At 41.9% G+C, this 57671-nt stretch carries 50 protein-coding genes and 1 tRNA gene (1 of these 51 running past the window's edge); 23 read left to right on the top strand and 28 right to left on the bottom strand.

What is annotated here, in order from left to right:
- Together rplI and FHS24_RS00250 are read left to right on the top strand one after the other, a co-directional pair.
- Positions 1 to 223, top strand: the 3' portion of a protein-coding gene (gene rplI / locus FHS24_RS00255) for a 50S ribosomal protein L9 (protein ID WP_183617694.1). The gene continues 287 nt to the left of window position 1, outside the view; only the last 223 of its 510 coding nucleotides appear in the window; its start codon lies beyond the left edge, outside the window; its stop codon occupies positions 221 to 223.
- Between the two features lie 271 nt (positions 224 to 494).
- Complete coding sequence (locus FHS24_RS00250; protein ID WP_183617693.1) at positions 495 to 719, top strand: hypothetical protein; 225 nt, start codon at positions 495 to 497, stop codon at positions 717 to 719.
- 124 nt (positions 720 to 843) lie between these two features.
- Here the strand turns inward: FHS24_RS00250 and FHS24_RS00245 are convergent, their stop codons facing one another.
- The 4 genes from FHS24_RS00245 to FHS24_RS00230 form a co-directional block, all read right to left on the bottom strand.
- On the bottom strand, positions 844 to 1413 hold the full coding sequence (locus FHS24_RS00245) for a histidine phosphatase family protein (protein WP_183617692.1): 570 nt from the start codon (positions 1411 to 1413) through the stop codon (positions 844 to 846).
- A 37-nt stretch (positions 1414 to 1450) separates the two neighbouring features.
- On the bottom strand, positions 1451 to 2338 hold the full coding sequence (gene cobS, locus FHS24_RS00240) for an adenosylcobinamide-GDP ribazoletransferase (RefSeq protein ID WP_183617691.1): 888 nt from the start codon (positions 2336 to 2338) through the stop codon (positions 1451 to 1453).
- On the bottom strand, positions 2338 to 3381 hold the full coding sequence (gene cobT, locus FHS24_RS00235) for a nicotinate-nucleotide--dimethylbenzimidazole phosphoribosyltransferase (RefSeq protein WP_233449067.1): 1044 nt from the start codon (positions 3379 to 3381) through the stop codon (positions 2338 to 2340). Before cobT ends, cobS begins: the two co-directional genes overlap by 1 nt.
- A 153-nt stretch (positions 3382 to 3534) precedes the next feature.
- Complete coding sequence (locus FHS24_RS00230) at positions 3535 to 3957, bottom strand: tetratricopeptide repeat protein (protein ID WP_183617689.1); 423 nt, start codon at positions 3955 to 3957, stop codon at positions 3535 to 3537.
- A 622-nt stretch (positions 3958 to 4579) separates the two neighbouring features.
- Here FHS24_RS00230 and FHS24_RS00225 point away from each other — a divergent pair.
- Positions 4580 to 5767: a glycosyltransferase gene (locus FHS24_RS00225; RefSeq protein WP_183617687.1), complete on the top strand. Its 1188-nt coding sequence runs from the start codon at positions 4580 to 4582 to the stop codon at positions 5765 to 5767.
- A 132-nt stretch (positions 5768 to 5899) separates the two neighbouring features.
- Here the strand turns inward: FHS24_RS00225 and FHS24_RS00220 are convergent, their stop codons facing one another.
- The 3 genes from FHS24_RS00220 to FHS24_RS00210 all read right to left on the bottom strand — a co-directional run bounded on the left by FHS24_RS00220 (position 5900) and on the right by FHS24_RS00210 (position 10121).
- On the bottom strand, positions 5900 to 6238 hold the full coding sequence (locus FHS24_RS00220; RefSeq protein WP_183617685.1) for a RidA family protein: 339 nt from the start codon (positions 6236 to 6238) through the stop codon (positions 5900 to 5902).
- Between the two features lie 72 nt (positions 6239 to 6310).
- A complete protein-coding gene (locus FHS24_RS00215; RefSeq protein WP_183617683.1) occupies positions 6311 to 7558 on the bottom strand; it encodes an NAD(P)/FAD-dependent oxidoreductase in 1248 nt (415 codons plus the stop codon).
- Positions 7559 to 7889: 331 nt separating this feature from the next.
- The gene (locus tag FHS24_RS00210; protein ID WP_183619045.1) at positions 7890 to 10121 is read right to left on the bottom strand and encodes an ATP-dependent helicase; all 2232 of its coding nucleotides are present in this window, start codon (positions 10119 to 10121) and stop codon (positions 7890 to 7892) included.
- Positions 10122 to 10463: 342 nt separating this feature from the next.
- On the opposite strand from FHS24_RS00210, the gene ychF reads away from it, so the two are divergent.
- From ychF to FHS24_RS00195, 3 genes are all read left to right on the top strand, one after another.
- A complete protein-coding gene (ychF, locus tag FHS24_RS00205) occupies positions 10464 to 11555 on the top strand; it encodes a redox-regulated ATPase YchF (RefSeq protein ID WP_183617681.1) in 1092 nt (363 codons plus the stop codon).
- A 171-nt stretch (positions 11556 to 11726) separates the two neighbouring features.
- Positions 11727 to 13145, top strand: coding sequence for a deoxyguanosinetriphosphate triphosphohydrolase (locus FHS24_RS00200; RefSeq protein WP_183617679.1), 1419 nt, complete (start codon positions 11727 to 11729; stop codon positions 13143 to 13145).
- A gap of 164 nt (positions 13146 to 13309) precedes the next feature.
- Positions 13310 to 13990, top strand: coding sequence for a TetR family transcriptional regulator (locus FHS24_RS00195; RefSeq protein WP_183617677.1), 681 nt, complete (start codon positions 13310 to 13312; stop codon positions 13988 to 13990).
- A gap of 88 nt (positions 13991 to 14078) precedes the next feature.
- Here FHS24_RS00195 and gspK read toward each other — a convergent pair whose 3' ends face one another.
- The 8 genes from gspK to tsaA form a co-directional block, all read right to left on the bottom strand.
- Positions 14079 to 15212, bottom strand: a complete 1134-nt coding sequence (gene gspK, locus FHS24_RS00190; RefSeq protein WP_227671759.1) for a type II secretion system minor pseudopilin GspK — start codon at positions 15210 to 15212, stop codon at positions 14079 to 14081.
- 12 nt (positions 15213 to 15224) lie between these two features.
- The gene (gene gspJ, locus FHS24_RS00185; protein WP_183617675.1) at positions 15225 to 16118 is read right to left on the bottom strand and encodes a type II secretion system minor pseudopilin GspJ; all 894 of its coding nucleotides are present in this window, start codon (positions 16116 to 16118) and stop codon (positions 15225 to 15227) included.
- Positions 16115 to 16594 (bottom strand): type II secretion system minor pseudopilin GspI, encoded by a 480-nt coding sequence (gene gspI, locus FHS24_RS00180; protein WP_183617673.1) that lies wholly within the window; start codon positions 16592 to 16594, stop codon positions 16115 to 16117. The genes gspJ and gspI overlap by 4 nt, the downstream gene beginning before the upstream one ends.
- A gap of 3 nt (positions 16595 to 16597) precedes the next feature.
- Positions 16598 to 17296: a prepilin-type N-terminal cleavage/methylation domain-containing protein gene (locus FHS24_RS00175; protein ID WP_183617671.1), complete on the bottom strand. Its 699-nt coding sequence runs from the start codon at positions 17294 to 17296 to the stop codon at positions 16598 to 16600.
- Between the two features lie 203 nt (positions 17297 to 17499).
- Positions 17500 to 18183, bottom strand: a complete 684-nt coding sequence (locus FHS24_RS00170) for a TetR/AcrR family transcriptional regulator (protein WP_183617669.1) — start codon at positions 18181 to 18183, stop codon at positions 17500 to 17502.
- Positions 18184 to 18415: 232 nt separating this feature from the next.
- Positions 18416 to 19204, bottom strand: a complete 789-nt coding sequence (locus FHS24_RS00165) for a TatD family hydrolase (RefSeq protein WP_183617667.1) — start codon at positions 19202 to 19204, stop codon at positions 18416 to 18418.
- A 206-nt stretch (positions 19205 to 19410) separates the two neighbouring features.
- Entirely contained in the window at positions 19411 to 21198 is a 1788-nt protein-coding gene (locus tag FHS24_RS00160; RefSeq protein WP_183617665.1) for a GspE/PulE family protein, read from the bottom strand.
- A gap of 88 nt (positions 21199 to 21286) precedes the next feature.
- On the bottom strand, positions 21287 to 22168 hold the full coding sequence (tsaA, locus tag FHS24_RS00155; RefSeq protein ID WP_183617663.1) for a tRNA (N6-threonylcarbamoyladenosine(37)-N6)-methyltransferase TrmO: 882 nt from the start codon (positions 22166 to 22168) through the stop codon (positions 21287 to 21289).
- 454 nt (positions 22169 to 22622) lie between these two features.
- On the opposite strand from tsaA, the gene FHS24_RS00150 reads away from it, so the two are divergent.
- Together FHS24_RS00150 and FHS24_RS00145 are read left to right on the top strand one after the other, a co-directional pair.
- The gene (locus tag FHS24_RS00150; protein WP_183617661.1) at positions 22623 to 23396 is read left to right on the top strand and encodes a ferredoxin--NADP reductase; all 774 of its coding nucleotides are present in this window, start codon (positions 22623 to 22625) and stop codon (positions 23394 to 23396) included.
- A gap of 137 nt (positions 23397 to 23533) precedes the next feature.
- A tRNA-Leu gene (locus FHS24_RS00145) sits at positions 23534 to 23620 on the top strand.
- A gap of 203 nt (positions 23621 to 23823) precedes the next feature.
- Here the strand turns inward: FHS24_RS00145 and FHS24_RS00140 are convergent.
- From FHS24_RS00140 to hppD, 5 genes are all read right to left on the bottom strand, one after another.
- Entirely contained in the window at positions 23824 to 24528 is a 705-nt protein-coding gene (locus FHS24_RS00140) for a hypothetical protein (RefSeq protein ID WP_183617659.1), read from the bottom strand.
- 251 nt (positions 24529 to 24779) lie between these two features.
- Positions 24780 to 26204, bottom strand: a complete 1425-nt coding sequence (gene nhaC, locus FHS24_RS00135; protein ID WP_183617657.1) for a Na+/H+ antiporter NhaC — start codon at positions 26202 to 26204, stop codon at positions 24780 to 24782.
- Between the two features lie 92 nt (positions 26205 to 26296).
- On the bottom strand, positions 26297 to 26638 hold the full coding sequence (locus FHS24_RS00130) for a 4a-hydroxytetrahydrobiopterin dehydratase (protein ID WP_183617655.1): 342 nt from the start codon (positions 26636 to 26638) through the stop codon (positions 26297 to 26299).
- Between the two features lie 141 nt (positions 26639 to 26779).
- Positions 26780 to 27718, bottom strand: a complete 939-nt coding sequence (gene phhA, locus FHS24_RS00125; protein WP_183617653.1) for a phenylalanine 4-monooxygenase — start codon at positions 27716 to 27718, stop codon at positions 26780 to 26782.
- 272 nt (positions 27719 to 27990) lie between these two features.
- On the bottom strand, positions 27991 to 29103 hold the full coding sequence (hppD, locus tag FHS24_RS00120) for a 4-hydroxyphenylpyruvate dioxygenase (RefSeq protein ID WP_183617651.1): 1113 nt from the start codon (positions 29101 to 29103) through the stop codon (positions 27991 to 27993).
- Positions 29104 to 29263: 160 nt separating this feature from the next.
- Here hppD and FHS24_RS00115 point away from each other — a divergent pair, with 160 nt between their 5' ends.
- The 5 genes from FHS24_RS00115 (at position 29264) to dctP (ending at position 34951) form a co-directional block, all read left to right on the top strand.
- The gene (locus FHS24_RS00115) at positions 29264 to 30193 is read left to right on the top strand and encodes a LysR family transcriptional regulator (RefSeq protein WP_183617649.1); all 930 of its coding nucleotides are present in this window, start codon (positions 29264 to 29266) and stop codon (positions 30191 to 30193) included.
- Positions 30194 to 30370: 177 nt separating this feature from the next.
- Positions 30371 to 31567, top strand: coding sequence for an amino acid aminotransferase (locus FHS24_RS00110; protein WP_183617647.1), 1197 nt, complete (start codon positions 30371 to 30373; stop codon positions 31565 to 31567).
- A gap of 204 nt (positions 31568 to 31771) precedes the next feature.
- Positions 31772 to 33061 (top strand): fumarylacetoacetase, encoded by a 1290-nt coding sequence (gene fahA / locus FHS24_RS00105; protein WP_183617645.1) that lies wholly within the window; start codon positions 31772 to 31774, stop codon positions 33059 to 33061.
- A gap of 135 nt (positions 33062 to 33196) precedes the next feature.
- A complete protein-coding gene (locus FHS24_RS00100) occupies positions 33197 to 33772 on the top strand; it encodes a VOC family protein (protein WP_183617643.1) in 576 nt (191 codons plus the stop codon).
- A gap of 126 nt (positions 33773 to 33898) precedes the next feature.
- Positions 33899 to 34951 carry a TRAP transporter substrate-binding protein gene (dctP, locus tag FHS24_RS00095; protein ID WP_183617641.1) on the top strand — a complete coding sequence of 351 codons (1053 nt, stop codon included), beginning with the start codon at positions 33899 to 33901 and terminating at the stop codon, positions 34949 to 34951.
- Positions 34952 to 34984: 33 nt separating this feature from the next.
- Here dctP and FHS24_RS00090 read toward each other — a convergent pair whose 3' ends face one another.
- On the bottom strand, positions 34985 to 35833 hold the full coding sequence (locus FHS24_RS00090) for an IclR family transcriptional regulator (RefSeq protein WP_183617639.1): 849 nt from the start codon (positions 35831 to 35833) through the stop codon (positions 34985 to 34987).
- A 213-nt stretch (positions 35834 to 36046) separates the two neighbouring features.
- Here FHS24_RS00090 and maiA point away from each other — a divergent pair, with 213 nt between their 5' ends.
- A complete protein-coding gene (gene maiA, locus FHS24_RS00085) occupies positions 36047 to 36682 on the top strand; it encodes a maleylacetoacetate isomerase (RefSeq protein WP_183619041.1) in 636 nt (211 codons plus the stop codon).
- A 78-nt stretch (positions 36683 to 36760) separates the two neighbouring features.
- On the opposite strand, the gene FHS24_RS00080 is transcribed toward maiA, so the two are convergent.
- Positions 36761 to 37006 carry a hypothetical protein gene (locus FHS24_RS00080; RefSeq protein WP_183617637.1) on the bottom strand — a complete coding sequence of 82 codons (246 nt, stop codon included), beginning with the start codon at positions 37004 to 37006 and terminating at the stop codon, positions 36761 to 36763.
- A gap of 425 nt (positions 37007 to 37431) precedes the next feature.
- Here FHS24_RS00080 and dinB point away from each other — a divergent pair, with 425 nt between their 5' ends.
- The 7 genes from dinB (at position 37432) to infA (ending at position 46001) form a co-directional block, all read left to right on the top strand.
- Entirely contained in the window at positions 37432 to 38517 is a 1086-nt protein-coding gene (gene dinB / locus FHS24_RS00075) for a DNA polymerase IV (protein ID WP_183617635.1), read from the top strand.
- A 190-nt stretch (positions 38518 to 38707) separates the two neighbouring features.
- Positions 38708 to 39982 carry a tRNA preQ1(34) S-adenosylmethionine ribosyltransferase-isomerase QueA gene (queA, locus tag FHS24_RS00070; protein ID WP_183617628.1) on the top strand — a complete coding sequence of 425 codons (1275 nt, stop codon included), beginning with the start codon at positions 38708 to 38710 and terminating at the stop codon, positions 39980 to 39982.
- A gap of 111 nt (positions 39983 to 40093) precedes the next feature.
- Positions 40094 to 41749 carry a type IV pilus assembly protein FimV gene (locus FHS24_RS00065; protein ID WP_183617626.1) on the top strand — a complete coding sequence of 552 codons (1656 nt, stop codon included), beginning with the start codon at positions 40094 to 40096 and terminating at the stop codon, positions 41747 to 41749.
- Between the two features lie 51 nt (positions 41750 to 41800).
- Positions 41801 to 43420 carry a FimV/HubP family polar landmark protein gene (locus tag FHS24_RS00060; RefSeq protein WP_183617624.1) on the top strand — a complete coding sequence of 540 codons (1620 nt, stop codon included), beginning with the start codon at positions 41801 to 41803 and terminating at the stop codon, positions 43418 to 43420.
- Between the two features lie 200 nt (positions 43421 to 43620).
- Positions 43621 to 44706 (top strand): asparaginase, encoded by a 1086-nt coding sequence (locus FHS24_RS00055; RefSeq protein WP_227671758.1) that lies wholly within the window; start codon positions 43621 to 43623, stop codon positions 44704 to 44706.
- Positions 44707 to 44799: 93 nt separating this feature from the next.
- The gene (gene truA / locus FHS24_RS00050; RefSeq protein ID WP_183617620.1) at positions 44800 to 45639 is read left to right on the top strand and encodes a tRNA pseudouridine(38-40) synthase TruA; all 840 of its coding nucleotides are present in this window, start codon (positions 44800 to 44802) and stop codon (positions 45637 to 45639) included.
- Between the two features lie 140 nt (positions 45640 to 45779).
- A complete protein-coding gene (infA, locus tag FHS24_RS00045) occupies positions 45780 to 46001 on the top strand; it encodes a translation initiation factor IF-1 (RefSeq protein ID WP_021814850.1) in 222 nt (73 codons plus the stop codon).
- Positions 46002 to 46415: 414 nt separating this feature from the next.
- On the opposite strand, the gene FHS24_RS00040 is transcribed toward infA, so the two are convergent.
- The 5 genes from FHS24_RS00040 to leuC all read right to left on the bottom strand — a co-directional run bounded on the left by FHS24_RS00040 (position 46416) and on the right by leuC (position 52487).
- On the bottom strand, positions 46416 to 47618 hold the full coding sequence (locus FHS24_RS00040) for a L,D-transpeptidase family protein (protein WP_183617618.1): 1203 nt from the start codon (positions 47616 to 47618) through the stop codon (positions 46416 to 46418).
- Positions 47619 to 48093: 475 nt separating this feature from the next.
- Complete coding sequence (gene leuB, locus FHS24_RS00035; protein ID WP_183617616.1) at positions 48094 to 49200, bottom strand: 3-isopropylmalate dehydrogenase; 1107 nt, start codon at positions 49198 to 49200, stop codon at positions 48094 to 48096.
- Between the two features lie 212 nt (positions 49201 to 49412).
- Positions 49413 to 50177: a hypothetical protein gene (locus FHS24_RS00030; RefSeq protein ID WP_183617614.1), complete on the bottom strand. Its 765-nt coding sequence runs from the start codon at positions 50175 to 50177 to the stop codon at positions 49413 to 49415.
- A 186-nt stretch (positions 50178 to 50363) separates the two neighbouring features.
- Positions 50364 to 51014: a 3-isopropylmalate dehydratase small subunit gene (gene leuD, locus FHS24_RS00025; RefSeq protein WP_183617612.1), complete on the bottom strand. Its 651-nt coding sequence runs from the start codon at positions 51012 to 51014 to the stop codon at positions 50364 to 50366.
- 54 nt (positions 51015 to 51068) lie between these two features.
- Entirely contained in the window at positions 51069 to 52487 is a 1419-nt protein-coding gene (leuC, locus tag FHS24_RS00020) for a 3-isopropylmalate dehydratase large subunit (protein ID WP_183617610.1), read from the bottom strand.
- A gap of 417 nt (positions 52488 to 52904) precedes the next feature.
- On the opposite strand from leuC, the gene FHS24_RS00015 reads away from it, so the two are divergent.
- Positions 52905 to 53777, top strand: a complete 873-nt coding sequence (locus tag FHS24_RS00015) for a LysR family transcriptional regulator (protein ID WP_183617608.1) — start codon at positions 52905 to 52907, stop codon at positions 53775 to 53777.
- Positions 53778 to 54289: 512 nt separating this feature from the next.
- Positions 54290 to 55789, top strand: a complete 1500-nt coding sequence (gene putP, locus FHS24_RS00010) for a sodium/proline symporter PutP (RefSeq protein ID WP_183617606.1) — start codon at positions 54290 to 54292, stop codon at positions 55787 to 55789.
- A gap of 86 nt (positions 55790 to 55875) precedes the next feature.
- Here putP and FHS24_RS00005 read toward each other — a convergent pair whose 3' ends face one another.
- Positions 55876 to 57426, bottom strand: coding sequence for a surface lipoprotein assembly modifier (locus tag FHS24_RS00005; protein ID WP_183617604.1), 1551 nt, complete (start codon positions 57424 to 57426; stop codon positions 55876 to 55878).
- Positions 57427 to 57671 lie beyond the last annotated feature (245 nt).

Here is a 57671-nt window from a genome sequence, read left to right as displayed (position 1 = left end):
CGATATCGCTGAAGCATTGACTAACTCAGGTCTAGAAGTTGACCGTGCTGAAATCAAGCTACCTGAAGGCACTTTACGTCAAGTTGGCGAATATAATGTTGATATTCAGCTACACCACGACGTTACTGCTAGCATTTTAGTAACCATTCTTTCAGAAGATGGCGACAACCAAGATTCAGCAGAAGAAGTTGAAGACGAGAACGAAGATTATTCTGAAGAGTAATATTTAGTACGAGTCTAAAGAAAAGCCAGTAACGTCATGTTGCTGGCTTTTTTGTTTGGCAAATTATTTAGTATTGATAAGGCATTTCGGATTTATACGTTGTTTATAATAAAATTTACAATAGTATATAAGAGCGATACTTGGTAATAAAACACCTGTACAACTTATACTTAATAATAAATTACTGCTTATAAAGTCATCTTTAATAGCATTAGCCCAGTTGCTATCCTATATTCGTATATTTATATGCTTATGAAAAAAATGGGATAATATGATAAATACTGATGACAAATTAATATGTATTAAGGGTAACGCGTTTTACTCAAAAGGCGAGATATATACTGTTGGTAGAATTGTTAATAATAAATACTTTCAAGTGCTGACGGGTAATAACAATGATCACTGGTACGCGACTTTAGATGACGAAGGTATCTATATTAGTTTTGATTCTATGAGCCCTAAAGACAATAAAGCTTGGTTTGATAAGATCGCTTAAGAGATTTTTATTGAGGCATTTATAAAAACCACCTATTTAAGAAAGATATGTGTTTAGAAGAGCTTGTTATTGAAAAACTATGTTATTGAAAAAAATTATCCAAAAAACTGGCCATTATGAATGGTCAGTTTTTTTTCGGATAAAAATCTAGTTGACGATATTCTAAGTAATTTACAGGTCGCGGCCATTTAGCGGCTATCTTTGGCACCTCTTGCCCAGCGACTATTATACTGGCAGCATTTATCCAGCCTGCATGGCCGACGACCAATATTCGTTTATGACTGCTATTTTGCCTAGCAATCTCATTTAACCAGTTCTCCACACGCTCAAATAACTGCTGTAAACTTTCGCCGCCCTTGGGTGCAAATTCAGCAAAGTTATTACACCAGTTATCAATCTCTTGTTTGGGTATTTGTACCCAAGGCTGACCATCCCAATTACCAAAATCAATCTCTGCAAGCTCAGGGGCGACATAATATTGAAAGCCGTGCTGCGCCAGTATCTGACCGACTTTTAATGAGCGCTGTAGCGGGCTGACCCAAATTACTTTTGGTAATTGATGTAGACGGACAAAGCGTTGTATTTTATTAGCAAGGCGTTTAAGTTTGCGTTTATCGACACTAACATCAGTCTGTCCGATGCAAAACCCATTAGCTGCAATTGGCTTTGGATGGCGCCAAATATGAAATATCATTTGCTGTTAGTATCCTATTTTGACCATGACTTTTATATCAGATAAGCGGTATAGAAGCAGCAAGTCCAATATAAATAGCAATCTCACTCAGCTGCTGCGTGGCACCCAAACCATCACCCGTATAACCCTCTAATCGTCTGTATAATAAGCGCCGCATATGGTCTGTCGCTACGATACCTAGCAATAAAGCCAATAGCCATTGCCACATACCAATCTGCTGCACGGTATTTGGAAACAAAAGCATAACGAGCACGCCAGCCAATAGCAACCAACCACTGCTCAATAGCCCTTGGAAGGGCGTCAGCTGCTGCGCCATTGGCTTGGCTTTAGCATGCTCAATCTCGCCACCGTAAGGCAATAGCGCCAGTAAGCTAATACATAATAAGCGCGATGCCGTATGCCCAATGATGAGTGCAACAATGGCAACTGATAGTGGCATTGCGGTAAGCAAGCTGATTTTAAGCAGTAGCGCTGAAACCAAACCCAAAACTCCATAAGTCCCTAAACGTGAGTCTTTCATAATCGTTAGCGTACGCTCGCGGGTCAGACCACCGCCAAGCCCATCGCAACTGTCGGCAAGTCCATCTTCATGAAACGCGCCAGTGAGCTTAATCCCAAAAGCTGTACTCATCACTGCTGCGACTAATGGCGTAAATAAGATATTACCTAGCCAAAATACGCCAGCGCAAAGCAGTCCAACAAATAAACCTACTGCAGGGAAATGACGGCTGCTCTGGTGCAACCACTGCGGATTGTAATTGGCAAATTGCGGTACAGGCAGGCGCGTTAGAAATTGTACCGCCACTAATAATAGACGCCATTCATGCTTTACAAATTGACCAACGCTTGGTTTAGACGATGATTGCTGTGGCGGCTCTGGTTGATTTAATAGCTGTTTTAATGGCTTTTTTGATAATTGTGACATTAGCTATTTTGTCCACTAATACCTGCATCATTAAAACTTGCCATCTCATTTATAATGGCACAAGCTGACTGTAATAGTGGATACGCCAGTGCTGCACCGCTGCCCTCGCCTAGGCGCATACCCATATTAAGTAATGGCTCAGCATTAAGAAGCTTTAATAAATGTGCATGCCCTGGTTCAACCGAGTGATGGGAAAATATAGCATATTGAGCAACACCGGGCACTAGACGCTCAGCAGCCAACAACGCGCTACTGGCAATAAAGCCATCGATTAGGAGAATACGACGCTCACTGGCGGCCTGAATCAATGCCCCTGCCATCATAGCAATCTCAAGCCCGCCCAACGCAGCAAGTACTTCTAATGGCGCTTTTGCTTCACGGTGGCGCGCTAACACATGCGTTAAAATACTTGCCTTGTGTTGTAACCCTGCATCGTCAAGACCGGTACCACGACCGATACAATCATTAATCGGTATATCGCCCAATCTTGCCAGCAATAAACTTGCCGCTGAAGTATTGCCAATGCCCATCTCCCCAACAATCAGCAAATTGCCCGCTACGCTTTTAACCACTGCCATGCCGTTCTCTAATGCTGCTAAACACTCTGCTGTAGTCATAGCAGGTTCTGTCAACGCATCTCGGCTACCGTGACGGACTTTATAATCGATTAATTGTGCATGCGGTGCAAAGTCAGCATCTACCCCAGCATCGACCACTTTTAGCGCAATGTTATGCTGACGTGCCAAGACATTGATAGCCGCGCCGCCTTGTAAAAAGTTATAAACCATCTGTGCAGTGACGGCACTAGGATACGCAGATGTGCCATGCTTGGTTAAGCCATGATCGGCAGAAAACACTCGAATTTGAGGTTGCTCAATCTTTGGCGTGACCGTCCCTTGAATCATACCCAACTGCACAGCGAGTGTCTCTAAGCGTCCAAGGGCGCCAAGCGGCTTAGTTTTTTGGTCGATGATTTGCTGCAACTGCTGACGCAGCTCGTTATTTTCTATATTTGCAATCATAGGAGCTATAAATGTCTTCAAGGAAACCACCCTAATTTTTATACAGATAAAACAAAACCCACATACTAGCAGAGTATGTGGGTTTTACCATTCTTTGAGCGCTTTTTTTACTTTAAAGTAGCTGTTATCATTTTATACAGCACTTGATTTCATACTCATAACCACGGCTTAAATTCACTCCGCCAAGAGCTTCGTCAGCAATTCGTTGATCTCAACTTTGAATTCTCTGTCTTCGATTTTATTGGCGCTAATTTTAGCATTTTGTAGGTTTTCGATAGCCGCCTCTGTTTGACCTAATTCGATTTGCAGCTCAGCCATAGAAAAAGCAATTGAGGCCAAATGGTCTTTTGAATTAATCGCCGCGGCTTTATCTAAGGCTTTTTGATAAATAATCAGCGCTTCGTCCAAATCTTCGGTAAAGTCAGCCAATGTTTCCCATTGTTCAGGATGATCTTTATCGCTTTTTTCATTTTCGATGCAAAGATCCTTTAACTGCGCGTACAGCATATCAAAGGTTTTTTGATCGTTTTTACTGTCCGCTTCTAGCAGTTTCTCTGCTAAAACATAAATGGATTTATATATTTTGGTATTAATCATGATGGATAACCCTGTTAGTTGTTCGTCAAATACGCTAATGATAGTGATTATAGACTAATTTGCTTGAATAACTCATAGAAAAGGGTGTGATATCGATATCATCCCCTTGTACTGTACTTAGCTATCAAATTAAGCAGTTAATATAGCCAATAAAACGGCAGAGTTTACTCAGCAGCGATGGCAATCATCTCAACCAAGAGTTCAGGACGAGTCAGAGCTTTTTTTGGGAATATTATTATAGCTTAAATTTATATAATAGACTTAGAGTCTGACAAAGGGTAAGGGGTAAGGGGTAAGGGGTAAGGGGTAGACCTTACTTTTATTAGCGGTTTTGATGATAAGACTCACTCTTTAAACATACTTAAATTTTTAATCGTTATAATCTATTTTTTATAATAGTTGGCACAAAACTAAAGTTGATAAGATTCGTTGCTATATCTATAATCAAAAAAATATAAAGTAGAAATATCGTTTATGAAGTTAAATCTCTTTGCATTGACGAAGCTAGAATCAAATAACTAATAAGATATTAGAAAAATTATTACAAGCTAACCAATCTTTAAACTACTACTTATTCATAGTAAGTAATAAATTTAATACATAACCTAATAAGAGAGCAATTATGTCCCTTTGCCTTAATATGATTGTAAAAGATGAGAGTCATATCATAGAAGATACACTAGAGAATATTTGCCGCTATTTCCCGATTACTTATTGGGTTATTTCTGATACTGGCTCTAGCGACAATACTATCGCTATTATCAAAAATTTCTTTAAGAAAAAAGGTATAAAGGGTGAAATACATCAAGAATCCTGGAAAAACTTCAGTCACAATAGAAATGCAGCTTTATACGCATGTAAAGATAAGGCAGATTATGTTTTAATTTTTGATGCAGATGATTCGGTAGAGGGTAATCTTAACTTACCAAAACTAAATAAAGATGCTTATTACTTTCAGATGTCAAATGAGTCAAACACTCTTAAGTATTACCGAAAGCTGATCGTAAAAAACAACGGTACATATAAGTGGTACGGAGTTTTACATGAGTTTCTTAAAAGTGATGATGAAAAGACACGAGAGGAAGTTAATGGTGATTATTTTGTTATATCGGGTAGAAAAGGCAATAGAAGTTTAAATAAGGATAAGTATTCAGATGACGCTGAAATGCTAAAGCAAGCCTATCTGTCTGGAGAAGATGTTGATTTACTACCACGCTATGCTTTTTACTGTGCTCAATCTTACAGGGATGCAGGGTTGATTGATGAGGCAATTGAATGGTACAAAGAAAGAGTAATATTAGAAAACAAAGGATGGAAAGACGAGGTATATTGTAGCTATAAGGAACTAGGCTTGCTATTAGAAAAGAGAGAAAACTATAAAGATGCTCTATATTACTGGCGCTTAGGAGTAGAGCTAGACCCAATGAGAGCAGAATGCTGGTACCACTTATCCAGAAGACATAGTTGGAACAAGAATGTAGCCTTAGCATATGTTTATGCTAAACAAGCTAGCGAGCTAAGTATACCTGAAGGTAATCGATTGTTTATTACAAAGAATATCTATCAATACTGGTCATATTATGAGTGGTGTTTGAACGCTTACAAACTTGGTAAAACCCAAGAATCTTATCAAGCTTTTAAAAAATTAACACTGCATTGTACTGAAGACTTAATAAATAGAGTAGCTCATCAAGTAAAAGATTATAGAGATTTAATTTTAAAAGATAGCTTCGATAATATAAGACTGCTAACAATAAACTTGCACCGCCTTAATAAGGTAAAGCTATTGGATGAAGTAGTAAACGAATAATGTAGAACCCTTATAATATTAAAAATAGAAAAAATTAAGGAGTTATGAAAAGGGCGTGATATCATATCACACCCTTTTACTGTATTTAGCTATCAAACTAAGCAGTTAATATAGCCAATTAAACGGCAGAATTTACTCAGCAGCGATGGCAATCATCTCAACCAATAGCTCAGGACGTGCCAACGCCGACTCGCCGCAAGCACGAGCGGGTGGCTGCACGCCTTCAAACCATTTATCCCACACTTCATTCATTGCAGCAAAGTCTGACATATCTTTTATCCAGACCGTCACTGACAATAGCTTTGATTTATCGCTGCCCACTTCCTCTAACAGTGCTTGTATCTTCTCTAAACACGTCAAGGTTTGCGCTTTGATATCATCTTCGCTATTACCTACTTGACCACATAAATAAACGGTCTGGTTATGCACTACGATTTTACTCATACGTTGATTACTATGCAGCTTTTGCATGGATTATAATCCTTAATTTTTTAGAGTGCCTGAATACACAAGTATAGGAACAAGTCATGTTTTAACGACTATTTAACGAGAAAAACGATCGGCGCTAAAGGGTTTAATATCGACCAATAGCGGCTTTTCATGAATCATTTCTTCGACAATACGACCGGTCATCGGTCCTAAAGTAAAGCCTTGATGGCTATGACCAAAGGCAAACCATAATTTATCGTGCTTAGGTGCAGGACCAATAACCGGCTTCATATCAGGCATACAAGGACGTGAGCCTGCCCATGCTTCACTCTCAACGGCATCTTCTAGAGGTAGTATTTTGCGAGCAAGTTTTAACACGGTATTTAATTGGCCAAAGTTCTTTGGCGCATTCATAGTAGTCATCTCAGCGCCGGTGGTAATGCGGATACCTTGTTGCATTGGCCCCATCACAAAGCCTTTATCCATATCAAACATACTATGATGAATGGTATTTTTTTCATTGACTTTAAAATGCTGATGATAGCCACGCATCGGGAACAACGGCAAATCATAACCAAGCGGTTTGATTAAATCATTCGACCAAGGTCCAGCGGCAATGACCAATTTATCACTATAATAAGTGTCATTGTCAGTAACGACTTTCCAGCCACCTTCTTCTTGCACAATTTCTTTGACACTGCTTTCTTTAATGGTACCTTCCATCTCTTGGAAGTTTTTGGCATAGGCTTTTACAAGCGAGCTTGGGTTTGAAACTTGCCAAGAGTTAAGCCAATGAATCGCGCCAACGAACGCATCAAAATTGGCGCTAGGCTCCATGGCTTTTAACTCTTCAACCGTCAAGACCTTATGCTCAACACCCTGATTGCGTGCATCAATAGCGGCAGCAATGGCTTCTTTAAAAGTCTCTTCAGAGCGATGCAGCTGCAACCAACCATCACGCGTAATCAATTCATCAGCACCAGAGGCTTCAATCATGGTTTGGTGCTCACTGGTGCAATGCTCAATCAGCGTCTGCCATTCCGCTTCTATTTTTTTGACTGAAGCAGGTGTAGAGTATTTCCAATACTGCAATAGCGCCTGATGATAACGCAAAATCGCCGGAATACGATAGCGAATATCGGTCCCTTGGTTCGGCAATACGCGTATCATTTCAGTCAGATGGCGTGGAAACGGATGTGTATGAATCGCTTCACGTTGAATCAACCCCGCATTGCCGTATGAAGTCTCAGAGCCCGGTAATTTTTTGTCTAACAACAATACTTGAGCGTTATTTTTTTGTAGATGCCAAGCAACTGAGGTGCCGACCATCCCTGCACCGATAACGATCACTTCATAGCGCATAACGTGTCCTTTTTTTAAGGTCTTAATATAAAGTATGAAACATGAGAAATAATAGATAAGGTAGTAATAGTAACGCATTGAGCGCCAGATTAAACCCTTATGATATAAATATTTTTGCTATTAAATACTTTTAGTTATGCATTTAAGAGGAAGGTATTTTTGATAGGAATAATGGAAGTATGATTGAAAAAATACTGATGATTTAGGTCAATGAGATGAAGAAAAAAACTAATCAATATCACAGAATTAAGCTGCTAAATTTTATGATATTAGCAGCTTTGATGACTTGATTATTGTCTTAGCGTTAATAATGCTTCCTACTCTCTATCTCTCACCACCAAATCGGATCCTCACTCTCATTTATAGATTTTTTGCTGGTCTCGACCGTTAACTTATCAGCAGATAGCTCAGCGATAAATCTTGATGGTTTATCAAAGTATCCTGAATAGCTTGAGAAGTACTCTGGCGCGGTTAAAAATAATCTGCTCTTAGCGCGGCTACAGGCAACATAAAACAGCTTACGTTCTTCCTCAAGCTCTTCGAAATCACTGAGCGAGCGATGATGAGGCGTCATACCATCGACCAATGAATTGACAAAAACGACTGGCCATTCGAGCCCTTTGGCACTATGAATGGTCGAAATAGTGACTTTATCATTACTATCTTCTCCTTTCTCACGCTCTCCTGCGGTAGCAACTGAATCATTCGGCGGATCAAGGGCAAGGTTTTCTAAGAATTTATCGAGACTGTCATATTCTGTAGCCAAATTTTTGAGTACCCGAAAGTCCTCACTGCGCTCCCGCCAATTCTCTTCAATCGTTTTTAGCAGAGGAATATAAAACTCTAGAATCCGCTCAATCACTATTTCGACTGACTCTGCCTGACTGGCTTTGGTCAAAGTCGTATGCAATGATTTAAGCTGTGGGCTTTTTTTCGCAAATGACGGTAATAGTAGCGGCTCGAAAGTATTGTTGTTAACGTTACTATTAACATTATTATTAAGATTATTATTAACATTATTATTAACATTATTATTAACATTGCTATCGGCATTAATCGCTTGGGTCAAGCGCGTTGCCGTTACTGCTCCTACCCCTTTAAACAAGGTTAAAATACGGTGCCATGCAATCGTATCATTTGGGTTATAAAGTATTTTGACAAAGGCTAAGATGTCCTTGATATGGCGTCTTTCAATAAAGCGGATGCCGCCTACGACAATAAAGGGAATATTGCGTTCCATAAATTCAAGCTGAACGTAGTTGGATTGAAAGGACGTGCGGCACAAGACGGCAAAATCTTGATAATCGTAATCCGGTTTTAATTCGATAATTTTATCAGCGATATATCTCGCTTCTTTGGTTTCATCGCTTAAACGGCGAAAAACTGGCTTTATGCCTGCTATTGATAAGCCCGAATACAGCTGCTTTTGATAGCCTAAAGTGATTTGAGCCGATAAAGCATTGATATAGTCTAAAACTGCTGGCGTACTACGATAATTTTGCTCCAATTTAATCAGTTTTGCTTCAGGGTAACTTTCACCAAACAATAAGATATTTTCATAATTGGCGCCGCGAAAGGCATAGATGCTTTGGTTATCATCACCAACCACCATCAGCGATACCGACGCAGGCGCACAGATAAGGTCGATCAGCTCTTTTTGCGGGATATTGGTATCCTGATATTCATCGACCATGATATAACGATATTGCTTTTGTAGTAGCTGTCGAAAGGTGTCATTGTGCTTTAGATGCCGTACCACTTGGCTGATAATATCATCGAAATCGTATAAATGATTGGCGCGCTTATACTCATGAAAGTCGACGGCCAATTGCTCAATAATAGGAATATGCACAGCGATATCAGGATAACTGTTTTCGATTAATTCACGAATATGAATACGGCGATTTCTAGAAGTTGAAAAAATATTTTGCAACGTTTTTTTACGCGGAAATGCTTGGTTGGTTATTTTGGTCGGATACTTTTTTTCTTTATTAATTAAGTCGATGGCGTCTTCACTGTCGCCAGTATCTAAAATAGTAAAGCGCGGATTGATACCAAGGAGCCCAGAATATTGGCGTAATAGCATATTGCAAAAAGAGTGAAAAGTGCCGCTAGTGATATCATTTAGCGCCTTACCGTTTATGTAACTATTATCTGCCGTACGGCTTGCTAACAAAGCTTTTGCCCGACTTTTAATCTCATTAGCCGCTTTACGGGTAAAGGTTAATAGCAGAATCTCTTTTGGCACTACGCCATTCTCTATCAGATAGCTGGTTCTATAAGTCAACGTTTTGGTTTTACCAGAACCTGCACCGGCGATAACCAACACCTTGCCCTCAGTTGTGGTAGCAGCCAATAGCTGATTGGGGTTAAGTTCACTGGCATAATCCACTTGTAACCCTAAATGAATGGCAAGCCTTTGCTCTAATATTTCAGTATCCGCATTTATCAAATTGGCCTCGAGCTTTTTAATCGCCTGCTCAAGCCGCCTAAGCTTGGGTTTCATATCAATGAAATTTTGCGGATAATTATAATGGTGGGTAGCAAAAATGGTGGTCATTATTAAAAATTGCCTTTGGTATGGTTTGTCGTGCTATCTATTGATAACAGCGCAGCAGCATGCATCATCATTTATAGGTAGTAGCTTATCATAATAGACAAAGCTCTGAGCTTCGTTGGTAACGAACATTTATATTAAATGGCGGTATTAAACGGCGGTATTAAATTGTTATTAAGTATTGTTATTGACTATAAAAATTGAAACAGTAAGCACAACAACCTCACCCATTTTGGCCGAAATTTGCTACAATACGCCCAATTTTGAGTTACTCTTTTACTAAGCTTTATAATGACTAAGTACCAAGTCTTATACTGGCTGATTTTATTAATATATTGAGAGCATGTTATGGGTTTTAATTGCGGCATTGTCGGTCTACCAAACGTGGGTAAATCCACCCTGTTTAACGCCTTGACCAAAGCGGGTATCGCCGCTGAAAACTTTCCATTTTGTACCAAAGATCCCAATACAGGTATCGTACCTGTGCCAGATCCACGCCTGAAAAAACTGGCTGATATCGTCAAGCCTGAGCGCGTACTACCAACGACGATGGAGTTTGTTGATATCGCAGGTTTGGTTGCTGGCGCCTCAAAAGGCGAAGGTATGGGTAACCAATTCTTAGCCAATATCCGCGAAACCGATGCGATTGCTCACGTGGTACGCTGCTTTGATGATGATAACGTCGTACACGTTGACGGTCGCGTCAGCCCGATTGATGACATCGAAACTATCAATACTGAATTGGCATTGGCCGATTTGGAAGCCGTTGAGCGCGCTATCCACAACTTAAGCAAAAAAGCCAAAGGTGGTGATAAAGACGCGAGCGCCATGCTCGATATTTTCAAAAAAATCGAGCCATTATTAGCGGAAGGTCAGGCAGCTCGCGGTGCCAATCTAGACAAAGATGAACAAAAAATGATTAGAAGTTATGGTCTTATTACCCTAAAACCAACCATGTATATTGCCAACGTTGCTGAAGACGGTTTTGAAAATAACCCATATCTTGACGCAGTCCGTGACTATGCCACTGGTGAAGACTCTATTGTCATTGCGCTATGTAACCAAATCGAATCTGAAATTGCTCAGCTTGATGAAGATGATAAAAAAGACTTCTTGGCTGAAATGGATATGGAAGAAGCGGGTCTCGACCAAGTGATTCGCGGTGGCTATGACTTGCTCGATATGCAGACTTATTTCACTGCGGGTGTTAAAGAAGTCCGCGCTTGGACAGTTGCGGTTGGTGCCACTGCTCCTGAAGCGGCTGGTGTGATTCATACCGACTTTGAACGTGGCTTTATTCGCGCTGAAGTCATTGCATATGATGACTTTATCGAATACAACGGTGAAAAAGGCGCAGCTGCTGCCGGTAAATCACGTTTAGAAGGCAAAACCTATATCGTGCAAGATGGCGATGTGATGCATTTCCGTTTTAACGTTTAACTTTTAATATTAAATAGCTGATCTTAAGTTTACACAGTCTTAGTAAAGAACAACCAAAAGCCAGCCTCGTTGCTGGCTTTTTTTATTATAATAAAGGTAATAGCGTTAAAGTAATTAACGTCTCTAACAGCAACGATACGATAAAATGATAAAAATAACGGACTATAAACTATGACTGCTTCTGCTAATCAAGTGCTTAATTCCAGTGACCATTGGGCAAAGTTATTTAGCGCCCAACGTTTAGGTAGTAATAAAAAAGCCCCTGCCCAAGACAGCGCGCGTTCATCCTTTCATAAAGATTACGACAGACTGGTATTTTCACACTCATTTCGCCAGCTAAACCAAAAAACCCAAGTCCATCCCCTGACCAATCAGCTTGGTATTCATACGCGCTTAACGCATTCGCTAGAAGTTTCTTGTATTGGGCGCTCTTTGGGCATCATGGCGGCAGAAAAGCTGCATGATGAATTAGATAGCGGCTTACCAAATGGCGTAGCGCCCGCTGATGTCGGCGTGATTGTACAGGCAGCGTGTCTTGCTCATGATATTGGCAATCCGCCGTTTGGTCATGCCGGAGAGTACGCCATTCGTGACTGGTTTATGCATCCTGACCGTCAAAAAGTCTTGCACAATCTAAGTAGTAATGAGCAGTTGGATTTGCTTGCTTATGAAGGTAATGCGCAGGGATTTCGTATCCTTGCCCGCAATGAGCATCACCCTGATTTAGGCGGTATGCGCCTAACCTGTGCCACTTTGGGCGCGTTTATGAAATACCCCTGGCTTGCGACCCATAGCAATGGCATTTATCAAGGTAGCCCCACCACTAATATGCAAAAGTTTGGCTGCTTTTATAGTGAGGCAGCACAATTAGAAGAGTTAGCAGTGTGCTTACATCTGCCGCGCTCAGAGCAGCACGATGGCTTTGCTCGTCATCCGCTGGCGTATTTATTGGAAGCGGCAGACGATATCTGCTATGCGCTGATAGATTTGGAAGATGGCATCAATTTGAATATGCTAAGCTATGCGGAGGTTGCGGCTATTTTTTATGAGCTGATTGGCGAGCATCCTGATACTCTTAACCTACCCCCTCATGTGTCAGTCAGGCAGCATTTGGCATCGCTGCGGGCACGGGCAATGATGCGTTTGGTCAATGCCGTCACCGATGCCTTCGTAGCCAATAGTAACGCTATGCTGGCAGGGAAGCTACAGGGCAGCCTGTTTGCCCATTGTGATGCAACCGTACAAAGCGGCATCACCCAAGCTAAGCAACTGGCACGTGAGAAGATATTTAATCACCCAAGCAAAGTACGGATGGAGCTGATGGCCAATCAATGCTTGCAGCGTCTGCTCGATGCTTTTATGCCATTGGCTTGGACAAACGAGACCAGCGCTTCCATAACCCACATGTCCTTTGAGCAGCAGCGTCTGCTAAAATTGCTGCAGCCACATCTTGATGAGCATCGTCGCGTTTTATCTGATGACACCTATCACAATATGCTCAATGTCTTAGACTTTATAACCGGTATGAATGACCATGAAGCGTATCGATTGGCGCAAGAGCTACAAGGGCATTGGGGCACCATTGTTTGAGCAGCAAGTTTAAAAAGAAGTCTAGAACGAATTTAAAACCGAGCTTAAAACTCGGTCTAAAATCGAGTCTAAAAACTGAAAAATCAACGATAACCGTCTATTTTATTCGTATTTTCGCAATGAAATGAGTATGATAGACATCTATCAGGTAATTTTGAAATATTATGAGTAGTCGCGAACAAAAGAAACTTCAAACTCGGCACGCTTTTTTTAATGCGGTGCTCGATTTATGTATGACAGGGCAATCTTTTAGCTCAATTAGCCTCAGACAAGTCACGCGTGAGGTTGGTGTGGTGCCGACCGCCTTTTATCGCCATTTTGATGACATGGAATCGCTCGGTCGTGCTTTGGTTATCGAAGAATTGGGCGGTACGCTTGCAACCTTAAGTGAAAACTTACAAATTGGGCGCAAACGCAGCTTTGAGCGTCAAATCGCCAAAAGTATACAGATGTTTTTATATATGGTCAGTGAGCAGCCTTGCTATTGGCAATTCTTAGTCAGTGAACGCTATGGCGGCTCAGAAGCCGTACGTAAAGCCATCAATGAGCTGATTAAAAACCATGGGCAGAGTCTAGCAGACGATTTAGCCCTGCAGCCTGCTTTTGCCCATATCAATACTTATGATCGTAGGCTATTGTCTGAAGCTGGGGTCAATATGTTTTTTTCTTGGATTATTGATTGGCTTGAGCTGACTTATACCGAAGACCATGATGATGAAGTCGACTTGGCTGAGATAGAAAAGAGAAAACAGCTGATGCTGCATAATTGTACACGGCAAGCACAGATGCTGTTTTACGGTGCTTATAACTGGAAATCTACGGAAGAAACCCGTTTAAGCGAGTAATTAGTCTGAATCTTTGTGAATTATTTGTCGGTAGTTATCTTACAATTTATTTAGAGATAGTCATTTAGTTTTCATGTAGCCATCACCATCAAAAACTTGGCCGAAAAGCCCAAAGTCGCTGCGTTACCACGCGTACCTCTTTGGGTTTTTTATTGTTAGAATTTTGAGCGTTTTTCACATTACTATCAGCGTTATTAGCATTATTGCTATTTTTATTACTATTATTATCGCTGCTATTTGCTATTTCAGCATCTGCGGCCGTTTTACTAATGACAACAGTCGCAAAGCGTTGTCTCACCTGACCACCATCCACATTATCACTAGCGGTGATAAGTGCCATAAAAGCTTGGCTATCAACCGCTAATAATGGTGTTAACGCTTTACGCTGCTCTTCTTTTACACTACTTAATATCGGCAACTGCCAGATATCATCAATAGAGCCAAATGCTTGCTTTGCTCGTAAGTCAACAATGCTCTGCATTTGCTGACTGGTCGCACCTTCTACTAAAGCGGCAAGCAAAACGGGACTGGTGGTATTGATATTAATGGGTAAATAATACGGTACCACTGTGATATACGGGCGTAGTGCCGCTAATACTTCCGCATTAACGCCCTTCACCTCTGCTAATTGATCGATACTAAGCAACGCTTGGTTGGGTAAAGCTTTATCCGTGCTGCGACTAGACTGCTGAGCATAAACCACACTTTCATCACCACCATCTTGATACACTTCGCTGTCAGCATCTTGATAATCAAGAACGGCAATGGCAATATCGGGCTCTAAATTTAGCTGTGTGAGTAACCTTTGAAAGACTGCCAATGCGTCAGTATCAACGGCTCCATTGTGATATAAATTATTAATATTAAAACGACTGCCCTCATCGCGTAATTCGATGCCAATGCTATGTCCGCCTAGCGTGTAAGGCGGTATTGGCTGCACCCAAATATCCTGCGTGCTATCTGTGTCATTTAATTTAGCATCAGCACGAATGAGAGTGATAGCCAAGTGTTGACCTGCATTGATATCTTGTAAGAGCTGGTTTTGATCAAATAATAAGCCGCTGCGCCTAATGGCAATCTTTTGACTGGCAAGCATCGCCCCTGCCACCACAGTAATACTAACCACCAATAGCAAGATAGTCAGCAATGCAACTCCACGTTGAGAGTCGGCATTCGTAGAGATTACAGGCATCATTGGCCTAATTTGTGGCTTAGTTGGCATAAATAGCCTCTATCATTGACCAAATGGGGCACTTTCAATAGCGCTCCCTGAGTTATTATTTCCTACATTGCCATTGGCTGCATCATCGTTCTTGGTGTCGCCATTACTGTTGCCGTTCTTACTGTCGTTGCCATTATTATTACTATTGTTATGAGTATTTTTATTACTGGTATTTATGCGGATATTTGGTATTGGTTGAGGTGTCAGTGCCCATTGCCAAGTAATGGGCATATCCTGATAAGTAAAGTTGAGCGTAACCCCTTTTGGCAACAGGACAATATCAGGCAGTGCATTGGCTGAACTCGCCGTCGGGGCTTTTAACGTGTTATTGCTACTGTCTTTATTGGGAAATTTGGCGCTTAATTCAGGTAAATAAGCTTGCCAACGCCCAGCAGTGACACCTTCAAGCAACACACTATCTAGACTAATGCTATCACTGCCACCAGCAGGACTGGTATATTGACGGCGAATTAAGCGTTCATCAGCAAAAATGTATTCGATATGCTGTACACTAGCGCTGCTTTGATAACGTGGGTCAGGGTCAGCAAAACGAACAAAGCTAATATGCTCACTGTCTAGACTCATAAAAGGTTCAGGCACTGGTGCATTTTCTTGATTGCTATTACTAGTATTAGTACTTGCAGCGCCATTGTTAGTTGCAGTGTTATTAATTAAGGCATTAGCACCTTGCGTATCCACTGCCTGATAAGGAATTATTTGGTTCATATCTTGTTGTAACTGCAAATAGGCATACTGCAAAACTGCTAAGTTATCTGCATGGAACTGCGCCCGTTCACGCGCACGATTAACACCATCAAATACCTGCCAACCTGCAACCGCCAGCATAGCGAATATTGCCATGGCCATCATCAGCTCAAGCAGAGTAAACCCATGATTTGATTTCATGGATTACCTCCATTGGAGTTTAAGCGGCTCAAATCCAAACTACCGACCTCTTGCTCAGCGTTACTTAATATCACGTTGATATCCGTCACTGCGCTGCGTGTCTGTCCATCTATAATAGGGGCAACAGTAATATTCACCTGCTTTAATGCCGGTGTGATGGCATCAGAAGCGGTCATCGTCACTTGCCAATCGCGACCTTGCGCATTGATAGTTTGGGTTTTATTAGCCGTCAGCCAAGTATCTTGAATACGTAAATCTGCAGCGGCATTTTGTGCAACAAACTGTGCTAGTGTGCGTGTACGCAATACATCTACGGAGCTTAAATACGCGCTACTGGAACGGCTCGCAGCGACAGCAACAACGGCTAAAATCGCTAAAGCAACCATCACCTCAATCAGGGTAAATCCGCGTTCGTATTTTGATAGAGCGGGCTTAGGGTTTGTATAGGTCGATTTGGCTTTATCATTATTTATCATCAGTTATTGCCCTTGCCCTATCGACATACTACCATCAGGCATAATCGTAATGACCTCACCTACCAAACGCGAATTATGACGTACTTCAATCGTTACAGGCGTTGCCTGTCCTGTCCCAAACCATAGTACTTGTGGTATGTTTTGGTCGGTAAACCACGGCTGCAGCGCTTGCGTTTGTTCTGCGTTTGACTGATTACCCGCATCCAAGCTTTGCACGCTTATACTCACACCAGCAGGTAAGACAGGCAAACTAACTTCTGGCTCAATCTCCCAACTTGGTGTGGGCACTTTATCTGAAACAGTGCCTGACATACTCGTCAAATCTGCTGAAAGCTCCATGGCGTTCTTAGGCGTACTATCTCCACTAGAAGAGGTGGAAGCCTCAGTTTGATAAGCAATATAAGGATTAGATAAAGTGACAATGACAGGCGTAACTTGACCTTGCTTATCAGCTTGTAAACTTAAACCCATAGGCTGCATACGCTCAGCAGATAACAACCGTACATAGCTCAGTGAATCCGTTAAATGCTCATAAAAAGCGCGGTTTTTACGTGATTCACTACTACCAACTGATAAGCTCATCATGCCAGCAAATATAGATAAAATGACAACCACCACCACGATTTCGACAAGGGTAAAGCCCGCTTGCCTGATGTGCCTGTGCGCGTGAGGAGCAGCTATCGAGGAAGTCAGTTTTGACATACAGAAGTCATCTAGAAAGGCGTCACCCTATTAAAATGACGCTACATGGTGTGATGTACATAAGACGATAGATGTGAAGGATTATAAAAGCTGTGAGCTTATTCACATTACAGAAGATAAATTTTAACGTGCTGCCATATCGAATATAACAACACAGGTTTTTATAAAATAGCTACTCATGGTTTTCAAGTTACAGTAAAAACCTAATAGTTAGCGTTGCGATGCTCTTCTGATTCAGTATCGATTTGTTCTACTAGCTCCTGCATATCCTCATCCATCACCTCGTCATCGACAGCTGGATAATGGCTTGGCAATTCAAGCATCTGCTGCACAAAGGCATAACGCAAGGTATCACGGCGACCTAAGTAACGCTGATAAAAACTTGAGTTTAATAACCCAGCACCGCCTTGGCCCATCGCCCAAATCGAAGATAAGTAATCACGCGTACTTAAGCTACTATGCTGCTCTTGTAAATAAGCACTGATAATATCAATTAAACGCTTCATACGCTGACGGCGAATATCATAAAGCTCGCCAAATAAGCGATTCAAACCCGTCACTGATGCCGCTAAACGCTCTTCTATTTGGTTAAGTAACATGGCTTTTTGCGGATTGAATAACTGTTGAAAAATCATCCGCGCGACACCTGCCGAAGGACAGTCATCAATACGGTTAATCTCAAACAACTGTTCTTCATAACGGATAATGATACGCAGGTAGAGCTCATCTTTACTGGAGAAATGTTTATATAAGGTACCTTTAGCCAAATCAAGCTGGTCGGCCAAACTATCCAAAGTGATATCACCATCGCCTGACTCAAGTAGCAATTGCTCTGCCATCGCTAAGATATTCTCTTCTCGTGCCTTGAACTGGTGCTGACGACTCATAATTTCTCCTAAAATCTGACAATATCATGCATATGACCATCCTTTACATTAGTGTATCGGCAGCGTCTGTATATGTCATACAACGGCTATGCAAATACCACCAAAGGAAATATGCTTATGTTTGCTAAATAGTCATTGATAATCATAGAGTTAAGTTAAGCATCATGAACACTTATAAAACAAAACCACCAGACTAACCAATAAATGACTGAGTGGTCATAGCATAACCATTTTAGTGATACTGTGCCAGTAAATTCTCAAAGTTTTTTGCAGTTAGTATGCCGACTTCCTCACCGCTCCAGCCGTACATCTCGGCAAGATAGCTTGCCACATAGGGCACGTATGCTGGCTCATTGGGTCTACCACGTTTAGGGACAGGGGCTAGGTAGGGACTGTCAGTCTCGATGAGTATTCTATCTTTGGGCATATTTTTTGCCGCATCTTGAATCATTTGTGCGCTCTTAAAGCTAACAATGCCCGAGAATGAGATATAAAAGCCCAAGTCTAGCGCCCGTTTTGCAGTTTCCCAGTCTTCGGTAAAACAATGAATAATGCCATGCTCAGCGCCTTCAGCTTTTAGGATATCAAGTGTATCTTCTTTGGCATCACGCATATGGACGACAAGCGGTTTTTTTAGATGTTGGCTGGCATGGATATGACGCGCAAGGCTGGCTTGCTGCTCTTTTTTATTTTCAGTTGACCAATAATAATCCAGCCCAGTTTCCCCTATCGCCCACACGTGCTCAGCATCAGCGGTTTTTGTCAGGCGCTCAACCGTCGCTGACTGCAATACGCCGATATCTTCACAAGGATGGATGCCGACGCTCATACCTAAATTTAGCGTCTCATCGCCATAGGTGCTGACAATATTGGCAATCTCATCATATTCAGCGAAATCACACATAATGGCCATCGCACGAGTCACATTGGCTTCTTTCATAGCGGCAATTGCGCCTGATAATTGACCATCATACTTGGTCAAATCCAAACGGTTTAGGTGACAGTGGCTATCAGTAAACATAAATAATCTCTTTAATAAAAATCAATAAATGGAATATCTTAAAGTATAAATTTAGTAATCGTAAGCGTATTGATTGCTCTAAATAGCACTGTTTTCAAGGGGTGTTTAATAAGCGCCTATACATGTGCTTTTAAACCCCTTGCTAATCAGCGTATCTTTTTTAAAGAATACCTTTTTTTAAAGAGCTTACACTTAAAAGGCAGTTATCAATGTAACGGCACCACGCGCATTACTTCTTCTATGGTTGTTAGCCCTTCACTAATACGTTTTGCTCCTGATAAACGTAGCGGCTGTACGCCTTCGCGGTAGGCTTGCTGCTTAAGCACATCTAAATTAGCATCGGCTGCGACCAGTTTTTTTAGCTCATTCGATAATGGCATAATCTCGTATAGACCAACGCGACCTTGATAACCGGTATGGCGACAGTGCTCGCAGCCCTGCGCCTTATAAACTTGTGCTGGCACTGGGGCGCGCCAAGGCTGTACCAATTCTTGCCATTGAATAGCTATTTCACTATCTGCTTTCACATCAATTGCTTGCTTACAATGCGGGCACAATGTTCGTAATAAACGTTGTGCCATGATGCCTAATATCGTTGCTGAGGTTAAAAACGGCTGAATACCCAAATCGTGCAGACGAGTGATAGAGCTTGGTGCGTCGTTGGTATGTAGCGTTGAGAGCACCAAATGCCCAGTCAACGATGCTTGTACTGCCATATTTGCAGTCTCAGCATCACGAATCTCACCAACCATAATAATATCTGGGTCTTGACGCATCAAAGAGCGAATACCGTCAGCGAAATGCAAATCAACCCCTGGATTGACCTGCATTTGGTTAAAGGCGGGCTCAATCATCTCAATCGGATCTTCGATAGTACAGACGTTGACCTGCTCAGTGGCGAGCTGCTTCAGCGTACTATATAAAGTGGTGGTTTTACCCGAGCCCGTCGGACCAGTGACCAAGATAATACCATTTGGATGCGCGGTCAGCTCATGCCAAGTCTCAAGCTGCTTACCCGACAGACCAAGCTGAGCAAATGAGCGCACCAGTACTTCTGGGTCAAATACCCGCATCACAAGCTTTTCACCAAAAGCAGTCGGCATGGTGGAGAGGCGCAGTTCCGTCTCTAAGCCTTTTGGCGTACGGGTTTTTAAGCGTCCATCTTGTGGTTTGCGCTTCTCTGCGACATTAAGACGTCCCAGAATCTTAATACGTGCGGTCACTGCCACTATAATAGCGAGTGGCATCTCATAAACACTATGCAGCACCCCATCAATACGAAAACGTACCTTGCCTGTCTCGCGGCGTGGCTCTAGATGAATATCACTGGCGCGCTGCTCAAAGGCATATTGCAACAACCAATCGACGACTTTAACGATATGTTGGTCATTGGCATCTGGATTGGTGTTATCACCCAGCTGCAATAAAGCTTCGACATTGGTCACATCCGCGGCAGCACGCTTATGTAGGGAGTTTGCGCCTGCAATCGCTTGCGTGACTTGATAAAACTCTTGCCGATAGCGATTGATTTGTTCAGGATTAATAAAGACTGTACGATAGCTTTTTGACTTAATGAGCTTTTCAATATTGCCATGCCAATCGGTATAAAATGGTTGATCGGTACCGATAACCACTTCATCAAGCGTCACTTCAATGGGTAAAATATGCTGCGAGCGCGCATATTCAAACGACATCAGCTGCGTCACTTCCGGTACATCGACCTTTAACGGATCAATACGCACCAGCGGCATATCTGCTTTGGCAGCCAACCATTGATTGAGCCATGCCAGCGTTAATTTATTCTCAGAATTACTATCAAGCGCGTGACCATTTGGTAGCCCAAACTCACTAATCGTCAAGAGCGGATGCTGCGCCTTATTACGGCGGCTGGTAATGACGAGATTATAGCCCCGCTGATCAATCACCCTGTCTGCCAACAATTCATCTAGGCACCAACGTAAATCAATCACTATCGAATATTTTTGAGCAGGCATAGTTTTATTCTTCTATAGTTGCATTTTTCTATGGTTTAGGTCATTTGGTCGGCGGTGATGTTTACTATAACTCTGATATTTACTTTAATTATACTGCGACAATATTTGTTATCTGTAATTCGCCCGATTCCAGCAATTGAAAGCTAACATCAACAGATTTATAACGCATGACAAATGATGTATGTATCTCTGTACGCCGATAAGCAGGGCGCGGGTCTTGTGCTATTAACGCTTTAACAGTATCAAGATCAGATCTTAATAACTGCTGTTGGATTTTATCAATGACTTTTTTGACTGATGATTGCTTATTTTGAGCATTTTCTGCTGCTATATTATCCGCACTTTGATTGGCGATAATTTGCACAAACTGCTCATAAGCCCATTCAGTAATCGTCACATTCAACAAGTTTGGTGCAGAGCTTGCAAAACCGCTTTGGGCATCAGGTAAGGCATCACTATAAGCCACATAAGGCTTAATATCGATAATGGGCGTACCATCTATCATATCAGCCCCACTAATAATAAGTAACACCCGACCTTCTACAATCTTAATGCGTTCAAGCTTCACCACCGACAAGCCGAGCGCAGATGGACGATACATACTGCGACTGGCAAATACGCCTATTTTTTGATTGCCACCCAAACGTGGCGGCCGCACTTGCGGGCGAAAAGCGCTTTCCACTTTTTCTTGCTGATTATGGTTATCTAAACTGGTCTGCTTATCTTTATGCAGTTTGTCTTTATATAAATAGTTGTGATGAAACTGCCAACTGATCCAAATATGGCTAAAATCATCCAATCCGATAAATGCTGCTGGCGCGTCATACGGCGCGAGCATTTCAATAACACTGGTCAATGCAACCAAATTTGGCTGCCTTGGCGCACCAAATTTTTGCGACAGCGGTGCACGGTGGTAGCCAATAATAGGTGAGATATGATGGCTTAAAGGTGCATTAGTCTGACAAGTCATAAATCTAATCCCAAAAAATAAATGGCTGATAATAAATGGCACGCGCTAATCATAGAAAATTATTCGCTAACGATATTCCATTTTATCATGCTACAGATAGGCAGCCAGACGGATTTTTACTTTAAAGTTTGTTATGATGAGCGAGAAATTTATTGAGAATGGCTTGCATTCATATAACAGCATTCACAAGTCTACATTCTTAGACCTATATTCATAAAGTACGGCGTCAACATTTACTATTATAGGCAGGCCTGTCATTTAGTAAAACCTGACGTCTCATAAAACCTGATAATAATGTTAAAATAAGGGTTTTTTGCGGCTTGCATTTGCTGGTCTGACTGAATAAACGCTTTATTTTATAAACACTTTGCATAACGTTAAATCCATTAATATTTTTTATCCCAAAGATATTTTAATTGGCGACTACACATTATCACTTACTAACGAGGGCTTTATGTCAAAACTCCGCACCGAAACGGTCACAGAGGTTCATCACTGGAACGATGCACTATTTAGCATCAAAACCACTCGCGACGACGGTTTACGTTTTCGTAATGGCGAGTTTGCGATGATTGGTATCGTTGTCGATGGTAGACCGCTACTGCGCGCTTACTCGATTGCCAGCCCTAACTACGAAGAACATTTGGAATTTTTTTCTATTAAAGTACAAGACGGTCCATTAACCTCACGTCTGCAGCATATCAAAGTTGGTGATGAGCTATTGGTCAGTAAAAAGCCGACAGGTACTTTGGTACTGGACGATTTATTACCGGGTAAGCATTTATATATGCTGTCAACCGGTACAGGACTTGCGCCATTTTTAGCCTTAGCACGTGACCCTGAAGTCTATGAGCGTTTTGAAAAAATCATTTTGGTACACGGCGTGCGTCAGGTTAAAGACTTGGCTTATCGTGAAATGTTCGAAGAAGAGCTGCCAAATGATGAAATCTTTGGTGAAGATTTCCGTAAAAAGTTCATTTACTATCCTACTGTAACGCGCGAAGAGTTTAGAAATACTGGCCGTATCACTGACCTTATGAAATCAGGCAAATTCTTTGAAGATATTGGTCTGCCTCCGATGAATAAAGACGACGACCGTGTCATGATTTGCGGTAGTATGCCGTTTAACGCTGAAGTGTCAGCGATTTTGGACGATTTTGGTCTCACCGTTTCTCCACGTATGGGCGTGCAAGCAGATTATGCGGTTGAACGCGCCTTCGTTGGTTAAAAATGAATTTTTATTGTAAATATAATAAATAATTCTTGACGCTCGAAAATAGGCTGCTATAATACGCAGCCTATACAGAGATAACCCTGTAGCCCAATTCGATACAGTCTAGCACTAAAGACTTTATCACCTAACACGCCGGTGTGATGGAATTGGTAGACATGACGGATTCAAAATCCGTTGCCTTTAAAAGCGTGTCGGTTCAAGTCCGACCACCGGTACCATATACGAAACCCTCACAATTGATAGATTGCGAGGGTTTTTTATTGCCTATTATTTAAAAATATCTTTCTTATCAAAAAAACGACCACTCTCATTAACTTAGAGTGGTCGTTTTTTAACAGCGAATAGTATATCCACTTAATTCATAGGACGATTTTTTATTAAACATCCTAGAATCAAGCTGATTTAACTTTATTTATCATTACTATTCGGCTTCATCCAACAATTTGTTAACCGCCTCTGCCATGTCGTCATCTATCAGGCTGTCTTCTATATAGTCCACTAGCTCATGGATAGTGGTTAGATCCATTTCCCGAATACCCAAGCTTGCCAGTTGCTGATTAATAGATTCCAAACTCTCTGTAGCCTCAGAGTTATCTAATAACTGCTCATCAAAACTGTCACTGACAAACCAGTACATTTTTTCTAATAAGCTATCTCTTTTGGTCAAGGTAGAATAACTATCACCATGGATAAACAAGTTAAAATGATAAGGCATCTCTATATCATTGATGAAAAAAATACGCTTACATTCTAGGGTATATGCTTGCACTTGTTCTTCTTCAGCGCTTTCGCGCTCTTCTTCGCTGTCGTCTGCTTGAATCTCTTCTTTTACCAACCCTTCTAATATCTCATAACGCCCAGCTTTGACTTTATGATTATAAATAATACAAGAGTCAGCAATCGCATGGAAAATAATGGCGCTGACATCTAAGGTGTGGTTATCAATATCATAAAAAGCTTTTAAAAAAGGCAAGAATTCTGTGAGTTTGTCTTCTGGCACTTCAGTCAAAAACTGCTGCTCGTAAATCTTAATCATGTCTTCAGGTGAATAAGTATTGGCAGTATTGGTCTCATTTCTGCCCGTAGGTTGCAAGGGTATCAGGTTATATGGATTATTATGGGTCATGCAGGACTGCCTTTTTATTTAAGTAAAATGTATAAGATTTCTGCTACCACAAAACGCTAGTAGCGTCTAAATCCACGTTTCCTATACGTCTTTAGTGGTTAGATATCTAAGTCCTCTATTATCTCTTATTCAGCCACTTTTAGATATATATCGTTTAATGGTTCAAATTGCCCAAAAAAACCACTCTAATCGGGTTAGAGTGGTTTTTAGACCGCTAATGCTAGCTCAATTTATTTTAAAATAGCCTATCGTTAATTAGCAACCTGTGCTTTTTGATGCTTACGGACGTTGGTGCCATCTTTACGCGTAATAGTTATCCCTGTAAAGCCAAATAATATCGTTAGTAGTAGCGATAAATAACAGAAGAAGGCATAAGGCAGGTATTCAAGTACAGGAACGCCTAATGCTTGGCTGATAAACACGCCGCACACACTCCAAGGTACCAATGGATTGATCACCGTACCGGCATCTTCAATGGTACGCGATAGGTTTTTTGGGTGTAAGTTTAAACGCTCGAACGTCGGTCGGAAGGCAGTTCCTGATAATAAGATACTTAAGTACTGCTCACCGATAAGCACGTTGATACTCAAAGCCGACATGGCAGCAGCAAATATCGCTCGACCTGCTGTCGTTAAGTTGTCTTTAATACCTGACAATAATGCTGGCAAGATACCTAATGCCGTCAGCAAGCCACCTAGACTGAGTGCTAATATCACAATTGCTTGGGTGAAGAACATGCTTTGGACACCGCCGCGCGATAGCATACCGCCTACCTCGCCCAGCTCTAATGACTCAGCAGGTGCATAACCTGCAAACAAATAACCACCCAATTGCCCAAAGCTTGGCGAGCTATGTAAGTAAGTAATAATCAAGGCCGCAGCGATGGTACAGATGATGGTGTAAATGGCATTGACGCGAAATATCGCCAGTCCTACTAGCACGACGAAAGGCAATACTGCATAACCATGCACCAAGCCACTTTCGATTAATTGTCCTTGCAGCACTCTTACTTGACTTAAATCAGAGCCAGCCGTTTGACCAGAGAAAAACCAGAATAATATCACCGTCAGTATCCATGCCGGTACAGTGGTATACATCATATTGCGAATATGCTCAAACAAATCAATGCCCACAACCGATGACGCAATGGTACAAGTATCGGATAATGGCGACATTTTATCACCGAAAAACGCCCCTGATACTACCGCGCCAGCAGCAATCGCTACATTAGCATCAAAGGCATTGCTCATCCCTATGAAAGCCACGCCAAGGGTAGCGGCAGTGGTCAAACTACTGCCTAAGGCAATACCAATAATAGAGGTTAATACAAACGCTGAGATATAATAATACTCTGGCGATATCAGCTGAAAACCAAAATACATCAGTGTCGGAATAGCACCAGACATCATCAAAGCGGCTACCATCAAACCAATAAAGAAGAATAAATAAATCGCACCGATACCACGCATGACGCCAGACGCCATTTGCGCTTGCATATCATCGAAGCTCAAACCTTTGAACAGACCGATGGCCAGTAGCACGCAGATAGCGAGTATCAATGATAAATGCGGTACCCAGCCAAGGCCAATCATGGTAACGCCCATGATGGCGATGACAATGGCAGAAATCATAAACGCCAGTTGCGGTGAAATTTGAGTTAATATTTTTGGCGGCATCACACATCCTTAGCTTGCCAGTGTATTCTGGCGTTGGGGTTGGCTTTGGGTTGGACAAGTTTAATGAGTTGCAATGATTATTGCTACCCTCATCACTTATCAAGTAGGCTATCGGTCTTAGCTGCCATGACAAAATCATTGCGATGCAGACCTTTAATGCTATGTGACCACCAAGTGACGGTGGCCTTGCCCCACTCTACCAAGATACCCGGATGATGCCCTTCTGCTTCAGAAATCTCAGCAAGCTCGTTGGCAAATGCCATTGCTGTGACAAAGTTTTTGAATTTATACTGACGCTGTAGTTGCTTGATGCCATCGACTTCAATCAGCGACCACTCAGGAATTTGTGTTAACAGCTCGCGCGCTTCGGTATCGTCAACGGTCGGTGCGCCGATACGGCAGGCTTCACAGCTGGCTTGTGATAATGTAGTCATTATAATTTCCTTTTATGTTAACTATTATTTTTAATAAACGAACGTCCATGTTGACGCTATTAGTTTAGTGCTAAACCATTAGTACTAAACCATATAAATAGTGCAACCTCTTAAATACTACTAAGTTTTTCCCTCAATCGTTTAGGAGTTTTTTGCCGCATAAGTGGGTTCAAACAATCCTAGTGACATCGCCTGCTTGACCATCCCCATGATGTCGCTATCGACAATATCAAATAGCGTATTCAAATCATCAATCACATAATAAATCGGCTGAATATGATCAATGCGATAAGGCGTACGTAATACATCAAGCAAGTCAAATGGGCGATATTCTGGTTGTTGCTGACATTGGGACTGCTGATGTTCTGCTTGCTTATCGGAAGTACCACTCAGCGCATAGAGGGTTTCAGATGGTGAGCTTAAAATACCGCCGCCATAGATACGACGATTATCAGGGCGACTACCAACCAAGCCAAACTCGATGGTAAACCAATAAAGCCGTGCTAAAAACCATCTTTCTTCTTTACTGGCATTAAGACCCAGCTTGCCATAGGTCTCATTAAAAGCGGCAAACGCAGGATGAGTCAGCAGCGGACAATGTCCAACGATTTCATGAAAGATATCAGGCTCTTCGATATAGTCCATGTCTTCGAAGCGACGGATAAAGGTCGCTACAGGAAAAGATTTATTTGCCAACAGTTTAAAAAACTTACCAAAGCTGATTAATGCAGGAACCGCCGCAGTTTGCCAGCCAGTCGTCGCTTGTAGCACCTCATCAATATCATGTAGTTGCGGAATATGCGTCGATGGCAAGTTCAGTTTTTTAAGGCCATCTAGGTAGGCTGAGCAGGCACGATTGGGTATTTGCGTGGCTTGACGTTCAAGCAGCGCCTGCCACATGGCATTTTCATCGACACTATAATGAATATGACCCTGACTGTCTGGCTGACGCGAGACGTAAGGCTGCTTTATATGAGTTGAATGGTCGTGATGAGATCCATCAGCTGCTCGCGGTGTTAAAACCGCACTATTGGCACTGATGGTTTTACTATAAGACGTTGTCTGTGATAGGCGTTCCATGCCTGTATTCCTTTTATTCCCGTGGGTTACATTAACTTTTCATCATTAACTTGTCTTAAAACCACCTCAGTTAAACTTAATTAATCTTAGTTAAACTGAACCGATACTTTAAGTGACTGTTGTAATAATGATGGTTAATGAAGACAAGACGTTATCCTTTCGTCTTGTCCATTTTCTTGTTCTGAGCACTGACATATAAGCATGGATACATAAGCACTTGTATATCAGCGCTAACAGATAAACTTTAAACCAAGTTACGGTGTTGGACTAAGTTACAGCGTTTCGGTCTCTGACTGACCAATCGCGCCGCGACGGACTTGGTCACGCTCGATAGATTCAAACAGGGCTTTAAAGTTACCTTCACCAAAACCATCCTCGTAATCACCTTTACGTTGGATAAACTCAAAGAAAACTGGGCTACCCAGAATAGTTTCAGAGAAAATCTGTAGCAGTAACCGTGGTTTGCCGCCTTCAGTCGTACCATCTAGCAAGATACCGCGCATCTGCAGCTCAGAGACATTCTCGCCGTGGTTTGGTAGACGCTCGCTTAGCATGTCATAGTAAGCCGCGTTTGGTGCGGTCATCAATGGAATACCCGCAGCTTTTAACTTATCTATACTGGCAAATAGGTCGTCACTGGCTAAGGCAATATGCTGAATACCTTCACCGTTAAAGTGCATCAAATATTCTTCGATTTGGCCGCCGCCTTGCTTAGACTCTTCATTTAACGGAATACGGATTTTGCCATCAGGGGCGGTCATCGCTTTACTGGTCAATCCGGTATACTCGCCTTTAATATCAAAATAACGGATTTCACGGAAGTTAAAGATGCGCTCATAGAAGCTTGCCCAATACGCCATACGTCCGCGATAGACGTTATGAGTTAGATGGTCAATGACTTTAAAACCATAACCCGCAGGGCGTCTGTCAACGTCTGGTAGAAATTCAAAATCGACATCGTAGATAGACTCGCCATCTTTAAAACGGTCGATTAAGTAAATAAGAGAACCACCGATACCTTTGATAGCAGGCAGTCTTAATTCCATTACCCCTGTTGGCACATCTACTGGCTGGGCGCCTTTTTCAATCGCCAGCTCATAGGCTTTTTTGGAATCCTTGACGCGAAAACCCATGCTACAAGCCCCTGCGCCATGCTCTTCAACGAAATAACTGGCTTGGCTTTTTGGCTCACGATTGATGATAAGGTTGATATCACCTTGACGGTATAAAGCAACGTCCTTTGAGCGGTGATTGGCCACATGAGTAAAACCCAACTGCTCAAATAACTCTGCAACAGCTTGTGGTTTAGGTGAGGCGAATTCAACAAAGTCAAACCCTTGCAATCCCATTGGGTTTTCAAATAAATCTGCCTTTAACTCTGACATTGTAATCATCCTTAATTTCAATTGGTGGTATAAAAAACAGTAAAAATATAATGCTAAAAAATAGCTTCAATCAATAATTCTTATTGACGATGCATTTATATTAGATTAGCTTGATTTATAAGACTAATCGTATTTTTTGATTTATTTATCAGGTTTACTTATGAATATCAGTATTCGCCAATTGACCGCTTTCGTCAGCGTCGCCGACAATGGCAGTTTTACCCGTGCCAGTGAGCAGATGCATTTAACCCAATCTGCCGTCAGTGGTTTGATTAAAGAGCTCGAATCTAGCCTCAGTATCGTATTGTTTGATCGCACCACACGCCAGCTGTCTTTATCCGTCGTCGGGCATCATCTGTTGCCGCAAGCACGGCGTATCTTAAATGAGATGCAGCTGTTTGAAAATGAAGCCAGTAGTTTGACAAGTTTGGCGCAAGGTCAGGTGAGGCTTGCGGTGTCGCAATTTGCCGCCTCCTCCATGCCAGCAGTCATTGCCCAGTTTGCTAAAGAATATCCTGACATTAGCGTGTCTTTGCTTGATTGCTCAGCCGAAAATGTCCTTGAACACATTCAAAACATCGAAGTAGACTTAGGCGTGGGCACTGAGCTTGGTTTTATGGAGTCTGAGGATGACATCAGTGCCGATTTGTTATATCAGCTGCCGTTCTGTGTGGTCATGCCTGATAGCCATGCGCTGGCGCAGAAATCAGAAGTCGTCTGGCAAGACTTGGTAGACACTCCACTTATTACCTTGCAAGGTCCATTTATTGAGCAAGTGACCGCTGAACTTGATGAGAGTATCGCAAACCACATCCAGCAGGCGCGCTATAAAGTCAACTTTATGTCGACCGCCCTTGAGATGACCCGCCAAGGTTTTGGCATTACCTTATGCTTGCCTTATATGCCGGAAGTGATAGATTGGGTAAGCGCCAATGGCTTGCAAATGCGCCCATTGGCACAGCCAGTAAAAATGCGCCGCTTTTTTATTTACCAACGCTCCTCACGAGGACTATCGCCGGCCAGCATCGCCTTTAAGCAATTTTTGCAGGCTTACTTTGCCAGCCACTTCGATGATTTACAGAGTGTTTGATCTCTCTTAATCAAATCATTACTTAAGTTTGGCAAAGACTCAAATTCAGCAAAAAATTTGCCAATAAACAAAAAAATGCGTTAATTAATCAGTATCGCTGAATCTAACGTTGAGTTAATCGCCAAACTGGTTTATGCTTTTTAACGCCTTAACTCATCTCCCTTGTAAGGAAAAAAAATGTTTGAACGTATCGATTATTATGCCGGTGACCCGATCTTAGGATTGATGGACAAGTTTGCCGCCGACACCAACCCAGATAAAGTCAATTTAGGCGTGGGCGTTTATTATGATGAGGATGGCAAATTACCCGTCCTTGAGTGTGTCAAAACGGCTGAGCAGCGTATTGCTGACCCAATCTCTCCTCGTCCTTACTTGCCAATGGCCGGCTTACCCGGACACCGTAAAGGTTGTCAGGAGTTGCTGTTTGGTAAAGACGCGCAAATCTTACAAGACGATTTAGTTGCGACCATCGCCACTATCGGCGGTTCTGGTGCGTTAAAAGTAGGCGCAGAATTTATCCATGAATGGTTCCCGAAGTCTAAGTGTTACGTCAGCGACCCAACGTGGGGCAACCACATTGCTATCTTTGAAGGCTCTGACGTCGAAGTCGGTAAATATCCGTACTACGACAAAGCGACCAGCAGCATCAAATTTGATGAAATGATTGCTTTTTTTGAGACTTTAAACAAAGATGACGTCATCTTATTGCACCCTTGCTGCCATAACCCAACCGGTATGGACTTGACTCGTGAGCAGTGGGATACCGTCCTAAACGTCATTCAAGCGCGTGAGCTGATTCCATTTATGGACATCGCGTATCAAGGCTTTGGCGAAGATATGGAAAGCGACGCTTACGCGATTCGTAAAGCCGTCGACATGGGTCTGCCATTATTTGTCAGTAACTCATTCTCTAAAAACTTGTCACTATATGGCGAGCGTGTCGGCGGTCTATCAGTCGTTTGTCCAACAGTAGACGAAACTGAGCGCGTCTTTGGTCAGCTGAACTCTACGGTACGTCGCATCTACTCAAGCCCACCATCACACGGTGGTCGCGTGGTTGATATCGTTATGAACGACGAAGCGCTACATGAGCAATGGGTTGGCGAAGTTTATGCGATGCGCGACCGCATCAAATCTATGCGCTCAAAGCTCAAATCAGTATTAGAAGAAAAAATATCTGATCGCAACTTCGATTACTTAACTGAGCAAAATGGTATGTTTAGCTTTACAGGTTTGACGCCTGAACAGGTTGAACAACTACAAAGCAAGTTTGGTATTTACATGGTTTCGAACTCGCGTATGTGTGTTGCTGGCCTAAACAGCAGTAATATCGATTATGTTGCCAATGCCATGGTCGACGTCTTAAAAGACTAATCATCTAATGCTATTTCATAAAAATCATGTCAATAAAAAGGCTGAGTCATTGCTCAGCCTTTTTTTATGCCCGATACTTTCTAAAAAAAACTGTATAGAAAACACTGCATAAAAAAACTTGCAATGCATTAAGCTATAAATTACATTATATGTAAGTAGTTAATTATAACGTAATTCAATATATACTTTAGCAAGGAGCTCCCCATGTCAACGATTGACAAAAACCTCACCTCATTTATCGATATTGCCGCTGATTCTGACTTTTCTATTCATAATTTACCTTATGGTATCTTTAGTGAAGCCGCCGACGGTAAGCGTCGCGCTGGCGTTGCTATCGGTGAGCAAGTGCTAGATTTGTCGGTACTTGAAACAGAAGGTTTATTAAGTTTAGATGGCGGCTCTTACTTTGATCAGCCAACGCTTAATGCCTTTATTGATTCTGGTCGCAATAATTGGACAAAGACTCGAACAACCATTCAAGCGCTGCTATCTAATGCCAGCGAAACTTTACGTGACAACACAGAGTTGCAGAAAAAAGCTCTGTTTAAGCAAGCAGACGTCACCATGCATCTGCCCGTTCAAGTGCCCGGTTTTACGGACTTTTATTCTTCTAAAGAGCATGCGACCAACGTTGGCACTATGTTCCGCGACCCAAATAACGCCCTACTGCCTAACTGGACTGAAATGCCAGTCGGTTACAACGGACGCGCCAGCACCGTTATCGTTAGTGGTACGGATGTGATACGCCCATCAGGTCAGCTAAAACCCAATGCTGATGACCGTCCTATTTTCTCGCCTTGTAAACGTCTAGATTTTGAGCTTGAAACCGCCTTTGTCGTCGGTAAAGGCAATAATATAGGTCAACCGATTGCAGTCGATGAGGCAGCGGACCATATTTTCGGTATGGTATTACTTAATGACTGGTCAGCCCGTGATATTCAAAAATGGGAATACGTGCCTTTAGGTCCATTCAATGCCAAAACCTTTGCTTCTGAAGTATCACCTTGGATTGTAACCATGGATGCTTTAGCACCTTTTAAAACCTCATGCCCAACGCAAGAGCCAAAACCACTGGCTTATCTCAATGAAAAAGCCGCTGATAGCAGCTTTGATATCACTCTATCGGTAGAGTTATTACCTGAAAACGCAAACGAAGCAACGGTGGTTTGTGAGACCAACTTTAAATACATGTATTGGTCAATGGCACAGCAGCTAACGCACCACACCATCACGGGTTGTAAAGTAGAAGTCGGCGATATGATGGGCTCAGGGACGATTTCAGGACCGACACCAGACTCTTATGGCTCGATGTTAGAGATTGCCTGGAATGCGACCAAACCTGTCACTTTAAAAGGCGGCGAGATACGCAGCTTTATCGAAGATGGTGATACGGTCATCATGAAAGGCTATAGCGAAAAAGATGGTATTCGTGTTGGCTTTGGTGAAGTACGCGGCAAAGTCTTGCCTGCACTCACATTCGATTTTGACAAATAGTATAGAAAACAAAAGATATTAAAATAAAGGTATAAGAACAGCAGTTTTGAGTTGCTAAGCAACCATAGACGTATGGTTAATCGGTAATGGCAGCTTCCATCTACTGACTGTATTCCCTATCAAAAGGATATTGATATGAGTTTTAAAATTGAAAAAATCCATCATGTGGCCTATCGCTGCAAGGATGCTAAAGAAACTGTTGAATGGTATAAAAAATATCTCAACATGGATTTCATCTTAGCATTTGCTGAAGACCATGTACCTTCGACCAAAGCCTTTGACCCTTATATGCATGTGTTTTTAGATGCTGGTAATGGCAATGTCTTGGCGTTTTTTGAAGTGCCCAATCAGCCTGAAATGGGCTTTGATCCCAATACGCCAAACTGGGTGCAACACTTAGCTATGAAGGTAAAAGACCGTGATGCCTTAATGGCTGCAAAAAAGCATTTAGAGGAAAATGGTATTGATGTGGTTGGCGTGACCAATCACGGTATCTTCCATTCTATCTATTTCTTTGATCCTAATGGCCATCGTATGGAGCTCACCTACGATGATATTACCTCAGAAGAAAAAGTCTCGATGATTACTGAAGAGATGAAGTATGAGATGTTAGAAGAATGGTCGCGTACTAAACGTGCACCCGCTCATACTCAGTTTTTACATTCAGAGGAACTGGCTGAAGCAAGAGAAGTCGCGCCTGTCGGTGAATAATCAGGCTGTTATTTATTAGCTATCTATTGTTGTTTGATTATTAAAATGAATATGATAATCAAATGACAATAGAATCAAAAAAGATAGCCAATCAATAAAATCTAGTCATCAAGAAAGGACTCTACGATGAAAATAAAAACACCTTTAGGGATAGCATTAGCTTCGCTACTCACATTATCAGGCTGTTCAAATAACGAGCAATCTGTCAGTGAATCTATAGATTCAGACAAAGTAACCACGTTAAGATTTTCACATTTTATGACTGCCAACGACAATATAAATACCGAGGGCTTTGAGCCTTGGGCTCGCAAGATTGAAGAAGATTCCAAGGGACGCTTAAAAGTTGAAATCTACCCTTCTGCCACGCTCAGCAAGCCAGGCGCCACTTATGAAGCTGCAGCCAAAGGTACCGTCGATATCGGTATGCAAGTGCAGGGCTACACTGCTGGGCGTTTCCCTTTAACTCAAGTGGTCGAGTTGCCAGGTATATCCAATACAGCAGAACAGCAAACCTGTATCTTGTATGAGCTATATAATAATGGCGCAATCAATAGTGAATATGAAGACACCCATTTACTTTCTTTGATGGGCTCAGGACAAGGCGCATTACATACCGCTGACAAACCGATTCGTACACCTGCTGACATGAAAGGCTTACGTATTCGTCAACCATCTGTGGTTGCAAGCCATGTTATCGATACGATTGGAGCAGCTCCAGTTGGGATGCCTGCTAGTGATACTTATACCTCATTGCAACGTGGTGTTATTGATGGTTTAGCCTTTACTTGGCAGCCTATTCAAGCATTCCGTTTAGATGAGTTACTCAATCATCATACCAACATTCCTTTTTATAACTCTACCTTCGTAGTAACTATGAATAAGGATAAATACAACAGTCTACCCGATGACCTAAAAAAGGTCATTGATGATAACTCTGGTTTAGAGCTGTCAAAACGTATTGCAAGAGTATTTGATGAAAGTAATGAAGCAGCCATGGCTGCAGCGCGTGCCAAAGGCGATACTATGATTGATATTCCAGACCCCTTAAACGATCCTAATTGGAAAGGCCCGTTATTAGAAGGTACTCAACGATATCTTGATGAATTAGCAGCGCTTGGTTTGGACGGTGATGCCGTTTATGACCAGGCGAAAGCTGCTAGTGTCGCCTGCAAGGTCTAATCTAAAGGAGTTGGGTTCGAATCAAACTAATGGCTACGCTATTTGATAACGCTGCGCTATCGCTAGTATTTGCTCGACCACGTTACGCTGCTCACTCATCGGCAACTGCTCTGTGGTGCCGATGATAGTAATGGCATATTCTAATGCCAAGCTATCACCCGATGACTTAGCATTATCTGATGAGCTTACATTGCTAGCAAGCTGCGGTATGATAACAGGGATAGTTATAGCATTAATTCCCATAAGCATATCACCGGTGACGGTCGCATAGCCTTGGGTACGAATTTTGGCTCGCAATTGGTTAAAGTAATGCCATTTCTCTGTTATTACTGTCTCTTGCTTCGCTTGCCATTCTGCGATGACTAAGGGTTTAATAACAGCATCTGACTGATAGCTTGCAAACAAATGACCTGTAGCCGATGTCGTTAATGGCATACGTGATCCGATACGAGTTATGATACTGATTGGGCTATCTGGCTCAACCGATTGAATGATAATCGGACCTTCACTAAACCATTTGGCAATTTGCACGCCGCAGTGTAACGTGTCTTTAATCTCATTGGCGATATGGGTCAGTCGCTCCAAGATATTGTTTTGATTAAATCCAGTATATCCCAATGATGCCAGTGTATTAACGCGCACGCCCAGTCCATAACGACCATCGCTGAGCTGCCGCGCATAACTTTTACGAATAAGACTGACCAGATAGCGATGACACTTTGCCGGATGCATTTGCACATTTTGCGCAATATCTTTAAGCATCATAGGCTCGTTGTGATTGATAAGGACGTCTAATACTGACAATCCGATTTCAAGTGACTGTACACCACCTTGGTTTTTATTAGTAGTAGGATTGTCTGTCAGGTTTTCAGATACGGGCATGTTTTGCTCAATCAGTGGTTTGTTCAATTGATGGCTTACTATATTAGTTATCTACGCTATTAATGGTCTACTTTGTTAATGTATTATTTATGGAAATCTCATAACAGTACGACTTAACATTACTCATTTGGATTATATAACATAAGCATGGTATCAATAATTATAACCACTTATGACACAAACAACCTACCATTATAAAGGGAATTGATAATGATGAAGTTATATAGTTACTTTCGTAGCGGAACATCGCATCGTACTCGTATCGCGATGAATCTTAAAAGTTTAGCTTATGAGTATATCGCGGTTAACTTGGCAAGAGATCAGCAGCTTGAATCAGCGTTTAAAGCCATTAATCCACAAGGTTTAGTGCCGGTATTACAAGCAGATGATTTGCTGTTGTTTCAAAGTCCGGCTATCTTAGAGTGGTTGGAAGAGGTTTATCCCGAGACGCCGCTATTGCCTAAAGACGCTGCCGGTCGTATGCAGGTACGTGCACTAAGCGCCATGATTGGTTGCGATATCCACCCCATTAACAATCGCCGTATTCTGCAATATCTACGCAATGAGCTATCGGTAGACGAGGATAAAGTTATAAAATGGTGTAATCGCTGGATAAGTGAGGGTTTTGCAGCGTTAGAAAAACGCTTAGCACAAGATAACAGCCGTGGAAAGTTCTGTTACGGTGATAACCCTACTTTTGCAGATTGCTATTTGATTCCGCAAGTCGCATCGGCAAGACGCTTTAAAGTAGATTTAAGCGCCTACCCTAATATAGCCGAGATCGATACGCATTGTCGCACGCTTAAAGCCTTTGCTGACGCCGATCCTATGGCTCAACCTGATGCCTAAGCACTTAATATTGACAAAAAAATAGCCTCTACAGTATGAGGCTATTTTATATAGGTGATTTACTACTTACCATGCTACTCAAACGTTCACCTCACACTGCGTGATCGCACTTACCTTGATTGGTACCGCGTATGCCCAAGGTGTGCCGCAGCTACAATAAAAGTAGCCATCTTTAAATGATACGATATAGGCGGTAAAATCATTACCATCATGATCCATCATCGCTTGTTCATCACTTTCATCATCAACCGCACACCATATTGGTTTATTACTATGTTCAAGTAATGCGCGGGTCAAGTTGCTCCCTGTTACCTCACCATTCATATCCAGCTCCTTAACTATCCTGTACTACCAGTAAAGCTCAGTGGTTTTCTGCTAATACCTTACATCATTGCTCGTTCCATGAGTATGACATGAGCTATACAAACATCCATATATGCTGAAAAATAAAATCATAAAGTCGTATTTTACTTAATAGCCATTAACTTCTTTGGATACTTTATTATAAAACAATAGCAGCAAAACTGTAACATATAAAGTGTTTCTTGCCGATAAACGGTAGGTATATTCGGATAAACGTTAAGCAAAACTGATTAATGTTGCCAGATAGGCTATCAAAAATGCCAAATATCGTGCTTAGTGCCACTAACCCGCTCTATATCAATAGTAGTATTAGCCTCCTTATAAACGATTTCATACTCAACAAGAGAGACTAAAACAAAGGTTGCAAATCAGGTAAAATAGTGGTTATGACTGCTCTTATCACACCTAGCCCACGCAAGATTATTCACATTGACATGGATGCTTTTTATGCCAGTGTAGAACAACGCGACTTTCCTGAACTACGCGGCAAGCCTTTGGTCGTCGGTGGCGATCCCAGTGGTCGTGGGGTGGTTGCAGCTGCCAGTTATGAGGTGCGTAAGTTTGGCGTACGCTCAGCTATGTCATGTTATGAAGCACGCAAACGTTGCCCCGACGTCATATTTGTCAGGCCACGCTTTGATGTCTATCGAGCGGTCAGTCAAGATATTCGCCGCATTATGCACAGCTTAACCTCGCACGTTGAACCTTTATCGTTAGACGAAGCCTATCTTGATGTGACAGGACTGAGTGTGCATCATGGCTCAGCCACACTAATGGCAAATTGGCTACGGGCGCAAATTTTAGAGCAGACAGGACTTAATGCCTCTGCGGGCGTGTCCTTTAATAAAATGCTGGCCAAGATTGCCTCTGATATTAATAAACCCAATGGCACGGCGGTTATCACGCCAGCGGATGCCGATGCGTTTATTAGCACACTGCCTATTGAGCGTTTTCATGGGATTGGCAAAGCAACGGCGAAACGCTTGCATGCGATGGGTATCAGTAACGGTGCTGACCTGCGGCGCACCCCTGCTGCCCTATTAGTCAATGAGTTTGGTAAACGTGGACAGTTTTATCATGACATCGCCCATGGCCGTGACGAACGCCCCGTTAAATCGCAGCGTACGCACAAGTCGGTTGGTTCTGAGACCACTTTTAGGGACAATTTAAGTCACGATGATGAGTTACGTATACAAATCTATGAGCAAAATGCCGATGCTTTTGAGCAGCTGCATAATAAGCAACTAATCGCCTATACCATTACCCTTAAAATTAAATACGCTGATTTTACCCAAGTCACGCGTTCACACACCTTATCCACGGCTTTTGATAGCGCTGAATCTGCCCATTACTGGCTTGATAAGCTGTTTTTAGACATTCCACGTCTGCTGCCTATCCGGCTTGTCGGTGTTACTTTTTCTTCGTTAACGCCCGCCACTCAAATACTGCCGCAGCTAAATTTATTTGAATAAGTCATTAAATCTTTGCAAACAAAGCTATTGGAAATAAAGCCATAAAATTGTCACACCTTAAGTTATTTTGCTTAGGCTATTTTACTTACCATTCGTCATTTATGAACGGGTAATGCTTAGGAAACCGTTCTTTCATATCCGCATTTCTGCTACAATTACCTCGAAACTTCTATCTATTGAAAGACCGACTATGACTGACTCTCAACCTATAAACCCAGATGTTAATTTTACTAATACGACCAATAACAATACCGACAAAAACTTCAACAACAGTAATGATAAAAACCTACATAACGATATTAATAAGAACGATGACGTTTTAGACTATCTTAGTGTGGATGATTACGATTATGAGCTGCCAGACAGCTTAATCGCTCGTTACCCATTGGCGCAGCGTTCAGCATCAAAGTTGCTATATTTAACTAAAAATACGCAAAGAAATGATAACAGTCAGATTTTAGACAAACAATTTTCTGAGCTGCCCGACCTGCTAAACACGGGCGACTTAATTGTCTTTAACGACACCAAAGTCATGAAAGCGCGCTTGTTTGGGCAAAAAGACACGGGCGGTAAGATAGAAGTGCTGATTGAGCGTTTGGTTGAGCTATCAGATTTAGATGATGCGACCTTACATTTACAAACGACAGACGGTACAACCGTTAGCCAAGAGCATATTGCCCTTTGCCATGTTAAAGCCAGTAAAGCACCCAAACTTGGGCAACGGTTGCAGATTGCCGATGGTCATATGCACGCTGTGATGATTGGTCGCCAAGATAACTTATTTATTTTAGCTTTTGAGGCGTCTATTTTGCCTGATTTAGAGCGTTATGGTGAGCTGCCTATTCCGCCCTACTTTGAGCGCCACGCCGATGCGACTGACAATACCCGTTATCAGACGGTTTTTCATGACCCAGCCAAACTTGCCAGCGTTGCTGCACCCACAGCCAGCTTACATTTTGATGAGCTCGTGTTAGATAAGCTTGCCGCCAAAGGCATTAATACCGCTTTTGTCACCTTACATGTTGGTGCTGGTACGTTTGCCCCCGTAAAAACAGACAACTTGCTCAATCACACCATGCATAGCGAATATGCTCACCTGCCCCAAACTACCGCTGACCTTATTAACCAAACGCATGCCAATGGTAAGCAAGTGATTGCAATTGGAACAACGGTAACACGAGTGCTTGAGACTGCGTATCAAAAAACAGCGGTCAATGGTCAAGTACTTTCTAGTTGGGCGGGTGATACCGATATCTTTATTTATCCAGGGTTTAAGTTTGGTGTTATAGATAAACTGTTTACTAATTTTCATTTGCCAAAGTCTACGTTGCTGATGTTAGTCTCAGCATTTGCAGGCAAAGTGGCCATCGAACAGGCATATCAACATGCCATTAATACCGAATATCGCTTTTTTAGCTATGGTGATGCCATGCTGCTTGATAAAAATATTCAGTTGCAAGAATAAACATTAAGCAAACAATTCAGGCATTGTTCACAACAGCGGTGAAATAAACTGGTAAACTAAACAGTATTTTGTTATAACAACACAGATAACTCTCACTCTAAAGGGCTGCACATGTCTTGTCACTTATCTCATCGCTTGACTACTGTACATCGCTCAGTATCAATGGCGCTGCTTTATTCAGTCGGCTATGCAGCTTTTATGTCTCATGCCCAAGCAGCCACCATCGGCAAGACAGTCATTACCTCAGCGCAGCATGAACCTTTAGCTGCCAGTATTATGATCACTGATATTAAGACCGCTGATTTTTCAGCAAGTTTGGCGAACTCTACTATTTATCAGCAAATGGGCTTGACGCCCACTGACTCAATGACCGTCCGTTTCCAACCGACGTCAGCCACCAGTGGCCACGTTCTTATCACGACGACCAAACCTGTCTCTAAGCCTTTTGCAGATGTGGTGTTATCTATTAATGATGGTACTCAGCGCAATGTTATTCCTAAGACATTGCTGATGCCCCTAAGTGACAGCTTACCGATTACACCTACTCAAAATATCGTTACAGGCGCAAAAAAGCCGAACTTACCTAAGGTTTCTACCACAAACGCGCAACCGTTAATTGTTAAAAAGGGCACGCCACCACCACTATTATTGGCACCTACAGCCGTTATTACGCCTGCCACGCAAAGTTCTACTACGGTATATTCTCCCAATAGTTTAAAGAACAGTCGCTTAGATAACGAGCGTTTGAATAGCAATGCTGACAAGCAGAGCAATCCTACGATGACAGCTGTCAATCATGCTAACAATCATCCAACAGGGAATCTCAACGGCAGTGCATCTGCTACTGGGCTTACGGATAATCAATTTGATATCTTGAATATCCAGATTACCCGTCAGATACAGCCTAACGTTTCAAACAATACAAGCAATGCAAATCACACGAATTTGATGGCTGCCACGCCTACGGCGCCAACACCTATCAACCCTTTGCCAACAGCTAAAAACAATTCAGATAGTGCAGCCCCATCTACCCAGATTGCCCCACAGCAAGCCCTTTCCTCTGGAAATCTATCTACGCTAGGTTCCAATGATAAAGGCGCTAGTATCGCTTCTGCTAATAATGACACGAGCTCTGAGTTTAACTATACCGTACAGCGTAACGATAATTTATGGATCATTGCCCAGCAAATCGCAGAGAAAAACAATCTTGATGTGCAAACCGTCATGAACGAGATTCAAACACAAAACCCGAATGCCTTTATCAATAAAAATGCGGATCAGCTAAAAGCCGATGCTCAGTTAAGTTTACCCAAATATGATGTCGTGCCATCACAAAAAAAGCTACAGGCCGCTATCAGTGAGCAAAAACGGCATAATAGAAAAGCAAACACACCAATAGTTAAAAAACCTGCTGCACCGAAAACTGCCCTTAAAACAAAAACTGGGCATGCTAAAGCGACAACACGTACTGAGAAGCCGGTTATAAAGAAAACGCAGACACTGCCAACCGCTCAGTTTTCTGTTCTCGCTCCTGGCCATGATGGTAGTGCAGATGGCACTAAAACTAAGGCAGGTATGACAACGGGCAACGGGCTTAGCACAGATGTGTTAGATATTCTTAAATCATCACGACAAAGTACTGCCGACCAAGCTCAGCGTTTATCAAAGACCAACAGCATGCTTGGCAGTTATACTAAAAAACTGCAATTACAAAACCAAAAACTGGCGGAGCTACAAGCTCGTCTCGAAAAACTACGCAATCAATAATTGCCTAACCGATCCATGCACTATGCTGTGATCGTGGGCGCAGGAGTAACTATGGACAATATGCTATATATTATTGCCGGATTGGTATTTATTGTACTAATAGCGGTTTTGGTCGTGCGTAAAAATAAAGCACAAAAACCATCAGGGCAGCCAATTGTAAAGGCAGGGAAAACTGCGCCTAAAGAAACACCTATTCAAGTCAACAGTAATAATGACAAAAAATTTAATCCTATTGAGATTGCACAACGTTTCATGGATCAGCAGCGCTATGACAAAGCCATTGAAACGCTCAATCGCGGTCTCATTGAAAAACCTAATGATAGCCAATTATCTCTTAAACTACTTGCAATATACGCCACGATAGATCAATCTGATAACTTTAATAAAGTCTATGACTCTATTAAAACTCATGCTGATGCAAAAAGTATTGCTCAAGCAGACGAATTAAAAGCATTGCTGACTGAAGAACAAAATCAAGCAGCCAAACATGCTTTACCAGCTGACAATGGAGAAGATGCAGGTTTTGAGAGTATCGATTTTGATATACCTGCAGACAAAGTCGACAGTCAAAACGCCATTATTGATAACACTCTTGACGATGATGCAATTCAAACTACGGCCTATAGAAGCGACTTAACAGACAGCTCGGACAACACTTTAGCTACTTCTAATGATTTCGATAATATCGAGCAAGATTTTGACCTGAGCCTGAATGACTTAGAAAACGATATTAACGAGCCCACCGCTACTAGCATGACACCGGTTGCTGAGCTAAATATCGCTGATAATGAAATTTTATCTACTTCAGCTGTTATAAATGAAAATGAGAATAGTAGCGATAGCAGTGTCAGTGACTCCGATTTTGATTTTGAATTCGACTTAGCAGAGTCGCAAGATATCTCTACGGAAGCGCCTACTACCACTCTATCTAATGATACGTCTAGTGACATCACATTAGATGACAATGAAAACTTTGTCTTAGATTTGGCAGATTTAGAAATTGAAGCTAGCGATGATAACGTTTATGCTGATATTGATAAAGCTACTACAGAAGATATTCAACTAGAGCAAAAAGACTTTACTTTATCTCTCGATACTGTTGATCATATCAATGATACTGATACTGATACTGATACTGATACTTTCAATGTACCAGTTGAAGCAGAGACAGAAACACAGCCATCAAGTGAAACGCCTATTCTTATTGAAGACATTTTTGATGACTTTACTTTCGAAGACAATGCAGCGCAGGAAATAAATGAATTCCCTCATGAAACAGTAGCTTCTAGCACCGCACCTACGAATGTTAGGTTCGATGATAATACCCTGATTGATGATGATTTTGACTTTGATTCTCTAACAAGCACTCCAACAGCGACGACGCCAGTTGACCTTGCAAGCGAGTTTGAAAGCAACATTGATAGGAACGTTGATAGCGGAGTTACTCCTGACACTGCGGTTGAAAGCGCAGAAGACTTCTCATCACGCTTTGCGGCTGACTTTGATTTTGTCAAAACGTTAGACAGCAATCAAGTCACTCTAGACTTAGCCGGTCAATATGTACAGTTGGGTGAATATGATAGTGCCAAACGCTTACTCAATGAAGTCATAAGCCAAGGTACGAGCGAGCAACAAAGCCTAGCAAAAACCCTATTAGATCGCACTGCATAACAATTAGCACCTTTTCTTATCAGCAAGTATTCTATTATCATAAGAATACTTGCTGATTTTTTTTGCATTTAAGCTTTATACTCTCTATTATTATTCACTCTACCATTACTCATTATTTTTGCTAGAACGCGCCTTAAGACTTGGCGTCGTTTTCTTCTCTCACGTTTCTTCACTGTGTTAATACTATGCCCTCTTCTACTATGACAAAGACTCCCTCCAATCCTATTCGACTTATTTATGCTGGTGGTACTTTTGGTAGCTACGGGCGACCCTTAGCACCGTTATCGGCAGATATCTTTTTGCCGACCCTACAGAAATTATTGGCTGAGCAAACTAACGCTAATCATCTTCCTCAGATTTCATGGCTTGATAATGATTTAATTAAAGACAGCAGCCAGCTTACCCCTAGTGACTTTGTACATTTTTACCAGCTTTTGCTAGCGGCTTATGCACAAGGCGACAGGCGTTTTGTGCTTATTACTGGTACGGATACTTTAAGTTATTTGGGCGCGTTTTTAGCAGAGGCCTTCGCGGGTAGTGATATTTGCGTGGTCATCACCGCTAGTATGCGCCCATTATTAGACAGCGACGTGTTGCAATACTACGCGATTGACGCTGATAGCGACGCCTGGGATAACCTTACCGATTCATTAAAACTGGCGGCGGCTGGTGAATCAGGTGTCAAGATTGCTTTTGGCGATGAGTCTTGGCCTGCGCAGACTGTGCAAAAAATTCATAGCCACGATTTAATGGCATTTACCGGTCACTCTCGAGCGGCATATCCTGCCAATAGTTATATCAAAAATTTACCAGATACCCGCCGCCAACATTGGCTAGATGATCAGCAAGAATTGGTTAGTAATATTGAATCTCGTGCTAACCAAGCGCGCATTCATGCTTTATACTGCTTGCCAAACGACACCGAGGTCATGAGCAATCAGCTACAGGCATTATTATCACAGCCGCCTTGTGGCATTATTTTATTGGGTTTCGGTGCAGGTAACGTTCCTTATTCGTCACCGCTAGCAGAAGCACTAGAGCTTGCTTATAAAAACGGTCACATGGTGGTATGCGCTAGCCAGTCGCCATTTGGCGGGGTTAGTGAGAGCTATGCTGCCGGTAGTTGGCAATATGATTATCATGTAATTAGTGGCGGACGTTTAACGATTCCTGCTGTCTATGCACGGCTTTTATGGCTATTACTGCGTTATGATAGCCCAACAAGACGCCGTCAGCGCTGGCTCAACAATGTCAATCAAGCTGGCACTAGTATCAAGAAACGTTAGACTAGCGTTTAATATGCTTACTTTATAAGCACCAATACTGGGATATAAGTACCAATACTAGAATGTCCAATACCAACCATGTCCGAGATTAACATGCCCGAGATTAATAGCATCGAAGCTAAAGCTCCCCCAATCTACACATTAGCAATCGCTATTGAATTCTTGGGTACACACTATCATGGCTGGCAGCGGCAACGAGAAGTATTGGGCGTCCAAGAAGCGTTAGAGACAGCTATCGGTAAAGTCGCTAATGAGGTAGTAGAGGTCGTCGCGGCTGGTCGTACTGATGCAAGCGTGCATGCCAGCAATATGATTGCCCATTTTACGACGCACGCCTATCGTCCCACTACCAACTGGCTTCGCGGCGTCAACAGCTTATTACCTGATGATATCGCCCTACGCTGGATACAGCCGATGCCTGACGATTTTCATGCCCGTTTTGGTGCCATTGCTCGTCGGTATCGTTATATCACGCTCAATCAAGCTCAGCGCCCTGCTATTTTGAATCATCAAGTGACTCACATTTATGAGCCGCTGGATTTAGCAGCGATGCAAGTAGCGACAGCCGATATTGTTGGTACACATGATTTTAGTAGCTACCGTGCCGCTGCCTGTCAATCTAATCAGCCCGTCCGCTCTGTCAGTCATGCAAAGCTCTTTGCCCACGGTCAGTTTATTGTTTTTGACATTCAAGCAGACGGATTTTTGCATCATATGGTGCGTAATTTAATGGGCACTTTATATGCCATTGGTCGACATGAGTTGCCGCCAGAAGCCTTTTTGGATATTTTAGCCAAAAAAGACCGTACGATTGCGCCGCCGACAGCTTCAGGAGATGGCCTTTACTTTATTAATGCCTATTATCCTGAGCAGTTTCAAACATTACTACCAAATGCGCCGCTCACTCCTGTTTGGCTCAATCTGCCCGATTAATTTAATATAAGTCGGAACAATCAATAAAAGATGACATACATATCACCTACAGGCTGTCAAGCAAAAATCAGGTTCTGTATTGCTTTAATCCGCTAAGTTACGTATAATATGGGCTTATTTTTAATTGATTGATACAAATTATGGCAAAAGACGATATTATTGAATTTGAAGGCGAAGTTATTGATACCCTTCCAAATACATTGTTTAAAGTTCGCTTAGAAAACGGACACGAAATCATTGCGCATATCTCAGGTAAGATGCGTAAACATTACATTCGCATTTTGACTGGCGATAAAGTTAAGGTTGAGATGACGCCTTACGACTTATCAAAAGGTCGCATTACTTACCGTGGTAAAAACTAAATTCTTATTGGCTAAAATGGTTATAACAGCATTAATATAAATGCTTGAGAGGTTTAACTGATAATAATAATGATACTGCTAGCCTACTCATTATTGCCTATCATATTTTAGTCTATTAATATTGTTTTTTGCTTTTACCATAAAAAATACCGCTACTTTTAGCGGTATTTTTTTGTCTTTATTTTAAGATTAAAACTTTAAGAGTTAATTATTTTTAAAAACGACTTTTAAATAGCAGTTTTTAAATAATTACCTTTAAATATAGTGAATTCACTTCGCAATCAATAAAGTGCGATTGGGATGAATTTTTCGTAGCCTCTGTGATAACAGCAAGCAAGGAAAATTTATACCAATTGTACGTAACTATTAGCGTATCTAGCACATTGATTTTGTTTTTAACTAACTATAAATGAATTATTTAAACTCAACGGTTGCGCCATTTTGAATCACCCCTAGCAGTGCAAGCGCGTCCCAGTTGGTCAGGCGAATACAACCTGCTGATGCTTGACGGCTAATACGGGCAGGATCTGGTGAACCATGAATACCGTATGAAGGCTTACTCAGTCCTATCCATACCAGCCCGACTGGATTATTAGGACCTGGTGGAATGATGGCTTTGCTACCATCAGTGCCCGTATAAGTATAATTGGGCTCATGTACCTTTACTTCTACCGTATGCGTCCCTGTTGGCGACGGCGTTGCTGTGCTGCCTACCGTGGTCGGATAGCTGGCAATTAAGTTACCCTTAGCATCATAAGCGTATAGCGTTTCGGTGGCTTTATCAGCGACGACTCGGCTCACAGGCTTCGTATTAGGATTGCCTGGGTTATAAACAGTGATGGTTTCACCAGCGGTAAATTTAGCGGTAGGATTGAACGTTTTAAGATATTTTTCACTGATATGGAACTTTTCTGCTAAGCCTTCCGTCACGCTTTCATAATACATACCATCGAGCTTAGCCTTGGCTTCTGCGCCTGCTGGAATGCTCGTGGTTTTAATATTAACATCCGCTTCACTCAGCTGATAACTGACCAATACTGGCTGTGTCATCAGTTTTTCATTTCTGGTTAATGCTTGCCAAGTTTCATTATTCAAATCATTAGTTACGGTCAAGCCATTGGCCTTTTGAAAAGCTTGCATGGCCTTGATGGTATTTTTACCCCAATAGCCATCTACCGGACCAACCCCATTTTGGTTCCAGTTCAACAAAGCTTGTAGCTTAGTGCCGATATTACGATCGATTTTAGTGCCTTCTTTCCAAGTAGCAGCATTTATCTTTTGCGCGACTGCTGGCAGATTTTCTGTCGTATATTTAATGGTCGGTAAAAATTTATTCAACGATACGGCAGCTCTACTATTACCCGCAACTTTTTGGCTTACACCATTAGTCACTGGGCTGATATCTTTGGCATTATTAGCAGTAGCTTCTTTAGTGACAGTATTAGGCGCTGCTTTACTGGTAACGGTTTCATTGGTAGCGGCGTTGCTTGGCGCATTTGCACTATTATTATCGTTAGTAGTATTATCATTAGTAGCGGCAAAGCTTTGGCCCATGAATAAAACTGTCGATAAACCAAAGACTGCTAATGCGCTGCTAATTTTGGTTAATTGGTACATGTAAAACTCCTAGAGTAATTATTGTTATTAATGTTATTAATGTTGTTTTTTATTAGAAATTTAATGGTAAAAACTCACTATTAAGACATTTATTTTGAGTAATTTTTAATGTCTTAATAAAATATTTATTTCGTAGAAAAACTAAGGTTAATAAATAGCGCTTATTTTAATGACTTAGTATTTTAATAACTTAGTAAGCTCGCCTATAGTGACATATTAGCCTGTCAGCATATAACAGCTTTATGTTAATAAAAGTCTTATCCTGCGGTATCTGTGTTAAAAAAAGTCCTTTTTTGCGACTACCTTATTGAGTGTGTTACGGTGAATAAATCTTTTAAATAAGCATAAAAAAAACCCATAACTTGCTAAGCAAATTATGGGTTTCTCGCTATAAGAATTTCTAATTATCAAGCTTTCTAGTTTTTAGGCTTTCTAGTTAACAATATTTAAAAAGTTCGCTTATATTAAAGCTGCATTATTGAACCAATTTTGCCAGAACCGCCTGCCCCATCTCTTGACAACCTACTTGTTTGAGACCAGTTTCGCTGCGATCTAGGATATCAATGGTACGTAAACCATCGTCAAGTACATCACTGACCGCTTGCTCAATCGCTTGCGCAGCTTCTTCTTTCTTAAAGGTATAACGCAGCATCATCGCCACAGATAAAATGGTCGCCAATGGATTGGCTTTATCTTGACCAGCGATATCAGGAGCTGAACCATGGCAAGGCTCATACATGCCTTTACCCGCTTCATCGAGGCTCGCAGACGGCAGCATACCGATAGAGCCGGTCAACATCGCCGCTTCATCAGATAAAATATCACCAAACATATTGCCAGTGACCATCACATCAAACTGCTTTGGGTCTTTAATCAGCTGCATACAAGCATTGTCAGCGTACATATGCGATAACGCTACATCGTTATAATCCGCTTGCTGTATCTCAATCATCGTCTGCTTCCACAGCTCAGTGACTTCTAAGACATTGGCTTTATCTATAGAACAAACCTTGGCTGGCCTGCCTGCTGCTTGTGCACGGGTTTTTGCCAGCTCAAAAGCGACTTTACCGATACGTTGAATTTCACTGGTGCTATAAACCATGGTGTTATAGCCTTGCTGCTCACCATTCTCTAACGTACGAATACCGCGCGGCTCACCGAAATAAATACCGCCAGTCAATTCACGCACAATCAGCAAATCCAAACCCGAGATAATCTCAGGCTTGATACTTGAGGCATTAACAAGCTGCGGGTAAAGTTTTGCCACTCGCAGATTGGCAAACAAACCAAGCTCACTGCGAATTTTAAGTAAACCACGCTCAGGACGTTTGCTACGCTCAATAGCATCCCACTTAGGACCACCAACCGCACCCAATAACACTGCATCCGCTGCGCGCGCACGTTCTAGCGTCTCTTCGGGCAACGGTTCACCTGTGGCATCAAACGCCACACCACCGATTAATCCAGATTCAAGGGTCAAGCCTAATTCAAACTTATTATTGACAGCATTAAGCACATCAACGGCTTGAGTCATGATTTCAGGGCCGATGCCATCGCCTGCTAGTGTTAAAATCGTTGCCATACTGATCCTTGTTAGTAAATGGTTAAGTAAATTATTCTTTATAGAATTGATATTTATGCTACTGCTACATATGGTATTGCTATTTAGGATACTGCTAACGAGCTTATAAGAGCCTGTTAAAAAATGACTTCTTGTGTAAGGCATTACACAAGAAGTCAGGGTCTATCTGTTTAAATAAGTTTATTTAAATAAATTTCGATGTAAACGCCTTTTTATAAAACTCTGGCTTTCACTTTGGTTTTTAACTGTGACTGAGCAGGTGCTGGTACATTCTTCACAACACGAGTTTCCACAAACTCTCCTTGATGCTCAGCCCCTACCTCTTTACAAAAGCGGCGCTCGACACTATTGCCTTGATAAAGCTCAACACATAACGGCTCTGGCGAAGCGCTATCAAGCAAACTGCCTGAGTTGTTGCTAGACTTTTTTTGATAAGCGCGCAGCTGATAGGTACCTGCCTCAGCAAAGTCGTGAATCATCGCAAAACGCTCGACATAGCCCACGTTATTTTCTGGATAGAAGTTAACTTGTACCTCGCGTTTGCCAGGTTTTACTCGCGCATAATAATTGGTTAGCCCAAGCATAGCAGATGCTGACAAAGGTACAATTTTTATCGCTTTTTTATGAGTAAGCGGCGTCATATCCATCGCCATTGGTGCTTGTCCATGTTTATTACTAGTACGTCTGTTACCGTTTGCATTCACCTCTTGCATCGCAACCAGCATGGCAGGATTAAGAGGCTCATGAGTATCACTACCTATAATGCGCGTCTGGTCTATACGGGCAATTTCGCAATGATAAGTGCCGACACAGGCAATATTTACTTCACCGGCGACAGGGTTTATTTTCCCTGTCCACACCTTGGCATTTTCTGCCGAGTCTATTTGTTGATAACCCGTCAATACCTGACAGCCAGATAATAATAAACTTGCGGCAATAGCCGTACTTGTCCATACAACAAAACGTGTTTTATTCATAATGGTGGCTACTATATTATGAGGTAGAAATTACGATAAGATAAAAATACATTATCATTCATTTTAGCCACTTAATTACCATAACTCAACGCTGTATTAGCGTTGAGCACTTTTATATGTTGATTAATATCTTCTACTAAAAAAATTTTATCAATCCTTTGAATAATAAGGACTATTCTCTAATAGCTATGCTCTAACGTCATTAAATATCCAAGGCGTTTTTTGCATCATTTTATGCTCATAGTCTTTAATCGCATCGCTTTGCTGCAACGTCAGCCCGATATCATCAAGACCATTTAGCAAGCAATGCTTACGAAACTCATCGACCTCAAAAGCATACTCTTCACCGCTTGGGGTAATAACCACTTGACGCTCTAAGTCTGCGGTCAACTCATAGCCTTCATTGGCAAGCGTTGCTTTCATCAAAGTATCAACAATAGCTTCATCCAAGACGATTGGAAGCATGCCATTTTTAAAGCAGTTATTATAAAAAATATCGGCAAAGCTTGGCGCAATGACAGTACGAAAACCGTATTCAGACAACGCCCAAGGCGCGTGCTCACGGCTCGAGCCACAACCAAAGTTTCTGCGTGCCAGCAATATGGTTGCACCTTGATAACGTGGCTGATTTAGAACAAAATCTGGGTTAATAACGCGAGTGCTGTTATCTTGACCCGGATAGCCTTCGTCAAGATAACGCCAGTCATCGAATAAATTGACACCAAAGCCAGTACGTTTAATGGATTTTAAAAACTGTTTTGCGATGATTTGATCGGTATCGACGTTTGCGCGATCGAGTGGGCAAACGATACCAGTTTGGGTGTTATAAGCTTGCATAAGATTTCCTATCAAATATATTTATAATCGATAAATAAAGCATGTGGTCTAAAATTAAAACGTGCGCACATCAACAAAGTGACCAGCCAAAGCTGCTGCTGCTGCCATCGCTGGGCTGACCAAATGCGTACGACCGCCATTACCCTGACGACCCTCAAAGTTACGGTTGGACGTTGAGGCACAATGCTCTTGTGGCTCAAGCTTATCGGCATTCATCGCCAAACACATAGAACAACCCGGCTCGCGCCACTCAAAACCCGCTTCCGTAAACAATGTATCCAAACCTTCTGCTTCTGCCTGCAATTTCACTTGACCAGAACCTGCAACAACAATTGCTTCTTTAATATTATCGGCAACTTTACGACCTTTAATCACCGCTGCTGCATCACGCAAATCTTCGATACGTGAGTTTGTACATGAACCAATGAAGATACGATCAAGCTGGATATCAGTAATTTTTTGGCCAGCTTCTAAACCCATATAAGTATAAGCGCGCAACCAGCCTTCTTCTTGCGCTTCATCAGCCGCTTGGTCAGGGGTTGGTACCGATTGAGTGATATCAACGACCATTTCAGGTGAGGTGCCCCAAGACACTTGCGGTGCTATCTGGCTACCATCAATCTCAACCACAGTGTCAAATACGGCATCATCATCTGAGTACAGGGTGCGCCAATAAGCTTCTGCTTGCTCCCACTGCTCCTCAGTCGGTGCATAAGGGCGACCTTTCACATACTCAATGGTAGTATCATCGACGGCAACCATGCCGACGCGTGCACCCGCTTCAATTGCCATATTACAGACGGTCATACGACCTTCCATGCTCATGTCTTCAAATACTTGCCCAGCAAATTCAATCGCATGCCCTGTCCCGCCAGCAGTGCCAATCTTGGCAATGATAGCAAGCACTACATCTTTTGATGTCACGCCAGCGCCAAGCTTGCCAGTAACACGGATTTGCATATTTTTTGATTTCTTTTGAATCAAACACTGAGTTGCCAATACATGCTCAACTTCTGATGTGCCGATACCATGCGCTAAACAGCCAAGTGCGCCATGAGTCGCGGTATGTGAATCACCACAAACGACCGTCATACCAGGCAATACCAAACCTTGCTCAGGGCCAACGACGTGCAAGATACCTTGACGCGCATCATTAATGGTAAATTCAGCAATATCAAACTTGGCACAGTTTTCATCTAAGGTCAGTACTTGTAAGCGCGATACCTTATCTTTAATACCCGCCACACCTTCAGAGCGCTCTTTAGTGACCGTCGGTACATTATGGTCAGGGCTTGCGATATTAGCCGACAGACGCCACGGTGCACGATTGGCAAGCTCTAAACCTTCAAATGCTTGCGGGCTTGTCACTTCATGTAGCAAATGGCGGTCGATATAAATCAGGCTCGAACCATCGTCACGCTTGGTGACTTCGTGAGCATTCCAAAGTTTGTCATATAACGTTTGACCGGCCATGTTGCTATCCTTTTTTAGTTGCTAATTTCTGAATGACTACTTTAATAATGAATGAGTGACAAAATCTTTTTGTCTACTGACGCACTTTACTTTAATACTTCGTTAATACTTATTTAATCATTGATGTTATATAGAGCATCATAAAGACGTTATAGGCACAAAGAATAAGTATAAATATTTTATAATACTTATCATCTATTGCATTAATGGCTACCCAAAATACGCCATATGCTACTAATCATGACGTTAACAGAATAAATATGTGACAATACGTCTTGATGTCTTGTGATTATAGCAGGCTAATCCTATAATAATAATTGATGATTTTTGCATAGTCACAAACTTTTATTTCTAATTAATTATGATTAGGCTAGCCAACTTTTATTTATAGCTCGTTACGTAGCTAAGGACATCGGTGTGAATACCACAAATTTGACGACATTTGTCACTGTTATGCAGACAGGCAGCATCTCAGGTGCAGCAGAAAAGCTGTTTATTACTCAGCCTGCGGTCAGTAAGCGCATCAAAAATTTAGAAGATGAGTTTAGTATCACCCTATTTGATACGGTTGGGCGCGGCATTGTACCGACCCAAGCTGCCAGTGAAATGCTGCCTCATGCCAAACGCTGGCTTGAAGATTATGAAAACTTTAAAATCAACCTACAACATTCTAAACATATTGTATCCGGTAAACTCGTTATCGGTACCAGCCACCATATCGGCTTACACCACCTAGCCCCTGTGCTTAAGCATTTTATCCAAGCTTATCCTGCTGTACAACTAGAAGTGCATTTTGTCGACTCAGAAACTGCTCATAAAGCGGTGCTCGATGGCGATTTGTCATTGGCGTTTTTAACGCTGCCGCCCGTCTACGATAAGCGTTTGACCTATCATACTTTGTGGTCAGATCCACTGTATTTTATGACCGGCACCTTATCGCCATTAGCGACAAAGTCCAATGTGACGTTGGAGCAATTGGCACGCTATCCTGCTATTTTGCCATCTGCCAATACCTTTACCAGTCAGATTACCTTAGCGGAATTTGCTAAGCACAATCTAAAACCTTACGCCACCATGAGTACCAATCCCCTTGAGTCTATTCGGATGTTGGTTTCTGTGGGGCTTGGCTGGTCGGTATTACCACAAACCATGGTCAGTCAAGATTTAGAACGTATTGATATGGCAGATAATATCGAATTGCAACGTTATTTGGGTGTGGTCATCAATCCAAAACTGACGCAATCTAGCAGCGTGACAGCATTGTTAGAGCTACTAGCGCCCATTGAATAAAGAGTAAGTAGGCTCTTGAATAATGTTGGCTAAAAGAACTGCTTTATTTAGCAAAATAGCGCATTCGCATTTGTACCACTCATACGTTATAATACATTTGACGTTGTTTAGATAACATAAACTTACCTTAAACACACTGATAGTCATATATTGAACACTTCTAGTAATATATGATAGTAAGCAGTAGGTTTAGTGGTTTTAAATGATTGGTTATATAAACGACTGATATTTATACATGATCAGCAGATGCGAGCGATGAGATTATAAAATTGACAGATGTATATGCCGTTTCAGCTTAATCATGACTTTATAGATAGCAGTCCTAGAACAGCATCAATCATATAAAACTAACAGAAGATTTTGAATAAAAGCCATTATGTCCTACTTAATGGCTTTTTTCGTCTTTAGATTCTTTCATCTTAAGACATTGTTTTCGAGCAGCGTCTTGTAAGACTTAATTTTTCTCGTTGAAAATAATTGACAGCCAACCATGTTGGTTAAGGACAGTTTATATGAACGGAGTTTCTAGTGGCGTGCTGGTATCACTTGGCGCCTATTTCTTAGTGATGATTGGGATTGGCATTTATGCTTACTTTAAGCAAGCCAATGATACTGAAGGTTATATGCTAGGCGGTCGTAGCCTAGGTCCTGCAGTAACTGCCTTATCAGCAGGCGCTTCAGATATGTCAGGGTGGCTACTACTTGGTCTACCTGGCTATATGTATGCTGATGGTGTGGTCAGTATCTGGATTGCTCTTGGTTTAACCTTGGGTGCCTTTTTAAATTACCTCATCGTGGCACCGCGCCTTCGTGTTTATACCGAAGTCGCTGATAATGCCATCACCCTACCCGATTATTTCGCCAACCGCTTTGAAGATAAGTCGCATATGCTGCGTGTCATCTCTGCTGTGGTTATCATTTTATTCTTTACGGTTTATACCGCTGCAAGCTTAGTTGGTGGTGGTAAACTTTTCGAAAGCTCGCTAAATCTATCATATAGTACAGGTCTATGGGTGACCGCTGGTGTCGTTGTTGCTTACACGCTATTTGGTGGTTTCTTAGCCGTATCGATGACCGACTTTGTACAGGGTGTCATCATGCTGTTTGCAATGGTCATTGTCCCTATCGTTGCTTTCACAGATCTTGGCGGTATTTCAGCCACGACAGAAGCGGTCAGAAACATCGACCCAAGCTTGCTTAATGTGACGAGTGGTATGAGTATCCTCGGTATTGTGTCGTTAATGGCATGGGGTTTAGGATACTTTGGTCAGCCTCATATTATCGTTCGCTTTATGGCAATTCGCTCAGTTAAGGATATCCCTGCTGCGCGTAACATCGGTATGAGCTGGATGATCATCAGTCTTATTGGTGCCTTGATGACTGGTTTTGCTGGTCGCGCTTATATACAAAAAACGGCCATGACGATAGATGATCCAGAGACTATCTTTCTAGTATTCACGCAATTCTTGTTCCATCCATTGGTTTCAGGTTTCTTATTGGCCGCTATTTTAGCCGCTATTATGAGTACCATCTCATCGCAGCTATTGGTAGTATCAAGCTCATTAACTAAAGACGTTTATAAGCTTTTCTTTGATAGAGATGCGCCAGAAGCCCGTCAAGTATTGGTCGGTAGACTCTCAGTTATTGTAGTTGCTGTAGTTGCTATCTTGTTGGCTTCTAACCCTGAAAGCTCGGTACTTAACCTAGTATCTAATGCTTGGGCAGGATTTGGTGCAGCATTTGGACCCTTGGTTATCTTCAGTCTCACATGGCGTCGTATGAACCGTAATGGCGCAGTTGCCGGTATGGTTGTCGGTGCACTGACTGTTATCCTATGGGTCTATGGTCCATTCCAGATGAATGGCGTCCCGTTAAACAGCTGGTTATATGCTATCGTTCCAGGCTTTATCTTAAGTACCATCGCTATCTTTGCAGTTAGTATCATGACTGGTGGTCCAAGACCTTCAGTATCAGCGAAGTTTGAAGAAATGGAAATGAACTTAGATAAATAAGCACTTTTTATTCATTATTGTATGACAAAAAAACCTCGCTAATTGGCGAGGTTTTTTTGTGAGAACAATCTATACAATCTATTGCATTAAAAGCTTTTGGTTAATAATACCGTTGCTGATTTTTCATCACGATCATCATAGTAAGCAAAGTTACTTGAGGTTGTTTCATAATCAAATACCAATCGCGGCGTCAGCCCCAATAAAGTAAAGTCACGCTTCCATACTTGCAACCCCAACGAGACTGTTTTATCTTCTCTTGTTGAACCAGGTTTACCACCTACAACACTATAATAACCATTATAACCTTGGCTTCCAGGCGCATAAGCATCTGCAGGATCATCATATTTTTTAATGCCATAACCAGCGGTCGTTAGTGTTGATATCCCTTTTTTCCATTCACGACCCCAACCCCCATTAATTGAGTTACGATCATAACTAATGATGCTTGATTTGGGCACATCATTTTGATAGTTACCTAAACCGCCATAAAAATATTCTTTGGCATCTTTAATATAAAAAGCATTTATCCCCAGAAAGCGCCCATCTGTCTCACGATTTGCATTGCTATCATCTTCAAAGGTTTCGTTAGAAAAAATAGTCGTGGCTGATAGTTTAAGTTTTGGTTTGACCCAGCGTGAGCCGCTGACGGTTACCCCTTTACGTAAACTGTAAGCCTCTTCATCATAATAACGCTTGGTCACAAATGGTGTGAGCGATACATCGTTTTTGGCATCATCGTAGCCGACACCAGTAGAGGCAGTTAACAGATAGTCGTTATAATCAGTCTGATCCCAATAGCCTTTTAAGGAGGCATTGCCACCTACCGTCGCATAGAAATTATTGGGTAGATTAAAGCGTTTATTGGCACTACCAGAAACTTGAATACCATTGGCTGATTGCTGCTCAACTGAATTTAGATCACCGTTAGAAATCGACTTTGATGGTGCATCATTAATATTATTATCTCTGACATAGCTTGCAGAAGCATTAAATTGCCATTGCTCTAGATTATTAATACGTGCTAATGAATTTCTTACAGTAGACATAACCGGTGCTGGCAATTCGACTGCCTGAAGTTTAGTAAGTTGCTCTTTAGCCGCGACATATTGCTTATCAGCTAGTAGTGCTATCGCCATATTTAGGCGAACAGGATGGAAATCTGGATCTGCTGCTAGCATTTCACGATAGATTTCAATAGCTTGTTTATTTTTGGCTTCACTACGATATATCAAGGCGTCGGCAAACTTGATAAGCATAGGATCATTATTTTCTAGCACCTTATAATGAGGCAGCAATTGTTTTACTGTTTCCATGTCTTGAGCTGCCAACGCAGTATTTAAGAACTTGCTAAACATCACTGGGTTAGCTTTTAAAGCATCTAAATTATATGAAGCAGCAGCTGCAAGTTGCTGACGACTTACAATGGCTCGCTGCGCCTCATTATCGCTAATAGTAGTAGAAGGAGCGGTAGGGTTTGATACAGCTGTCTGATTCTCACGTTTGAGCAGTTCAGCAGCTTGGTCAAGTTCAGGTCCTATCTGCGGTATTGAATCTTCTGCCATAACTGGTAAAGAAAAAGCCATTATAGCTAGTAAAATAGAAGTAGCGAGAGGTTTGCGCATATATTGATTATTCATGGGTATCCTTACCTAAGTACTATCATTAATTTTCCAAACAATTTTCCAAACTTAATCATCCTAAGGGATTTTAATAATTTAAGCGAGAAAAAAAGCGTCCTAGGACGCTTTTTCTTTGCTTCATACAGTCATATTACTTTATTGCTTTGTAGCACCAAAGGTACCTTGGAAGGTTGTACCCGTTCCAGCTGTTGTGCCAGACCCACCTGGCTCTAGCGCCTCTTGGTAGATACCACCTAAGAACT

This window comes from Psychrobacter luti (assembly GCF_014192115.1).
GTDB lineage: Bacteria > Pseudomonadota > Gammaproteobacteria > Pseudomonadales > Moraxellaceae > Psychrobacter > Psychrobacter luti.
The sequence above is the reverse complement of the archived record's forward strand: the minus strand, read 5'-3'. Positions and strand labels throughout refer to the sequence as shown.

Bases quoted from the DNA above. Each gene is read 5' to 3' on its own strand.
- hppD (WP_183617651.1), bottom strand. From the start codon at position 29,103: ATGTCAGAGTTAAAGGCAGATTTATTTGAAAACCCAATGGGATTGCAA.
- gspK (WP_227671759.1), bottom strand. From the start codon at position 15,212: ATGCCAACTAAGCCACAAATTAGGCCAATGATGCCTGTAATCTCTACG.
- FHS24_RS00065 (WP_183617626.1), top strand. From the start codon at position 40,094: ATGTCTTGTCACTTATCTCATCGCTTGACTACTGTACATCGCTCAGTA.
- FHS24_RS00165 (WP_183617667.1), bottom strand. From the start codon at position 19,204: ATGTTTACTGATAGCCACTGTCACCTAAACCGTTTGGATTTGACCAAG.
- FHS24_RS00130 (WP_183617655.1), bottom strand. From the start codon at position 26,638: ATGACTACATTATCACAAGCCAGCTGTGAAGCCTGCCGTATCGGCGCA.
- queA (WP_183617628.1), top strand. From the start codon at position 38,708: ATGACTGACTCTCAACCTATAAACCCAGATGTTAATTTTACTAATACG.
- FHS24_RS00175 (WP_183617671.1), bottom strand. From the start codon at position 17,296: ATGTCAAAACTGACTTCCTCGATAGCTGCTCCTCACGCGCACAGGCAC.
- FHS24_RS00200 (WP_183617679.1), top strand. From the start codon at position 11,727: ATGACTGCTTCTGCTAATCAAGTGCTTAATTCCAGTGACCATTGGGCA.
- dinB (WP_183617635.1), top strand. From the start codon at position 37,432: ATGACTGCTCTTATCACACCTAGCCCACGCAAGATTATTCACATTGAC.
- gspI (WP_183617673.1), bottom strand. From the start codon at position 16,594: ATGATAAATAATGATAAAGCCAAATCGACCTATACAAACCCTAAGCCC.
- cobS (WP_183617691.1), bottom strand. From the start codon at position 2,338: ATGTCACAATTATCAAAAAAGCCATTAAAACAGCTATTAAATCAACCA.
- FHS24_RS00090 (WP_183617639.1), bottom strand. From the start codon at position 35,833: ATGCCCGTATCTGAAAACCTGACAGACAATCCTACTACTAATAAAAAC.
- maiA (WP_183619041.1), top strand. From the start codon at position 36,047: ATGAAGTTATATAGTTACTTTCGTAGCGGAACATCGCATCGTACTCGT.
- FHS24_RS00250 (WP_183617693.1), top strand. From the start codon at position 495: ATGATAAATACTGATGACAAATTAATATGTATTAAGGGTAACGCGTTT.
- FHS24_RS00080 (WP_183617637.1), bottom strand. From the start codon at position 37,006: ATGAATGGTGAGGTAACAGGGAGCAACTTGACCCGCGCATTACTTGAA.
- FHS24_RS00170 (WP_183617669.1), bottom strand. From the start codon at position 18,183: ATGAGTCGTCAGCACCAGTTCAAGGCACGAGAAGAGAATATCTTAGCG.
- FHS24_RS00195 (WP_183617677.1), top strand. From the start codon at position 13,310: ATGAGTAGTCGCGAACAAAAGAAACTTCAAACTCGGCACGCTTTTTTT.
- FHS24_RS00060 (WP_183617624.1), top strand. From the start codon at position 41,801: ATGGACAATATGCTATATATTATTGCCGGATTGGTATTTATTGTACTA.
- putP (WP_183617606.1), top strand. From the start codon at position 54,290: ATGAACGGAGTTTCTAGTGGCGTGCTGGTATCACTTGGCGCCTATTTC.
- leuC (WP_183617610.1), bottom strand. From the start codon at position 52,487: ATGGCCGGTCAAACGTTATATGACAAACTTTGGAATGCTCACGAAGTC.
- FHS24_RS00030 (WP_183617614.1), bottom strand. From the start codon at position 50,177: ATGAATAAAACACGTTTTGTTGTATGGACAAGTACGGCTATTGCCGCA.
- FHS24_RS00230 (WP_183617689.1), bottom strand. From the start codon at position 3,957: ATGATTAATACCAAAATATATAAATCCATTTATGTTTTAGCAGAGAAA.
- FHS24_RS00110 (WP_183617647.1), top strand. From the start codon at position 30,371: ATGTTTGAACGTATCGATTATTATGCCGGTGACCCGATCTTAGGATTG.
- gspJ (WP_183617675.1), bottom strand. From the start codon at position 16,118: ATGAAATCAAATCATGGGTTTACTCTGCTTGAGCTGATGATGGCCATG.
- phhA (WP_183617653.1), bottom strand. From the start codon at position 27,718: ATGGAACGCCTATCACAGACAACGTCTTATAGTAAAACCATCAGTGCC.
- FHS24_RS00215 (WP_183617683.1), bottom strand. From the start codon at position 7,558: ATGCGCTATGAAGTGATCGTTATCGGTGCAGGGATGGTCGGCACCTCA.
- ychF (WP_183617681.1), top strand. From the start codon at position 10,464: ATGGGTTTTAATTGCGGCATTGTCGGTCTACCAAACGTGGGTAAATCC.
- dctP (WP_183617641.1), top strand. From the start codon at position 33,899: ATGAAAATAAAAACACCTTTAGGGATAGCATTAGCTTCGCTACTCACA.
- FHS24_RS00140 (WP_183617659.1), bottom strand. From the start codon at position 24,528: ATGACCCATAATAATCCATATAACCTGATACCCTTGCAACCTACGGGC.
- FHS24_RS00055 (WP_227671758.1), top strand. From the start codon at position 43,621: ATGACAAAGACTCCCTCCAATCCTATTCGACTTATTTATGCTGGTGGT.
- leuB (WP_183617616.1), bottom strand. From the start codon at position 49,200: ATGGCAACGATTTTAACACTAGCAGGCGATGGCATCGGCCCTGAAATC.
- FHS24_RS00100 (WP_183617643.1), top strand. From the start codon at position 33,197: ATGAGTTTTAAAATTGAAAAAATCCATCATGTGGCCTATCGCTGCAAG.
- FHS24_RS00225 (WP_183617687.1), top strand. From the start codon at position 4,580: ATGTCCCTTTGCCTTAATATGATTGTAAAAGATGAGAGTCATATCATA.
- FHS24_RS00160 (WP_183617665.1), bottom strand. From the start codon at position 21,198: ATGCCTGCTCAAAAATATTCGATAGTGATTGATTTACGTTGGTGCCTA.
- fahA (WP_183617645.1), top strand. From the start codon at position 31,772: ATGTCAACGATTGACAAAAACCTCACCTCATTTATCGATATTGCCGCT.
- FHS24_RS00245 (WP_183617692.1), bottom strand. From the start codon at position 1,413: ATGATATTTCATATTTGGCGCCATCCAAAGCCAATTGCAGCTAATGGG.
- FHS24_RS00005 (WP_183617604.1), bottom strand. From the start codon at position 57,426: ATGAATAATCAATATATGCGCAAACCTCTCGCTACTTCTATTTTACTA.
- FHS24_RS00040 (WP_183617618.1), bottom strand. From the start codon at position 47,618: ATGTACCAATTAACCAAAATTAGCAGCGCATTAGCAGTCTTTGGTTTA.
- infA (WP_021814850.1), top strand. From the start codon at position 45,780: ATGGCAAAAGACGATATTATTGAATTTGAAGGCGAAGTTATTGATACC.
- FHS24_RS00220 (WP_183617685.1), bottom strand. From the start codon at position 6,238: ATGCAAAAGCTGCATAGTAATCAACGTATGAGTAAAATCGTAGTGCAT.
- leuD (WP_183617612.1), bottom strand. From the start codon at position 51,014: ATGCAAGCTTATAACACCCAAACTGGTATCGTTTGCCCACTCGATCGC.
- FHS24_RS00115 (WP_183617649.1), top strand. From the start codon at position 29,264: ATGAATATCAGTATTCGCCAATTGACCGCTTTCGTCAGCGTCGCCGAC.
- tsaA (WP_183617663.1), bottom strand. From the start codon at position 22,168: ATGACTTGTCAGACTAATGCACCTTTAAGCCATCATATCTCACCTATT.
- nhaC (WP_183617657.1), bottom strand. From the start codon at position 26,204: ATGCCGCCAAAAATATTAACTCAAATTTCACCGCAACTGGCGTTTATG.
- FHS24_RS00150 (WP_183617661.1), top strand. From the start codon at position 22,623: ATGTCAAAACTCCGCACCGAAACGGTCACAGAGGTTCATCACTGGAAC.
- truA (WP_183617620.1), top strand. From the start codon at position 44,800: ATGCCCGAGATTAATAGCATCGAAGCTAAAGCTCCCCCAATCTACACA.